The organism is Collinsella aerofaciens, assembly GCF_027679495.1.
Taxonomy (GTDB): domain Bacteria; phylum Actinomycetota; class Coriobacteriia; order Coriobacteriales; family Coriobacteriaceae; genus Collinsella; species Collinsella aerofaciens_AK.
Genome location: NZ_JAQEKC010000014.1, coordinates 1 through 57,671, shown reverse-complemented (window position 1 = coordinate 57,671; position 57,671 = coordinate 1). Strand labels below are relative to the sequence as shown.

Annotated in this window: 47 protein-coding genes, 4 tRNA genes and 2 pseudogenes; 46 read left to right on the top strand and 7 right to left on the bottom strand. The window is 62.3% G+C overall.

The annotated features are described in order from the left end of the window. Window positions 1-75 precede the first annotated feature (75 nt). Window positions 76-387 (top strand): annotated as a pseudogene (locus PGW49_RS06650) (peptide chain release factor-like protein); the annotation flags it as partial. Between the two features lie 86 nt (window positions 388-473). On the opposite strand, the gene PGW49_RS06645 reads toward PGW49_RS06650, so the two are convergent. Both PGW49_RS06645 and PGW49_RS06640 read right to left on the bottom strand, forming a co-directional pair. Beyond that, the gene (locus PGW49_RS06645; RefSeq protein ID WP_195620596.1) at window positions 474-1,436 is read right to left on the bottom strand and encodes a diacylglycerol/lipid kinase family protein; all 963 of its coding nucleotides are present in this window, start codon (window positions 1,434-1,436) and stop codon (window positions 474-476) included. 87 nt (window positions 1,437-1,523) lie between these two features. Then, the gene (locus tag PGW49_RS06640) at window positions 1,524-2,945 is read right to left on the bottom strand and encodes a chloride channel protein (protein WP_270225987.1); all 1,422 of its coding nucleotides are present in this window, start codon (window positions 2,943-2,945) and stop codon (window positions 1,524-1,526) included. Between the two features lie 210 nt (window positions 2,946-3,155). On the opposite strand from PGW49_RS06640, the gene PGW49_RS06635 reads away from it, so the two are divergent. The 16 genes from PGW49_RS06635 (at window position 3,156) to PGW49_RS06560 (ending at window position 18,756) form a co-directional block, all read left to right on the top strand. Next, window positions 3,156-4,418: a molybdopterin molybdotransferase MoeA gene (locus tag PGW49_RS06635; RefSeq protein WP_270225985.1), complete on the top strand. Its 1,263-nt coding sequence runs from the start codon at window positions 3,156-3,158 to the stop codon at window positions 4,416-4,418. 10 nt (window positions 4,419-4,428) lie between these two features. Next, window positions 4,429-4,908, top strand: coding sequence for a MogA/MoaB family molybdenum cofactor biosynthesis protein (locus PGW49_RS06630; protein ID WP_138112231.1), 480 nt, complete (start codon window positions 4,429-4,431; stop codon window positions 4,906-4,908). Window positions 4,909-5,111: 203 nt separating this feature from the next. Continuing rightward, window positions 5,112-5,987 (top strand): molybdate ABC transporter substrate-binding protein, encoded by an 876-nt coding sequence (gene modA, locus PGW49_RS06625; protein ID WP_138112233.1) that lies wholly within the window; start codon window positions 5,112-5,114, stop codon window positions 5,985-5,987. 68 nt (window positions 5,988-6,055) lie between these two features. Next, complete coding sequence (modB, locus tag PGW49_RS06620; RefSeq protein WP_254668695.1) at window positions 6,056-7,498, top strand: molybdate ABC transporter permease subunit; 1,443 nt, start codon at window positions 6,056-6,058, stop codon at window positions 7,496-7,498. A gap of 3 nt (window positions 7,499-7,501) precedes the next feature. After that, window positions 7,502-8,572 carry a sulfate/molybdate ABC transporter ATP-binding protein gene (locus tag PGW49_RS06615; protein WP_138112235.1) on the top strand — a complete coding sequence of 357 codons (1,071 nt, stop codon included), beginning with the start codon at window positions 7,502-7,504 and terminating at the stop codon, window positions 8,570-8,572. Window positions 8,573-9,001: 429 nt separating this feature from the next. Further along, window positions 9,002-10,285, top strand: coding sequence for a double-cubane-cluster-containing anaerobic reductase (locus tag PGW49_RS06610; RefSeq protein ID WP_270225984.1), 1,284 nt, complete (start codon window positions 9,002-9,004; stop codon window positions 10,283-10,285). Window positions 10,286-10,439: 154 nt separating this feature from the next. Next, complete coding sequence (locus tag PGW49_RS06605; RefSeq protein WP_270225983.1) at window positions 10,440-11,603, top strand: double-cubane-cluster-containing anaerobic reductase; 1,164 nt, start codon at window positions 10,440-10,442, stop codon at window positions 11,601-11,603. 154 nt (window positions 11,604-11,757) lie between these two features. Then, a complete protein-coding gene (locus PGW49_RS06600) occupies window positions 11,758-12,522 on the top strand; it encodes an acyl-CoA dehydratase activase (protein ID WP_270225982.1) in 765 nt (254 codons plus the stop codon). A gap of 83 nt (window positions 12,523-12,605) precedes the next feature. After that, window positions 12,606-13,655 carry a selenide, water dikinase SelD gene (gene selD / locus PGW49_RS06595; RefSeq protein WP_270225981.1) on the top strand — a complete coding sequence of 350 codons (1,050 nt, stop codon included), beginning with the start codon at window positions 12,606-12,608 and terminating at the stop codon, window positions 13,653-13,655. Window positions 13,656-13,715: 60 nt separating this feature from the next. Then, a complete protein-coding gene (gene yedF / locus PGW49_RS06590; protein ID WP_195239641.1) occupies window positions 13,716-14,342 on the top strand; it encodes a sulfurtransferase-like selenium metabolism protein YedF in 627 nt (208 codons plus the stop codon). A gap of 18 nt (window positions 14,343-14,360) precedes the next feature. Beyond that, window positions 14,361-14,612, top strand: a complete 252-nt coding sequence (locus tag PGW49_RS06585) for a putative Se/S carrier protein (RefSeq protein WP_195239643.1) — start codon at window positions 14,361-14,363, stop codon at window positions 14,610-14,612. Then, window positions 14,609-15,748 (top strand): aminotransferase class V-fold PLP-dependent enzyme, encoded by a 1,140-nt coding sequence (locus PGW49_RS06580; protein ID WP_270225980.1) that lies wholly within the window; start codon window positions 14,609-14,611, stop codon window positions 15,746-15,748. Before PGW49_RS06585 ends, PGW49_RS06580 begins: the two co-directional genes overlap by 4 nt. A 67-nt stretch (window positions 15,749-15,815) precedes the next feature. Next, entirely contained in the window at window positions 15,816-17,174 is a 1,359-nt protein-coding gene (gene brnQ, locus PGW49_RS06575) for a branched-chain amino acid transport system II carrier protein (RefSeq protein ID WP_138112248.1), read from the top strand. A 91-nt stretch (window positions 17,175-17,265) separates the two neighbouring features. After that, window positions 17,266-17,342 (top strand) — tRNA-Pro (locus PGW49_RS06570). Window positions 17,343-17,348: 6 nt separating this feature from the next. Beyond that, window positions 17,349-17,422, top strand: a tRNA-Gly gene (locus tag PGW49_RS06565). Between the two features lie 332 nt (window positions 17,423-17,754). After that, the gene (locus tag PGW49_RS06560) at window positions 17,755-18,756 is read left to right on the top strand and encodes a hypothetical protein (protein ID WP_138374447.1); all 1,002 of its coding nucleotides are present in this window, start codon (window positions 17,755-17,757) and stop codon (window positions 18,754-18,756) included. Window positions 18,757-18,866: 110 nt separating this feature from the next. Here the strand turns inward: PGW49_RS06560 and PGW49_RS06555 are convergent, their stop codons facing one another. From PGW49_RS06555 to PGW49_RS06545, 3 genes are read right to left on the bottom strand one after another with little or no spacing between them, the layout of a single operon-like run. Next, complete coding sequence (locus PGW49_RS06555) at window positions 18,867-19,016, bottom strand: hypothetical protein (protein ID WP_270225978.1); 150 nt, start codon at window positions 19,014-19,016, stop codon at window positions 18,867-18,869. Between the two features lie 12 nt (window positions 19,017-19,028). After that, entirely contained in the window at window positions 19,029-19,343 is a 315-nt protein-coding gene (locus PGW49_RS06550; RefSeq protein ID WP_270225977.1) for a PIN domain-containing protein, read from the bottom strand. Next, complete coding sequence (locus PGW49_RS06545) at window positions 19,336-19,659, bottom strand: type II toxin-antitoxin system RelB/DinJ family antitoxin (protein WP_158554596.1); 324 nt, start codon at window positions 19,657-19,659, stop codon at window positions 19,336-19,338. Before PGW49_RS06545 ends, PGW49_RS06550 begins: the two co-directional genes overlap by 8 nt. Before the next feature lie 428 nt (window positions 19,660-20,087). On the opposite strand from PGW49_RS06545, the gene PGW49_RS06540 reads away from it, so the two are divergent. The 29 genes from PGW49_RS06540 to PGW49_RS06400 all read left to right on the top strand — a co-directional run bounded on the left by PGW49_RS06540 (window position 20,088) and on the right by PGW49_RS06400 (window position 56,715). After that, window positions 20,088-20,606 carry a 4Fe-4S dicluster domain-containing protein gene (locus tag PGW49_RS06540; protein ID WP_022095206.1) on the top strand — a complete coding sequence of 173 codons (519 nt, stop codon included), beginning with the start codon at window positions 20,088-20,090 and terminating at the stop codon, window positions 20,604-20,606. Between the two features lie 76 nt (window positions 20,607-20,682). Next, the gene (gene fdhF / locus PGW49_RS06535) at window positions 20,683-22,905 is read left to right on the top strand and encodes a formate dehydrogenase subunit alpha (protein ID WP_082421866.1); all 2,223 of its coding nucleotides are present in this window, start codon (window positions 20,683-20,685) and stop codon (window positions 22,903-22,905) included. 78 nt (window positions 22,906-22,983) lie between these two features. Next, window positions 22,984-23,601, top strand: a complete 618-nt coding sequence (locus PGW49_RS06530; protein ID WP_022095203.1) for a 4Fe-4S dicluster domain-containing protein — start codon at window positions 22,984-22,986, stop codon at window positions 23,599-23,601. After that, window positions 23,594-25,612, top strand: a complete 2,019-nt coding sequence (gene hyfB / locus PGW49_RS06525; protein ID WP_195919484.1) for a hydrogenase 4 subunit B — start codon at window positions 23,594-23,596, stop codon at window positions 25,610-25,612. Before PGW49_RS06530 ends, hyfB begins: the two co-directional genes overlap by 8 nt. A gap of 12 nt (window positions 25,613-25,624) precedes the next feature. Continuing rightward, on the top strand, window positions 25,625-26,551 hold the full coding sequence (locus tag PGW49_RS06520) for a respiratory chain complex I subunit 1 family protein (RefSeq protein WP_022095201.1): 927 nt from the start codon (window positions 25,625-25,627) through the stop codon (window positions 26,549-26,551). 15 nt (window positions 26,552-26,566) lie between these two features. Further along, entirely contained in the window at window positions 26,567-28,024 is a 1,458-nt protein-coding gene (locus tag PGW49_RS06515; protein ID WP_270225975.1) for a hydrogenase 4 subunit D, read from the top strand. Between the two features lie 13 nt (window positions 28,025-28,037). Continuing rightward, window positions 28,038-28,691, top strand: coding sequence for a hydrogenase 4 membrane subunit (gene hyfE / locus PGW49_RS06510; RefSeq protein WP_270225974.1), 654 nt, complete (start codon window positions 28,038-28,040; stop codon window positions 28,689-28,691). A 3-nt stretch (window positions 28,692-28,694) separates the two neighbouring features. Beyond that, window positions 28,695-30,254 (top strand): hydrogenase 4 subunit F, encoded by a 1,560-nt coding sequence (locus tag PGW49_RS06505; RefSeq protein WP_225093466.1) that lies wholly within the window; start codon window positions 28,695-28,697, stop codon window positions 30,252-30,254. Between the two features lie 3 nt (window positions 30,255-30,257). Next, entirely contained in the window at window positions 30,258-32,030 is a 1,773-nt protein-coding gene (locus tag PGW49_RS06500; protein ID WP_022095197.1) for a hydrogenase large subunit, read from the top strand. Between the two features lies 1 nt (window position 32,031). Next, entirely contained in the window at window positions 32,032-32,748 is a 717-nt protein-coding gene (locus tag PGW49_RS06495) for a formate hydrogenlyase complex iron-sulfur subunit (protein WP_225093468.1), read from the top strand. Between the two features lie 2 nt (window positions 32,749-32,750). Then, complete coding sequence (locus tag PGW49_RS06490; protein ID WP_006234107.1) at window positions 32,751-33,533, top strand: NADH-quinone oxidoreductase subunit B family protein; 783 nt, start codon at window positions 32,751-32,753, stop codon at window positions 33,531-33,533. Next, window positions 33,534-34,115 (top strand): formate hydrogenlyase maturation HycH family protein, encoded by a 582-nt coding sequence (locus tag PGW49_RS06485; RefSeq protein WP_055286175.1) that lies wholly within the window; start codon window positions 33,534-33,536, stop codon window positions 34,113-34,115. It begins immediately after the preceding gene. Continuing rightward, window positions 34,115-34,618: a hydrogenase maturation peptidase HycI gene (gene hycI, locus PGW49_RS06480; RefSeq protein ID WP_055286177.1), complete on the top strand. Its 504-nt coding sequence runs from the start codon at window positions 34,115-34,117 to the stop codon at window positions 34,616-34,618. Before PGW49_RS06485 ends, hycI begins: the two co-directional genes overlap by 1 nt. 39 nt (window positions 34,619-34,657) lie before the next feature. Next, entirely contained in the window at window positions 34,658-35,497 is an 840-nt protein-coding gene (locus tag PGW49_RS06475) for a formate/nitrite transporter family protein (RefSeq protein WP_225093469.1), read from the top strand. 122 nt (window positions 35,498-35,619) lie between these two features. Continuing rightward, a complete protein-coding gene (locus PGW49_RS06470) occupies window positions 35,620-37,737 on the top strand; it encodes a molybdopterin-containing oxidoreductase family protein (RefSeq protein WP_270225973.1) in 2,118 nt (705 codons plus the stop codon). A 76-nt stretch (window positions 37,738-37,813) separates the two neighbouring features. Next, a complete protein-coding gene (gene selA, locus PGW49_RS06465; protein WP_270225972.1) occupies window positions 37,814-39,271 on the top strand; it encodes an L-seryl-tRNA(Sec) selenium transferase in 1,458 nt (485 codons plus the stop codon). After that, window positions 39,268-41,235, top strand: coding sequence for a selenocysteine-specific translation elongation factor (gene selB / locus PGW49_RS06460; protein WP_270225971.1), 1,968 nt, complete (start codon window positions 39,268-39,270; stop codon window positions 41,233-41,235). Before selA ends, selB begins: the two co-directional genes overlap by 4 nt. Before the next feature lie 135 nt (window positions 41,236-41,370). After that, window positions 41,371-41,467 (top strand) — tRNA-Sec (locus PGW49_RS06455). Between the two features lie 155 nt (window positions 41,468-41,622). Further along, the gene (gene mobA / locus PGW49_RS06450; protein ID WP_270225970.1) at window positions 41,623-42,255 is read left to right on the top strand and encodes a molybdenum cofactor guanylyltransferase; all 633 of its coding nucleotides are present in this window, start codon (window positions 41,623-41,625) and stop codon (window positions 42,253-42,255) included. Window positions 42,256-42,270: 15 nt separating this feature from the next. Next, complete coding sequence (locus tag PGW49_RS06445; protein WP_270225969.1) at window positions 42,271-42,666, top strand: putative Se/S carrier protein; 396 nt, start codon at window positions 42,271-42,273, stop codon at window positions 42,664-42,666. A gap of 257 nt (window positions 42,667-42,923) precedes the next feature. Then, window positions 42,924-44,279 (top strand): NADP-specific glutamate dehydrogenase, encoded by a 1,356-nt coding sequence (gene gdhA / locus PGW49_RS06440; protein WP_270225968.1) that lies wholly within the window; start codon window positions 42,924-42,926, stop codon window positions 44,277-44,279. Window positions 44,280-44,519: 240 nt separating this feature from the next. Further along, entirely contained in the window at window positions 44,520-45,422 is a 903-nt protein-coding gene (locus PGW49_RS06435) for an FAD binding domain-containing protein (protein WP_270225967.1), read from the top strand. Next, a complete protein-coding gene (locus tag PGW49_RS06430; RefSeq protein ID WP_270225966.1) occupies window positions 45,422-48,253 on the top strand; it encodes a molybdopterin-dependent oxidoreductase in 2,832 nt (943 codons plus the stop codon). Before PGW49_RS06435 ends, PGW49_RS06430 begins: the two co-directional genes overlap by 1 nt. 140 nt (window positions 48,254-48,393) lie before the next feature. Continuing rightward, window positions 48,394-48,477: transfer RNA gene (locus tag PGW49_RS06425), tRNA-Leu, on the top strand. A gap of 88 nt (window positions 48,478-48,565) precedes the next feature. Next, the gene (gene tig / locus PGW49_RS06420) at window positions 48,566-49,867 is read left to right on the top strand and encodes a trigger factor (RefSeq protein WP_270225965.1); all 1,302 of its coding nucleotides are present in this window, start codon (window positions 48,566-48,568) and stop codon (window positions 49,865-49,867) included. 163 nt (window positions 49,868-50,030) lie between these two features. Continuing rightward, window positions 50,031-50,651, top strand: a complete 621-nt coding sequence (locus tag PGW49_RS06415) for an ATP-dependent Clp protease proteolytic subunit (protein WP_022095182.1) — start codon at window positions 50,031-50,033, stop codon at window positions 50,649-50,651. A gap of 1 nt (window position 50,652) precedes the next feature. After that, entirely contained in the window at window positions 50,653-52,059 is a 1,407-nt protein-coding gene (gene clpX / locus PGW49_RS06410; protein WP_270225964.1) for an ATP-dependent Clp protease ATP-binding subunit ClpX, read from the top strand. Window positions 52,060-52,396: 337 nt separating this feature from the next. Beyond that, window positions 52,397-55,093 carry a valine--tRNA ligase gene (locus PGW49_RS06405; protein ID WP_270225962.1) on the top strand — a complete coding sequence of 899 codons (2,697 nt, stop codon included), beginning with the start codon at window positions 52,397-52,399 and terminating at the stop codon, window positions 55,091-55,093. A 278-nt stretch (window positions 55,094-55,371) separates the two neighbouring features. Next, the gene (locus PGW49_RS06400; RefSeq protein WP_270225961.1) at window positions 55,372-56,715 is read left to right on the top strand and encodes a bifunctional folylpolyglutamate synthase/dihydrofolate synthase; all 1,344 of its coding nucleotides are present in this window, start codon (window positions 55,372-55,374) and stop codon (window positions 56,713-56,715) included. A gap of 233 nt (window positions 56,716-56,948) precedes the next feature. Here PGW49_RS06400 and PGW49_RS06395 read toward each other — a convergent pair whose 3' ends face one another. Continuing rightward, window positions 56,949-57,302: a helix-turn-helix domain-containing protein gene (locus tag PGW49_RS06395; RefSeq protein WP_270225960.1), complete on the bottom strand. Its 354-nt coding sequence runs from the start codon at window positions 57,300-57,302 to the stop codon at window positions 56,949-56,951. A gap of 76 nt (window positions 57,303-57,378) precedes the next feature. After that, window positions 57,379-57,483: pseudogene (locus PGW49_RS10485) on the bottom strand (IS110 family transposase); the annotation flags it as partial. Between the last annotated feature and the right edge of the window lie 188 nt (window positions 57,484-57,671).

Genomic DNA, 57,671 nt, shown 5'->3' with positions numbered 1-57,671 from the left:
GTTGATATGGACGAGAACAAGATGGGCTGGCGCGAGTATGCGCGCTTTGCCGAGATGTCGGTTGAGGAGCTGGCGCGCGATTGCGAGGTACAGGTGTTTCGCGCGACGGGTCCGGGTGGGCAGGGCGTGAACACGACGGACTCTGCGGTGCGCATGAAACATGGGCCCACGGGGATTGTCGTGACGGCGCGTGAGAGCCGCAGCCAGTTTCAGAATCGCGCGAGCTGCCTGCGTAAGCTGCGCGCTGAGCTTGAGCGTCGCGGGCGTCCACCGCGTCGACGCGTAAAGACCAAGGTGCCTCAGCGCTCTCGCCAGCGCAGGCTTAATGACAAGCACTTCAACGCCATTAAAAAGGCCAACCGTCGCAAGCCGGGCGGGGAGGAATAGCCTCCTCGTAAGTTGCGGTGAAATAGGGACTGTTTATGCAGCTAAAGCCCTAAGACAGTCCCTATTTCACCGCAACTTAGGTGGGGTTAGCGGGTGGGGTGCCAGACCTCGAGGGCGCCGGCGAGGATGTCGACCTCGATGCGTGAGGCGACAACGGGCTCGCCGTCGGCCTGGATGGGGTAGTCGGGCTCCTCCAAGGTGAGCGCGGCATGGCGGCATCGGCGCATGCGAACCGGTGGCAACTTGGTATGGTGGCCGTCCTTAGCCGAAAGAAACATAGGCAGGGCAACCGCGCGAGGGACGGGGCCGCAGGCGTAGCAGACGTCGAGCATGCCGTCGCAGGGGTCGGCATCGGGGCAGATACGATAGCCCGAGCCATACGTGGGGCCCAGCTGAATCGCCATGATGATCGCCCTCACGCGCTCGGCGGGCGCGTCGTCAAAGCTGGCTGTCATGGGGTAATTGCGATAGCGTAGGCCAAACTGCTCAAGTCCCGAGAGAGTGTAGAGCGGAGTGCCGGCGAGACCCGTCTTTTTGCGCAGCTCGGTGGTGCCCAGGCCGATGGCGGCATCGATGCCGATCGAAAGCGTCTGGTCGTAGTACTCAACGGAAGCCTCGCCGCTACCGCTTGCGGGGTTCCATGAGCGAATGCGCCCGATGTCCTGACGCTGCAGCTCGCAGGAGAGCAGCGCGCCAAAATCCTTACCGGAGAAATCGTCGATGCCGAGTGTTTGGGCAAAATCGTTGCCGGAGCCCACGGGTAGGATGGCGAGAGCGGGGCGGACCGCCTCATCCTGCGTCATAAGCCCGTTGACGACCTCGTGAATCACGCCGTCGCCGCCAAGGGCGATAACGGTGCGATAGCCCTGAGCCTGTGCGGCAAGCTCCTTGGCGTGTCCCATGCGCTCGGTTAGCACCAGGTCAAACTGGGATGCGCGTGCAGTCATGTCCATAAAGCGTTGCAGGCGCTCGGCAACTTCGCGCGCCGCACCCAACTGGGCGGCTGGGTTGGCGATGATGAGCGTGAGGCCAAAATCAGTTGCGTGCATGGGGCGACTCCCGGCGTATGACGTGACGGTGCGGTCGCGCTCAGGTCGAATTGCCCCCGATTGTGGCTGCACGTCGAATACTTACGTCTACTCTATCAGGTCGTTGTGGCGCTCGATAGCATCCGCTACCGTACCGCCCTCATCTACAATAAGCGAACGGCGCTTGGGCGAGATAATGCGCTGGGCGGGGTACACGCCGCGGTGTCCGGCGGTTAGGTAGCTGATAAAGGCCACGATGACAAAGAACCCGGCAGCCGTGCCGTGGAACAGGTCGATGGCCATCATACAGGTGGTGATAGGCACGTTAAGGCCGGCGCAGAACACGCCGAGCATGCCCAGCGCTGCCAGAAAGCTGGGATCGATTCCGACGAGGCAACCTATCCAGCCGCCGAGCGCCGCACCGATGCCAAACAGGGGCGTGACCTCGCCGCCTTGGAAGCCCGCGCCCAGGGTAAGCGCTGTGACGACCAACTTGATGGCTGCGTCCGCCAGGGTGGTGTTGCCGGCAAATCCGGCGCCGGAAAGCCACGTGGAAAGGCCGGCGTAGTTCCAGGCGTCGAGGAGGGCATAGGCGGCCAAAACCACGAGTGCGCCGATGAGTGCGCGAACGAGGTAATTGGTGATAAAGCGACCGTAGAGGCTCTTGACGGTTCGAACCGACCAGGCAAAGAGGCGTGCCGTCAGACCGAAGATAATTGCGCTGATAACAACGATGACGACCGTTTTGGGCGTCATAGCGGGAACGCTGGCGATGACATTCGCCTCGTACTCGGTACCTAGGGCGAGTGATGTAAAGTAGCCGGTAAACGAGGCGACCAGGCAGTAGATGCCCGCGGTGTAGTCGATCTTGCCGATAAAGCACATCTCCATGCCAAAGAAAGCCCCGGCAAGGGGCGAGCCGAATACGGCGCCAAAGGCCGACGAGATGCCGGCGAGCATGAGGTCGTGGTGGTCATGCTTTTTGAGGTGGGCGAGGCTCGAGATGTTGCTGGCGATGGTGCCGCCAATCTGCACCGCAGCTCCCTCGCGACCGGCCGATCCGCCCGTTAGGTGCGTGAGCGTGGAGCAGACGAAGGTGAGGACGGCCATGCGCATATGGATGAGGCGGGTGCCCAGAGCGGAGTCGATGACCAGGTTGTTACCGCGTTTGGCGGCGAGACCGTGGTTTTTGTACACCCATGCGGTGACAACGCCCACAACGGGAAGCAGCGCGTAAATCCACGCATGCTGCTCGCGATAGTCGGTCGCGATATTCAACGAGGCCAAAAACGCCCAAGCGGCAACGCCCATGGCGAGCGAGACGATGACGACGAGTGCGAGCAACTTGGCGCTCGCGAGTAGGTTGCGGGCGTTGCGGCGCGTGTCGGCAGCCAAGAGATGCTCAGAGCGGGTGAGCTGATGCCTGCCTGCCGCGATGACGTCGTTCAGAGAGAAAAAACCGCCTTCGTCGAGCGGCTGGGAATGATCCTGCGCTTCGTTTGCGCTTTCGGGTTTGTCGTTATGAGCCATACGTTCCTCTTTTAGGTTGCAACGCAAGCATTATAAAACGCGGTAAACGCGACGAGCCGGTGGGTTGGTTTCCGTTCTGTTTCGCGGCCTGCAACTGACAGGTGTATTTGCGGGTGCAGGCCGAGTCGCGGTCGTGCGTCGGGGGATTATACTGAGACAAGCATAAAGAATCGGCGCCCCTGTTGTGCGCCGTGGCATTAAGAGGTGCATATGGCAGAGAAACTCATTCCGCTGGAGGACGCGCAGTCGATTGTCCTGTCGCACGTTGCTCCGACCGATCTCGTCGAGATTCCCGTGTGGCAGGCCGCCGGTCTTCCCTTGGCCGAGGACGCGGTGGCCGATATCGACATCTCGCCGTTTGCCAACAGCGCCATGGACGGGTATGCCGTGCGCTCGGCGGACTTGGCGCAGGCATCTGGCGAGGCGCCGGTGACGCTCGATGTTATCGGACATGAGGCCGCGGGTCATGTGTTTGGGGACGCAATCGGCGCGGGCGAGACGGTCCGCATCATGACGGGCGCGCCGGTGCCCGAGGGTGCCGATGCCGTGGTGAAGTACGAGATCGTCGATGTGCTCGACGGTGACGGCAACGAGGGCTCGCGTGTGAGGTTTTTGGCGCCGGCCAAGGTGGGGAAGAACGTTCGCTCTGCCGCCGAGGAGGCCCATGCCGGCGAAGTCGTGATGCGTGCTGGCGAGGTTGTGACTCCGGCCGGCGCCGGCCTGCTGGCAAGCGCCGGTTACGCGAGCGTGAAGGTCCATGCCGCTCCGCGCGTGGGCATTATCTCGCTGGGCACGGAGCTGGTCGCGCCGGGTGAGCTGCCGGCGCGCGGGCAGATTCGCGACTCCAACTCCTCGGCGCTGATGGCCGAGGCGCTCGATGCCGGCGCCGAGCCCGTGTTCTACGGTATTGCGCCCGACGATGAGCAGGCGATTGGCGAGCTGGTGCATCGCGCCACGCGAGAGTGCGATTTTGTCATTACGAGCGGCGGCGCCTCGGCGGGCGATTACGACTACGTGACGGCGCTCGTCCGGCGCGAGGGCGTGGTGCTGTTCGATCGCATCTCGATGCGTCCGGGCAAGGCCATCACGTTTGGCTTGCTCGGGGGCAAGCCCTACCTAGGGCTTTCAGGCAATCCGGCCGCGGCGTATGTGGGCTTTGAGATGCTCGCCCGCCCGGCGATTCGCAAGATGCGCGGCTTTGCCGAGGGTACGCGTCCCGTGCAGCAGGCGACGCTCACGCACGGCGTGAAAAAGCGACAGCATCGCCGCTTCTTCGATCGCGCCACGGTTTTGCGCGACCCCGAGACCGGTGAGTTGTTGGTGACCGAGGCTAAGACACAGAATTCGGCGTTGCTTGGAACTATGCAGCGTGCGAACTGCCTGTTGCGTATTGACGAAGGACCGTGCGAGCTCAAGGCGGGAGATGCCGTGGACGTTGTTCGCGTCGACCTGCCCGAGGGCGCCGTGTTGTAGGAGGAATGCTATGGAGCTGAAGACATCGATCGTGACGTGCTCGGATACGCGCGATCTTGCCCAGGACGAGGCTGGAGCCGCACTCGAGGAACTTATCGAGGCACAGGGCTGGACGGTCGCCTCACATGTGGTCGTGCGCGACGACGTCAGCGAGATTGGTGATGCCATTGTGGAAGCTGCCGATGAGTGCCACGCCAATGTCGTGCTCACCTGCGGCGGCACGGGGCTTTCGATGCGAGATGTGACGCCCGAGGCGACGCGTGCCGTCTGCGACCGCGATGTGCCGGGTATTGCAGAGGCAATCCGCGCGTATTCGATGACCAAGACGCGCCGCGCCATGCTCTCGCGCGCTATTTGCATGCAACGAGGTCATACACTTGTCGTAAACTTTCCCGGTTCTACGAAGGCCGCCCGCGAAAGCTGGGAGGCCATAGCAGACCAGCTGGAGCATGCGGCTCAGATGACAGCTGGCGGCGGACATACCAACTAAGCGGTTTACCTGCGGCGGGGCGACCTGAACGGCTGCTCCGCCTTTGTTTTCCGCCGAAGCGACGCCGAGATGCACGGTAATTCGGAACTATATTCTCTGACGAGAATAATTTCTCACTATCATTATTCGCGCAGAAGTATAATCTGATTGCAGATTAAAGCCCGCGGTGGGGTACCCGGGCATAGCGTTCGAAAGGGTTGAACATGTTCGATATGGTTTCTCGCCGCGGATTCGTTTCGCTTTCTGCTGTCGCCGCTGCCGGCCTTGGTCTTGCCGGCTGTTCGGGCAGCAAGACGTCCGAGCCGGCCGGATCCGATGCCGGCTCCGTCAAGTCTTCCTCTAAGAAGAAGGCTGTCGAGCTGCAGGTCTTTGCCGCTAACTCGCTCGAGAAAGCTCTGCCCGAGGTTCAGGAGCTCTACACCGAGCAGACCGGCACCACGTTTGCCGACACGCAGTTTAAGGCGTCTGGCGACCTTGTCGAGCAGATGCGCGCCGGTGCCGCCGTCGACGTGCTCATCACGGCCTCCAAGGGCACCATGGACGACGCCGAAGCCGCCGAGCTCGTCGATGCCGACACGCGTGAGGACATGTTCGTCAACGACCTCGTGATCATTCGCGCCGAGGGCTCCGATACTAAGGTCGAGGCCATCGCCGACGTCGCGAATCTGGACGGTAAGATTGCCATTGGCGACGCCAAGACCGTCCCCGCCGGCAAGTACGCCAACCAGGCGCTGGCTTCCGTGGGCCTCTATACCGGTACCGAGGGCGACGACGGCGAGTACGCGCCCGAGCTCGCCGACAAGGTAGCCCTGGCCGACAAGGTCGGCACCGCTGCGTCTTACGTCTCTACAGGCGACTGCGTGGCGGGTTTTGTCTACAGCTCCGATATCTTCCGCTACGACGGCATCGAGGAGGCCTTCGTGTGCCCCGAGGACTCGCACAAGCCCATCGTGTATCCCGGTGCCGTCGCCGAGAGCTCCGAGCACGCCGACGAGGCCAAGGCGTTCATCGACTTCTGCCTGACCAACAAGAAGGCCCAGAAGATTTGGGGCAAGTACGGCTTTGAGCTTTCCGAGTAGTGCGGCTTGGCGCGATAATTCCATCGTTTTGTGTTTCACTCCGTCCTTGTATTCGCTTGGAGCTTTTCGTGCTTAATAGATTCCGCATGCTTGTCGCCTGTGCTTTGACCTTCGCGCTTTGCTGGGTGCCGGGATTTGCGTTTGCCGGGGACGCCGAGGACGGGGCCCAGGTTGCTGCGACCGCTCATGGGCTTTCCTATGGAATCGAGGGTTTTGAGCGGTTGGCGAAGGGGACCGCTCGTGCCATGGAGGGCCAGCCTGAGGGCTACCGGTTTCCCGTTGACGAGGATGTGGACCTTGTAGTGGCGCCTGCTGCCGATCGCGTTGTGGCGTGGATATCGCCCAAGGCGGTCGAGAAGTATAGATTGGATCCGCAGGACAACGAGTGCGTATCGGGTCTCAAGGCCCTCGTCTGTGACCTCGACAGCGCAAACTGCATGGGAGGTGCGCGGCTGGGGGACGTGGATCTTCCTTGGTATGTCACGGCGGAAACAACGTTTGATGCCGGCGGGTATACCTATGGCTTTGATGAGCGCGGTGCGGATGGGGACCGCTATGTGGTGATTGCATCAGCCTCGGGTGATGCCAAGGGCGGCGCGCGTTGGCTTGATAGCGCTCAAATGGTAGAGGCGTCGTCTGTCATGTTGCGGGATGAGCAAGGGCCCTTGACCTCTCTGGTCTCCTTTTTGGGCGACATCGACTATCGCCCGTTTTGGGTGTCCATTAAAACGAGCGGCCTTGCCCTGGTGATCTCCCTTGCGCTGGGCCTGTTCGCCGCGTGGAAGACTATGGGTACCTCGAGTCGCATCAAGGGCCTGCTCGACTCGGTCTTTACCATCCCCATGGTGTTGCCGCCCACGGTCTGCGGCTTTTTGCTGCTTATGCTGTTTGGTCGCTCGACCGGGGTGGGCCAGTGGCTGATTGCGCACGGCGTCTCGATTGTCTTTACGTGGCCGGCGGCGGTGATCTCTGCCGTGGTGGTATCGTTCCCTCTGGTCTACCGTACGGCGCTCGGCGCCTTTGAGAGCCTCGACACGCAGATGCTTGACGCCGCGCGAACCCTGGGATGGTCCGAGCGTCGCATCTTTGCCAAGCTTATGATGCCGCTTGGGTGGCCTTCTATTGCTGCTGGTACGGTCCTCGCCTTTGCCCGCGCGATGGGAGAGTTTGGCTGCACGCTGTTCTTTGCGGGCAACTACGCCGGCATTACGCAGACCATCCCCATCGCCATCTATTTTGAGTGGATGGGCGGCAATACGTCGGTCGCGCTCTTCTGGGTCGTGGTCGTAATTGCGTTCAGCTTCCTGGTCATCCTGTTCATTAACATGTACACCGCCCATTCGCAAAAGTATCGCGAGCGGGGCCTTTCCCATGCGGGGCGCAAGCAGGCCAAAGACCTCGCCGGACAGGGTGATTCGCTCGACCCGGCGGGCGGCGATGCCCTGCGAATCGATCGCGAGGCGCTGGCCGAGCTTATGCGCGATGACGCGGTTGCGAAGGGAGGTCGATAGGCCATGTCGCTCGTTCTGGATATTAAAAAGCGCTATCCCGGGTTTATGCTCGACATGCAGCTTGAGGCCGGCGAGGAGCGTGTGGCGCTGCTCGGTGCCTCGGGTTGCGGCAAGAGCTGCACCTTGCGCTGCATTGCCGGTGTGGAGACGCCCGACGAGGGCAAGATCGTCGTCAACGGCGTGACCTTTTTTGACTCGGCGGCGGGCATCAACCTGTCGCCCCAGGAGCGCAAATGCGCCCTGCTGTTCCAAAACTATCAGCTGTTTCCCAACATGACGGTGGCCGATAACGTATGTGCCGGCGTAAAGGACGCGGGCGACGCCGCGGCGCGTAAAAAACTTGCCGAGCGCTACCTGGGCATCTTTGGCCTAGCCGATTTTGCCGACCGCTATCCCGCGCGCCTCTCGGGCGGTCAGCAGCAACGTGTGGCGCTTGCCCGTATGGTGGCGGCTCACCCGGGCATCTTTATGTTCGACGAGCCCATGAGCGCACTCGATTCCTATCTTAAGAGCGCCCTCGAACAGAACATGCTCGACCTGTTCGATGTATGCAACCGCACCGTGCTCTATGTGAGCCACGACATCGACGAAGCGTGCCGCCTGTGCCAGCGCATCTGCGTGATGCACGACGGGCATGTTGAGGAGATCGGCTCCGTCGAGGACGTGGTCCGCCGTCCGCAGACGCTGGCGGCGCTGCGCCTGACGGGCTGCAAGAACACAAGCCGGGCGCGCAAGATCGGCGACGAAGAAGTTGAGGCGCTCGATTGGGGCATGACCTTTAACGTGGGTCGCGAGGTTCCCGATAATGTGGCGTACCTGGGCATTCGCGCGAGCTACTTCCATGTGGACAACCGTGCCGAGCGGGGTCGCAACAGCTACGACCTGCACGTGGCGCGCGTGAGCGATTCGCGTTTTGAGCGCCTGGTGCTGTTGGATGCGCCGCGGGCCGATGCGCCAACGCGTCTGCAGTGGAAGGTCAACAAATTGAGCGTACCAGCGGATGGGTTACCGCAAGAAGGCGAGACCCTGCGTATGCATTTTGATGCCAGCAGGATCCATCTGGTTTGTCGGTAGCGCCGGGTAATGCCGTCGGGGATATAAGTCTCGGCGGCTTTGTCTTGCCGTTCGCCGAATGAAGGATGACAAACTCTTATCAACACAGATAATTATTTATTAAACGGCGGCACACGACGCTGTCGTACGAATGTCAACGGTGTTCGCATGGTCGACGACCGTTGATATAGTTGACCTTAACTTGTAAAGGAGGACGCGCACATGCCGCAGACGACATACATTCGCCGCGTTGCCGCGCGCGCCCTGTATATGGCTCGGAGTCGCATATGAGCAGGTATGTTCACGGCTCCGGGAGAGACGACGCACAACTAAATAATCGACCGCAAAGCAGGTTCCCCAAAATTCCGGGTTTAGGCACGGCTGGGTTTTCGCCGCCCACCGTGCAGCAATACCGTAGTTATCCGTATTTGGTTCGAGAGGGGAACCGTCATGGCTGAAGAATTTGATTTCCATCCGATGTGGGAGAGCCTCGGCATGAATCTTGCCGACCACGATATGCTGCTGGGCGCCGTGGGCCAGATGTACGGCGATATGTTCCTGACGCAGAACAATCGCCCCAAGTCCACGTCCTACCTGGATTTTGTCGCCACCAACATCCACAGCGGCCGTATTAAGGAGATGCTCGACAAGAAGGAGGCCGGCGAGGCCACCAAGATCGTCGGTTCGTTCTGTGTGTACGTGCCCGAGGAGATCGTGCTTGCCTGCGATGGCATCCCCGTTGGCCTGTGCTCGGGTGCCGACTGGGCGACCGACAAGGTCGAGGAGCATCTGCCGCGCAACACCTGCCCGCTCATCAAGAGCTTTGCCGGCTTTAAGCTGGGCGAGGTCTGCCCCTACATTGAGTCGAGTGATCTGGTGGTGGGCGAGAACACCTGCGATTGCAAGAAGAAGGCCTACGAGTTCTTTGCCACGCAAAAGAACATGTACGTCATGGATATCCCCAACGTGCACGACGAGTCGACGCTCGTGACCTGGAAGGCCGAGGTTAAAAAGCTTGCCGCCAAGATCGAGGAAGAGTGCGGCGTCAAGATTACGCCCGAGCGCCTGAAGGCTGCCATCCACGCCGTCAACGAGAAGCGTCGCGCCCTGCAGCGTCTGGCTGCCACGCGCGCTGCCGATCCGGCGCCCATCAGCGGTCTCGACAGCCTGCTGACCGTTCAGGCCGCCTTTATGGACGACACGCCGCGTCTGACCGGAGCCATCAACGAGATGGCCGCCGAGTGCGAGCAGCGCGTTGAGGCCGGCGAGGGCGTGGCGCCCAAGGGGACCAAGCGCATCCTGTACACCGGCACGCCCATGGCCGTGCCCAACTGGAAGCTGTTCAACCTCATCGAGAAGGCCGGCGGCGTTGTGGTAGGCGAGGAGTCCTGCACGGGCTCGCGCTACTACAAGGACCTGGTCGACGAGTCCGGTGAGACGGTCGACGAGATGCTCGACGCCATCGCCGAGCGCTACTTTAAGATTAACTGCGCCGTCTTTACGCCCAACGATCAGCGTATGAAGGACATTGTCCAGATGGCCAAGGACTTGCATGCCGACGGCATCGTCGACGTGGCCCTGCAGTTCTGCACGCTCTACGAGATGGAGTCGTTTGCCGTGGAGAAGGCTGCCGAGGAGGCCGGCATTCCGTTTATGCACATCACGACCGACTACGCCGGCGAGGATGCAGGCCAACTGCAAACCAGGATTGAGGCTTTCTTGGAAACCATTTAGGGGTATCCGTCCCGGCGGCTTCCCCAGGCACCCGATCTTGCCGTTCAAACCATCGTTTGCGTACCAAAGTACGCGGCGCTTCTCTTTCACGGCAACCTCGGGCACCTGGGAAAGCCGTTTCCTTGGTTGGTCAAAAGGTTTGTTAAGGAGTTATATGTCGGAAAATATGGAGCAGCCGTTGCCATCCACGTTTGAGGAGTTCAACGAGCAGCGCAAGGCGGCGTTTATTCGTGTCAAGGATTACAAGCAGGCGGGCAATCGTCTGGTCGGCTTTTTGTGCAGCTATACGCCGCTCGAGATTATCGATGCCGCGGGGGCTGCGAGCGTGGCGCTGTGCGGCACGTCCGACGAGGTGATTCCCGAGGCCGAGAAGGTGCTGCCGGCAAACCTGTGCCCGCTCATCAAGTCTACGTACGGCTTTGCCTACTCGCAAAAGTGCCCGTTTACGTACTTTAGCGACATGATCATCGGTGAGACCACCTGCGACGGCAAGAAGAAGATGTACAAGCTACTCAACGAGCTCAAGCGCACGCACATTCTGCATCTTCCGCAAGGTCGCGATCGCGCCTACGAGCGTGAGGGCTGGTACGAGGAGTGCCGCCTGCTCAAGGAGGAGCTCGAGGGCTTCTACGGCATCACGATTACCGACGATGACCTGCGCGCTGCCGTCCGTCGTCGCAACCGCTTGCGTGCGGCCCAGCTCGACATGTTTGCGCTGCAGGCGAACCAGCCGGCGGCCATGAGCGGCGTCGACCTGATGAGCACCATGTTTGCCGGTACGTTTAGCTTTGATATCGAGGCCTATACGCAGCAGCTTGAGCAAAAGGTTGCCAAGCTGCGTGAGGCTTACGACGCGGGCGAGCGCCCGGTCGCGGCGGATGCCAAGCGCATTCTGATCACCGGCTGCCCAGTGGGTGGCGTAATCAACAAGATCGGTCGCACCATCGAGTCCAACGGCGGTGTGGTCGTGTGCATGGACGACTGCTCGGGTGAGCGCACGGCGGCCATGATGATCGACCCGGAGGCTCCCGATATCCTGCGCGCCATCGCCGACCGTTACCTGGACATCAACTGCTCGGTCATGACGCCTAACGAAGGCCGCATGGGAAACACGCTGGCTATGCGCGAGAAGTACCATGTCGATGGCGTGGTAGAGAGCGTGCTGCAGGCCTGCCACACCTTCAACGTTGAGAGCGCGCGCATGCAGGAGGCTGTCGAGGGTGCGGGCATTCCGTACATGAAGATTGAGACCGATTACAGCAATGGCGACATGGGTCAGATCGAGACTCGCATCGCTGCCTTCATCGAAACCCTCTAGCTTCCTCAGGCACCGGATCTTGCCCCTCAAACCGTCGCTTGCGTACCAAAGTACGCTGCGCTCCTCTTTCGGGGCAACCTCCGGCACCTGAGAAACCAAGAGTTAAGGCGCCTGAACGCGCCGCTACCTTTGATGTTTAGATTGGGAGAGAGCCATGATAGGGATCGGGATCGATATCGGGTCTACGGCGGCTAAGGCTGCTGTGGTCGACGGGGAGGGTTCGGTGGCGTGGACGTGCGTGCAGCCAACCGGGTTTTCCTCGGTCGATGCTTCCGAGCGGCTGCGCGAGGCACTGGCAGCGGCTGGCTATGACGTGACGGGCGACGATGTTCGCGTGGTCGCGACTGGCTACGGTCGTGTCGCCGTGTCCTATGCGCACAAGGTCGTGACCGAGATTACCTGCCACGGCACCGGTGCCGTGCGCCTGTTCGGCGATCACGGCACGGTGATCGACGTGGGCGGTCAGGACACTAAGGTCATTCAGCTTAAAAGTGGCCGCGTGGCCAAGTTTGCCATGAACGACAAGTGCGCCGCCGGCACGGGGCGCTTTTTGGAGATCATGGCCGACCGCCTAGGCATTTCCCAGCAGCAGATGGCCGACCTTGCGCGTTCCGGTGAGCCCACCAAGATATCCAGCATGTGCACGGTCTTTGCCGAAAGCGAGGTCATCAGCCTGATCGGTCGTGGCGAGCCGCGCGAGAACATTGCGCGCGGCGTGATCGAGAGTGTCGTGTCGCGCGTGGCCACTATGGCCGGGCAGGCAGCGGGCGCCCCGTACTATCTGACCGGTGGCCTGTGCGAGAACGCCTATGTGGTGGAGCGTCTGGGCGAACTTTTGGGCGCACCCGTGACCACCTCGCCCCAGGCTCGCTTTGCCGGAGCGATCGGCGCGGCCATTCGAGTCCAGGCGCTCATGTAAGGGGCGGTGTCATTCGCCGTCCGCTCTCGGCGCCGCCATGCGTATACTGGGAGGAACTGATTGACCTATGAGAGGAGGAATCGATGGCTGACGATGTTATTAAGCTCACGCAGATGACCGCTGCCTCTGGTTGAGCTGCTAAGTTGGCTCCTGGAGCCCTCGCCCAGGTCCTGGGCGACTTGCCCAATGTGCATAACGACAACCTGCTCGTGGGGTTCGATACCTCCGACGATGCGAGCGTCTTTCGCGTAGGGGAGAACCTGGGGCTCGTGCAGTCCATCGACTTCTTTCCGCCGATGGTCGACGACCCGTTTCTGTTTGGCCAGATTGCCGCAGCCAACTCGCTGTCGGACATCTACGCCATGGGCGGGCGGCCGAGCCATGCCATGAACCTGCTCTGCATACCCAGTTGTCTGGGCGTTGAAGTTGCCGGTCAGATTCTGGCGGGCGGCGCCGACAAGTGCGTCGAGGCGGGTTGCTCCATCGCGGGCGGCCACACCATCAACGACGACGAGCCCAAGTACGGGCTGTCCGTGAGCGGTTTTGTCGCGCTCGACCGCATGCTCGCCAACAGCGGCGCACGCGCAGGCGATGTTCTGCTGCTGACCAAGGCGATCGGCTCGGGCATCATCACCACGGCCATTAAGGGCGAGCTCATCGAGCAGGACGAGGCCGCAGCCATGTTTGACTCGATGCGCACCCTCAACGAGGCGCCGATTCGTCTGGCCGAGGGGCTTGAGCTTCACGGCTGCACCGACATTACGGGCTTTGGCCTGATCGGGCACGCGTGCGAGATGGCCGAGGGCTCGGGCGTGCAGGTTGAGCTTGCGTCGGGGGCGGTGCCGCTCTTTGACCAGGTGCTCGACATGGCGCGTCTGGGCATTATCCCCGCGGGCTCCTACCGCAACCAGGACTTCTTTGGCCCGCGCGTGACGGCTGACGATGACCTGGAGCCGGGCATGCTCGACGCGCTGTACGATCCGCAGACGTCTGGCGGCCTGCTTATCGCGGCACCTGCTGCCGATGTGGATGAGCTTGCGCGCCGCCTACATGCCGAAGGACGTATCGCCGCCGTCGTCGGTCGCGTGTGCGAGCCGGTGCCAGGCGGTCCTGCCGTCCACGTTGTGCATTAAGGAAAACCGTTTATGCGACCGCCTACTGTTCTGGGCGGTCCCTTTTGAAAGGATGTAACTATGTCTACCAGAATTGAAGTCAATGCCATGGGCGATGCCTGCCCGCTGCCCGTCGTCAAGACGCTCAAAGCCCTGAAGCAGCTCGATGGCGAGGGCGCCGTCGTGACCTCGGTCGATAACGAGACCGCCGTCAAGAACATCTCCAAGATGGCGCAGGAGAAGGGCTGCACGGCCTCGGTCGAGAAGGTTTCTGACGCCGAGTGGCACGTGACCGTCGCGACCGCCGGTGCCGTGGCCGTTGCGGACCCCGAGCAGGACGGTGCCGTTTTCTGCGACGCCAGCGCCGGCAAGGGCAAGCTCGTCATTTCCGTCTACACCGACTGCATGGGCCGCGGCGACGACGAACTGGGCCACAAGCTCATGAAGGCGTTTATCTTTGCCGTGACGCAGCAGGAGGAGCTGCCCGCGACCATGTTGTTCTACAACGGCGGCGCCAAGCTCACCGTCGAGGGCTCGCCGGTGCTCGACGACCTGAAGGGACTGGCCGAGCAGGGCGTCGAGATTCTCACCTGCGGTACCTGCCTCGATCACTATGGCATTAAAGACCAGCTTGCGGTGGGCGAGGTCACCAACATGTACGTGATCGTGGAGAAGATGGAGCAGGCCGTGCGCGTCGTGCGCCCGTAGCGTTTGGGCGGGATTGCCATGAGAGAAAAGCGCCCGGCGCTTGTCATCACGTTTCCTACCACGGCGGCCGCCATGGGGTGCGAGACCCTATGCGTCGAGCGCGGCCTTCCCGGGCGCACGATTCCCGTGCCCGGGGAGGTCGCTGCCGGCTGCGGCTTGGCGTGGAAGGCGCTGCCTTCGGATGAGGACCTGCTGCGCGGCGAGCTTGCCGCGGCGGGCGTCCCCACCGAGGGCTTTACGGTAATCGACATGTGGGAGGTCGTGCGATGATCTACCTGGATAACGCGGCGACGACCATGCATAAGCCGCAGACGGTGATCGATGCCGTGACGCAGGCGATGTGTTCGCTCGGTAATGCCGGGCGCGGGGCCACGTCGGGTGCCCTCGATGCCGCTCGTACGATTCATGCTTGCCGTGCCAAGCTTGCGCGCTTGCTGGGCTGCCCGAGGGCGGACCATGTTTGTTTTACGCCCAACTCCACCGCGGCGCTCAACACCGTCATCAATGGCGTGGTGCGTCCCGGCGATCGTGTGGTCACGACGGTGCTCGAGCATAACTCCGTGCTGCGTCCGCTCAACCGCCTGACGGCAGAGCGGGGCGTGACCGTTGAGCGTGCGGGCTGCGACGCGAACGGCGTGCTCGACTACGACGAGCTCGAGCAGCTGGTCACGCCGGGCACGCGTGCCGTGGTGGTAACGCATGCCTCCAACGTGACCGGCAGCGCCGTTGATGTTGCGCGTGTGGCGGCTGTGGCTCATGCGGCCGGCGCACTTGTGATTGTCGACGCCTCGCAGTCTGCCGGCGCGATGCATATCGATATGCAGGCCATGGGGCTCGACATTGTGTGCTTTACCGGCCATAAGGGGCTCATGGGACCTCAAGGCACCGGCGGCCTGGCCGTGGCGGAGGGCATTGACGTGGCTCCGTGGGCCATGGGCGGCACGGGCGTGCACAGCTTCGATGCGCTGCAGCCGCTTGAGTGGCCCACGCGCCTTGAGGCGGGCACGCTCAACGGTCATGGCATCGCGGGACTTTCCGCTGGTCTCGACTTTATCGAGGCCCAGGGTGGGGTCGAGGCGATTGCTGCCCACGAGCGTGCGCTCGCTGATCGCTTCCTTGCCGGTGTGCGCAAGATTCCGGGGATTAAGCTCTACGGTGCCTTTGACCAGCAGGCGCGCTCTGCGATTGTGTCGCTCAACGTAGCCGATATCGACTCTGCCGAGATTTCGGACGCGCTCATGCAAGGGTGGGGGATTGCGACGCGCCCCGGTGCCCATTGCGCTCCGCTCATGCACCGCGCGCTGGGGACCGAGCGCCAGGGCGTCGTCCGCTTCTCGTTTGGGTATTTCAACACGGACGAGGAAGTCGACACCGCGATTGACGCTTTGCGCGATTTAGCCTGCTAGAGCGTATATACTTGCGGGACGGGTCTTTTGCCCGTCCCGTTTTTGTTTCGACCCGAAAGGTGTGCATATGGCCTCATCCGCTCCGCGCGGTTTGCGCTCCGACCATGTCGTTACCGTCGGCATTGCGCTGTTCTCGATGCTCTTTGGCGCCGGCAACCTCATTATTCCGCCGCTGCTGGCGCTGCAGGCTGGTTCTGCCACGCCGGTCGCCATGCTCGGCTTTCTGATTGCCGCCATCGGCCTGCCCGTCATGGGTTTTATCGCCGTGGCACTTGCCGGAACGGCGCGCGAGCTTGCCGGCCGCGTGCATCCTAAGTTTGGCGAATTCTTCGTTGCGGCGGTCTACCTGGCCATCGGCCCGTGCCTGGCTATTCCGCGCACAAGCTCCACGGCCTTCGAGATGCTGGTGCCGCTGCTGCCCGAGGGCGTTTCGCTCGGCACGGCACGTCTGGCGTTTGCCATCGGGTTCTTCATCATCGCGTTTGCGCTCACGCTGCGCCCGGGTGTCATTACACGCGTACTCGGTCGCATTACGGGCCCCGCGCTCATTGCGCTCATCGTACTGGTCGTGGGTGCTGCCGTGATCTCGCCACTGGGACCGGCTGCCGCGCCTCAGGCTCCCTACGATGCAGGCGCCGCCGTGCAGGGCTTTCTGACTGGCTATCAGACCATGGACCTGCTCGCATCGCTCGCCTTTGGCATTATCATCGCCGAGACCATTCACGAACTGGGCGTTACCGATGACAAGCGCGTGGCCTTCGAGATTTCGCGTTCCGGTGTGATCGCCGGCGTGCTCATGGCCATTATCTATTGCGGCTTGGCCCTTGCCGGTATGCAGCTCGGCACCGTGATGCCCGACGCCACCAACGGCGCTGCAATCCTTGCTCGCTCGGCCTCCATGCACTTTGGCCTTGCCGGCACGGTCGTGGTCTTCGCCATCTTCTTCCTCGCCTGCATGAACGTGTGCATTGGCCTCATTAGTTGCTGCGCGCGCTATTTCTGTGAGACGTACGTGGTTGAAGGGGGAGCGGAGGCCTCCGAGGAGGCCATGCGCCGCCCCTTCGCGATCCTCGCCTTTGTGTTCGCGGCGTTTTCGTGCCTGCTCTCCAACGTGGGCCTCGACGTGATCCTCATGTTCTCGGTGCCTATGCTCAACGCCTTGTATCCCGTTGCCATCGTACTGGTACTGATGGGCCTGGTGCACGGCTTTTGCGACGCTCATCCGCAGGTGTGGGTGTGGGTCGGCGGCGTGGTTGCTGTGCAGAGTGTGATCACCTCGGTCCGCGATGCGTTCTTTGCGGGCGCGTGGCTACCGTTTGATGTTCTTCCGCTGGCGGATATCGGTGCCGCGTGGGCGCCGGTTGCCGTGGCGGCGTTTGTGATCGGTCTGCTCCACAGCAAGTTTGTCGCACATTCGAGGAGCTAGGGTTTCTGCGCTTGCACAGGCGGGGAGTCTCCCCTATAATTTCCTTCGCTTTGGGACACGCAAGGTTTAGACCTTAGCTGCTCAACACCTTCGGGACGTGGCGCAGTTTGGTAGCGCGCCTGCTTTGGGAGCAGGATGTCGCAGGTTCAAATCCTGTCGTCCCGACCATATCTTGCGGGCGTAGTTCAATGGTAGAACCCCAGCCTTCCAAGCTGATGACGCGGGTTCGATTCCCGTCGCCCGCTCCATAAGATAGACGAATGGCTCTGGTCCCTTTGGGAATCAGAGCCATTTTCATATACATGCCGGGACCCCACATCCCCTTCTAAGTTGCGGTGAAATACGGACTATTTTCCGGCTTTTATGGCCCATGTAGTCCGTATTTCACCGCAACTATTTGTAAGGTTGGATTTTGATGCCGTTGGGAGGATCGTAGCGACCGTCTACCGAGAGTGGAAATATTTTTTGAAGCTCTGACCTGCGACGTCAAGCTTTTGGTCAGCTTTTGGCAAGGCCTGCGGACGGAAGCATGCGATAGCGTAATGGTATTCTCTCCGCCGTGATGGTTATGGGGTTGGCCATGCTCGATAAAGGCAAACATTTTCCGCAGTCCTATGCAAGGATGCTATTCTCGGCCGTTGGAATTCATCAAGATGGACAGCTGCTTATAACAATTGATCCTTGGGATGAACGCCGTGCGCGCGAGCTTATGCAGGAAGAGCTCATGCTTCGTCTTTACAACCATGTGTATGCGGATCCGGTCTATTGGAATAATCTTGGGGTTGAAGATCGTATCTTTCAGCTGGCATCCGCTATTGCGGTCGTTGAACCGGATGCTGTGTTTTGCGGAGCGACAGCAGCGTTGCTCTACGGCATCGGCTCGGCGTATACGCTTCTGGATAAAGTGCAAGTGCTGCTGCCACGGTCTACAAGGCGTGATACGTATGAGTTCGTTGAATACAAGCGCTGGCGCCCGGGCGAAGTGTGGCGGCTTGGTCTGTTTACACTGACGGATCCGTGTCGAACGGTTGTTGATATCGCGCGATCGAGCGCCTTTCGCTATGCGCTGGGTTATGTCGATGGCTTGGCCCGTGAGTACGATGTCGAACGCGAAGAGCTGCGAGCATATGCGCAGGCAAATTGTCGAGGGCTGCATGGCATCGCGCGTGCTTTTGACGTTTTTGAGTATATGGACGGCAGGTCAGACAATGGCGGCGAGTCTGAGGCGAGAGCAGCGATGATTCTCGCTGGGGTTGCCGCGCCCGAGCTTCAAGTTGAGATAACGCGACCGGGAAACGCTGGCTATTATCTAGCAGATTATGGCTGGCAGATGCCAGACGGCTCATGGACGCTGGCAGAGCTGCATGGGCTAGGCAAGTTTGAAGACGAGGCTCAAAATGATCCAGAGCGGGCGGCGGCAAAAACGTATCGAGCGGCCCTCATGCGCGACGCGAACCTTCGCGCCATGGGCCACAACGTCATTCATTTCAAACTCTCGGACACCTACGACGTAGAATCGTTCGGTGCCATGATGCGCGGTTACGGCATTCCGACAATAAAACCCTACGCAGACTCCCGATAGCGAAATCGTTCGCGGTCCACCTTCAATAAGTTGCGGTGAAATACGGACTGTTGTGGCCTTTAAAGGCATAAATCAGTCCGTATTTCACCGCAACTCAGGTGGGGATGGGGTTAGTGGCGGGATTGGTGGCGGAGCTTGTCGATGGTGGAGTCGGTGCTGCGGCTGTGGGCTTCGGCGGCGCGGTCGCGAGCACCGGCGGCGGTTTGGCGCTTGTGGCGGTAATCGATCATGCCTTGGATGATGGGCTTGCCAAAGCTCACGACATCATCGTTTTAGATGGCGGTTCGGGCTGCGAGGAGGCAGTCGGTAAAGTCCATATGGGTCTTGCCAAAGAGTTTGACGGCAAGGGCGACAACGGTGGGCTCGTCGACCATGACGTCATCGAGCAGCCTTTTCACGGCCGCGGCAATCTCAACGCGGGGAACCTTATAGACGTCGCGCAGCGTGACCACGACGCGCGTGATGATTTCGGGGTAGACACGAGCGGTACGCGTGGCGACGACCTTGGCGGCGCGCGGTGACAGAACTTCGTCGTCGTCAAGCAGGTAACGTAGTATGACGGTCTCGTCGATGATGGTGCTACTCATGGATATCTACTTCCTCGGGACCCAAAATCGAATCGTCGCTTTCTGTGGCAAGGTACTCAATCCAGGCATTGCGCTCCTCGGAGCGGCGATTGGGGTCCCCATATGCTTTGAGCGATCCATAGGCGGCGGTGCCGTCCTTTGAGCGTACGGCGACCGGCTGAAAGGGAAGCTTGCGCATCAAAATGCTCTGCGCGACAAAAAGACGGACGGCCTCGGCGAGCGATGTGCCCATGGCGTCGTAGAGATGCTCGGCATGCTGCTTGTCTTCCTCGCGTATGCGCACCTGCAGGATGGCTCGTTTTTGAGTTGATGACATCACTGGCCTCCCTTAATGAGCGTGCAATATGAATAGTCAAATACAGCATCAGCTAATAATAGCCAATCTTATAAGCACTACTTTATTGCACTAGAGTAATTGAGTGTGAGCAATATTACAAACGTACTACATCCATCAGAAACGAGCGTGAAATCTCCCTTGGGTGTACGCATGTAATACACTCACCTTTATAGCTTCTAGAGAATAATTCCAACCTGCCAAAACTCCTGCAATACACCCGTATTGCAGGGCCTATGCTCAAGTTTGCCCCCTGCAACTGCGTATATTCAACCTGTATACCGTTGGAGAAATTCTACCGAGTGCCTGTTTCGCCGCATGCATTCGATACGCCGACGCCAGGCCACGGGCGGCTTGGGGCAACGTCGACAGGGTCTCTCCGGCATGGGATTCAGGAGGGAGTGAACAACATGGGCAATAAACGAGTCGTAGCCGATTCCTCGCGCTGCATTGGGTGCCAAACCTGTATGGCGGCGTGCATCGAGGCACACGATATCCCCGGCAACATCGCCGCGCCGCGCCTGCGCGTGACGCGCACCTACGAGATTTCCGCGCCGGTGGCATGTCACCACTGCGAGGACGCTCCGTGCGCGAAGGCTTGTCCTACGGGCGCCTTGTTCTTTGATCCAAAGAACCATCGCATCGGCGTTAACGAGGACAACTGCATCGGCTGCAAGAGCTGCGTCATGGCATGCCCCTTTGGCGCCGTGAGCGTGGCGACCACGCAGGTCCCCGTCTTGATGGGCGACGTGCGCGTGGGTTCGCAGACTAAGAGCTTCGTGCTCAAGTGCGACCTGTGCGTGGACCGTCCCGGCGGTCCGGCGTGTGCCGAGGCGTGCCCGACCAAGGGCCTCACCTTGGTAGACGAGGAACGCTTGGCAGAACTGACCGCCGAGCGTGCCCGCGCCACCATCGAAAACGAGGCGTAAGCGGACGGCCAAACAGGCCCAACGATTGTCAAATACGTACCGAGTATTCGGTAGCAGAGAAAGGAAGGAGGGTGTCATGGAGAAGCATAAAGTGATTTGCCCGTACTGCGGCGCCGGTTGCCAGTTTAACCTCCTGGTCCAAAACGGCCAGGTCGTGGGTACCGAACCGCTCAACGGCATCACCAACCAGAGCGAGCTGTGCCTTAAGGGCATGAGCGGCTACGACTTCATCAACGACACCAAGATCTTGACTCCTCGCGTACTGCACCCGATGATCCGTCGCACTAAGGGTGCGGATCTTGAGCGCGTAAGCTGGGACGAGGCACTGGATTTCACCGCATCTAAGATGCAGGCCATAATTGACGAATATGGTCCTAACGCTGTCATGACCACCGGCTCTTCGCGAGGCGGCGGCAATGAGGCGAACTACGTCATGCAGAAGTTTACGCGTGCGTGCATCGGCACCCACAGCGTGGACAACTGCGCCCGTACTTGACACGGCCCTACTGTCCTCGGTCTGATGGACACGGTTGGTTCAGGTTGCATGTCATGCTCCATCCCCGGTATGGAGGATGCGGGCTGCATTTTCCTCTTCGGCTATAACCCTGCCGATTCGCACCCCATCGTCGCAAGGCGTATCGTGCGAGCCAAAGAAAAGGGTTGCAAGATCATCGTCGCCGACCCGCGCCATATCGAAACCGCGCGTATCGCCGATCTCTACCTTCCGATCAAGAACGGTTGCAACGTCGCGTTCCTCAACGCCTTTGCCAACTGTCTGGTCAACGATGGCCTCTACGACAAGGAATTCGTCGCCGAGCATACGAACGGCTTTGACGAGTGGTGGGAGACCATCAAGAACTACACTCCCGAATCCGTACAGGACATCACGGGTGTCGAGCCCGCGTTGATCCACCAAGCTGCCGAGATGTACGCCACGGCGAAGCCCTCTGCCATCATTGGCTGGGGTATGGGCGTATGCCAGCAGAAGCAGAACCTGAAGACGGTGCACACCATCGCCTCCATCGCCTGCGTTGCCGGCCAGATCGGCAAACCCAATTCCGGTCTCGCGCCCGTGCGTGGCCAGAATAACGTCCAGGGCTCCTGTGATATGGGCATGCTGCCCAACCTGTACCCTGGCTACCAGAAGGTCACCGACCCGGCAGTGCGTGCCAAGTTTGCCAAGGCTTGGGGCGTGCCCGAGGAAAAGCTCCCGCTCGAGGAGGGCTACAAGCTCACCGACCTGGGCCACCTGGTCGACGAGGGCAAGGTGCACTGCTTCTACAACTACGGCGAGGACCCGGTGCAGACCGAGCCCGATTCGGCCGGTATGCGCAAGACGCTCTCCGAGCTGGATCTGTTCATTTGCCAGGACATCTTTATGACGCAGACGACCATGCTCGCCGACGTCATCCTGCCCGCTACCTCTTGGGGCGAGCACGAGGGTGTCTTTACCGCATCCGACCGTAGCTTCCAGCACTTTGACGCGGCCGTTCCGCCCAAGGGCGAGTGCCGTCACGACTGGGAGATCTTCGCGGACCTGTCTACGCGTATGGGTTACCCCATGCACTACGACAACACCGAGCAGATCTGGAACGAGTGCATTAGCCTGTGCCCCAACTTTGTGGGCGCGACTTACGAGAAGATGGCTCCCGAGGGCGGCTACGCCCAGTGGCCGGTCAAGAGCACCGATGTGAACGACCACGGTACGCCTGACATGTTCGCTGGTGGCAAGTTCACCACCAAGGACGGCCGCGCCAACCTGATGGCGCACGACTGGGAGGCGCCCTCCGAGCTTCCCGACGATGAGTACCCGCTCATCCTGTGCACCGTCCGCGAGGTCGGCCACTACAGCTGCCGCTCGATGACCGGCAACTGCAAGACGCTGGCGCTGCTCGCCGACGAGCCCGGCTTTGTCCGCATGAATCCCGCGGACGCCCAGGCGCGCGGCATCAAGAACGGCGACATCGTCTCGATTCACAGCCGCCGCGGCCAGGTATACAGCCGCGCCGACGTGAGCGATCGCATCAACAAGGGCACGGTCTACATGACCTACCAGTGGTGGATCGGCAAGTGCAACGAGCTGACCATTCACAAGGTCGACCCGGTCTCGCACACGCCCGAGGACAAGTTCTCCGCTTGCCAGGTCGACGCTATCGCCGACCAGGTCTGGGCCGAGGGCGAGGTGGAGCGTCAGTACACCGAGCTCAAGCAGGCTCTGGTGGACGCCGCCGCTCCCCAGGACGTTGAGCCCGGCGCCGCCAAGTTCGACGATGAGACGCACGTGAACCAAATCGTGTAGTCCCGTTCTCGTTGGCTTTTTGGGCCGGGCGTCCCGTACGTTCGGGAGCCCGGCCCGTTATTTTGAAAGGAAGTGGGGATGAACCGCTTCATCGACATCAACCCGGAGAGGTGCATCGGTTGCGGAACATGCCAGTCCGCCTGTGCCGACGCCCACCGGATGCAGGGTCTTCAGGATACGCCGCGCCTGGCGCTCGTGAAGACCGGCGGTATTTCGGCCGCCCTTGCCTGCCACCATTGCGAGGGTGCCCCCTGCGCCGAGGTCTGCCCGGTGAATGCCATCGAGCACGATGGCGACCGCATCCACGTCAAGGAGCAGGAGTGCATCGGGTGCAGGCTGTGTGCCATCGCGTGCCCCTTCGGAGCCATCCATCCCGATGGCACGTCTATCGCCGGTGTCGCAGGCATGTGCGACCCGACGCCTTCGTATCCTAAGTCCCTGAGCAGCCTGCTTACGTGGGCTCCCGGCCAGTACACCTGCGCTGTCAAGTGCGACCTGTGCGCCTTCGATCCGGACGGCCCGCATTGTGTGGCGGCGTGCCCCACCAAGGCGCTGACCGTCATGGGCGGCGCGGCCGATCGCGAGCTCGACGAGGCCAAGCGCTTGCGCTCGATCGAAAACGGTCCGGTCGTCGACGTTACCGCTGTGGCCCAGGGCCTGTCCGAGAAAGCAGAAGGGAGCGTAAACAATGGATAGCATGACGCTGTTTATCGCATCGCTTGCCGTCTCGTGCATCGGTGCGCTCGCCTCGGTTCTGCTGATCAAGGCCGATAACGCCGCCAAGACCGCCGGCTGCCTTATCGGCGCCGTCGCCGCGGTGCTTTCGTTTGTGGCCGGTATCCAGGCCGTGCTGGGCGATGTCACGTCGGTCGACACCATCGTGTTCTTCCCGTTTGCTCATTTCCAGCTGCTGCTCAATCAGCTGTCCGGCCTGTTCGTGGCGCTCATCTCGGTGCTCGCGTTTGCCGGTTCGATCTACGGTCTCAACTACTTTGATGAGTACCCGGGCAAAAAGGGCCGCGCCGGCTTCTTCTTTAACACCTTCGTGGCGTCCATGATGCTCGTCATCACCGCCGACAACGTGTTTTGGTTCCTGGTCGCCTTTGAGCTCATGTCGCTGACCTCGTACTTCCTGGTCGTGATCGAGGAGAACGAGAACTCCATCCATGGCGGTTGGCTCTACTTTGTGATCGCGCACGTGGGCTTTGTGCTCATCATGGCGAGCTTCCTCACCATGACCAACTTCGCCGGTGGCTCGTTTGCCTTTGCGGATTTCCGCGCTACGCAGTTTAGCCCCGCGGTCGCATCCGTGTGCTTCGTGCTCGCCTTCTTTGGCTTTGGCGCCAAGGCCGGTATCATCCCGCTGCACGGCTGGCTGCCCAAGGCACATCCCGAGGCGCCGTCCAACGTGTCGGCCCTCATGTCCGGCGGCATGATCAAGATCGGTATCTTCGGCATCCTCAAGGTTGGTCTCGACCTGCTCTCCGCCTCGGGCGTTCAGGTCTGGTGGGGCCTTATGGTCATGGTCTTCGGTGCGATCTCGTCGGTCCTCGGCGTGGCCTTCGCCCTGCAGGAGCATGACATCAAGCGCCTGCTGGCCTATCACTCCGTCGAGAACATCGGCATCATTCTGCTCGGCGTCGGCGCCTCCATGGCCGCCATGGCGCTCAACTCGGTCGGCATCGCCGTCCTGGCTCTGATGGCCGCCCTCTACCACACGTTTAACCACGCGATGTTTAAGGGCGAGCTGTTCTTGGGCGCCGGTGCGCTGCTGTACTCCACGGGTACGCGCAATATGGAGAAGATGGGCGGTCTGTTCCGTCGTATGCCGGCAACGGCCATCTGCTTCCTCGTCGGCGCGCTTGCCATCTCGGCCATCCCGCCCTTCAACGGCTTTGTGTCCGAGTGGTTTACCTATCAGTCGCTGTTTAACGCCGCCATGCAGGGCGACAAGGCCGTCATGATCGTGGCCGTGTTCGCTGCCGTCGCGCTTGCCATTACCGGCGCGCTGGCCGTCACGTGCTTCGTCAAGGCCTATGGCGTCTCCTTTGCCTCCGCGCCCCGCTCCGAGGCCGCGGCCAATGCCAAGGAGGTTCCCGCCCCCATGGTGTTTGCGCAGGGCCTGCTCGCGGCCATCTGCGTCGTGCTGGGCATTGGCGCTCCCGTGATCGCGCCCGTGCTGGTCGATGTCGCCGCGTCCGTGCTGCATCCGTACGGTGGCGTGTTTGCTACCGAGGGCATGCAGCTCATGAACCAGTACTCCGGCGCTGCCACCTCCACGCCCGCGATCGCTATTGCGCTCGTGGTGCTCGTCGGCCTTGCCTGCGGTTATCGCAAGCTCAAGACCGTCGGCAAGGTGCAGAAGTCCCAGCCGTGGGCATGCGGCTATGCTCCCAACGAGCATATGCCCGTCGTGGCCACGACCTTTGCCTCCGAGGTGTCCTGGTTTATGCAGCCGCTCTACACGTTGCGTGACCGCTGCACGGCCGTCTGTTGGTCCATCGCGCACTTCTTCCAGAAGCTCACCGGTGTGGCCGAGGCTGTGGAGCCCGTACCCGACAAGGTTCTCGTCGATGCCCCGCATAAGGGTGTCGAGAAGCTCGCCGACCTCGCGACTAAGCTCGAGGGCGGCAACTACAGCATCTATATCTGCTACATCGTCGCGGCACTCGTGGTGTTCCTCGTGCTCGCCGTGCAAATGGGTTAAGGAGGGGAGAGCATGAACAACATCGTACTTGCCGTTCTGCAGGGCGTGGTCGTCATGGCCGTCGCGCCTTTCTTCTCCGGTCTCGGCCGCGTGATCCGCGCCAAGATGCACAACCGTCGCGGACCCAGCATCATGCAGGACTATCGCGACCTGGCCAAGCTCTTTGCGCGCCCCGAGTCCCAGAGCGAGGACGCGAGCTTTGCGCTGCGCATTATGCCGCCGCTGTTCTTCGCCGTCGCCTTTATGCTCGCGATGGGCCTGCCGCTCTTTACGGCACAAAGCCCCATCCCGGTCTTTGGTGACGCCATCACCATCATGTACAGCTTGGCGCTCGCCCGCTTCTTCTTCGCCCTCTGCGGCGTGGATTCGTCCAACGCCTACGCCGGCATCGGCGGCGTTCGCGAGCTGCTCATGAGCGTGCTCATCGAGCCGTCCATGCTGCTGGCGCTGTTTGCCGCCGCCCTGGTGTGCGGCTCCACCGACATCGCTACCATGGGTCAGCACATCATGACGGGCGCCATCGATGCGCCGGTCGCCGTGATCCTCGCCGGCATCGCCTTTGCGATCGCCTGCTACATGGAACTCGGCAAGCTGCCGTTTGATCAGGCCGAGGCCGAGCAGGAGCTTCAGGAGGGTCCGCTCGCCGAGCTTTCCGGCCCGTCGCTTGCGATGGCCAAGCTCGCCATGTCCATGAAGCAGGTCCTGGTCGTCGCCTGGTTCTGCGCGATCTTCGTCCCCTGGGGCGAGCCCGCAACCGTAGGCGCAGCCGCCGTTCTGGGCGCAGTCATCTTCCTGGTGAAGTGCCTTATCGACTTTGTCGTATGCGGCGTGATCGAGAACTCCTGCTCGCGCTCGCGTTTTAAGGTTCTTGGCAATCAGACCTGGGCCGTCGTGGGCATCGCCGTTCTGGCGTTTGTCTTCGTGGTCGTCGGCGTGTAGGAGAAGGGAGAAACAATGTCATTTGCAGTCAGTCTGTCCCTTCTCGGCTTGGTCGCTATCGCGGCCCCGATGGTGGCCTCGGTGCTTGTCGCCCTGTTCCCCCGTCCGTACGCCAAGTGGTTCAGCGTTTTGGGTGCCGCCGTCTCGACGGTCTGCACCATCGCCCTCGCCGCGAATTTCGCTGGCGCCGGCATGCCCGACACGCGGGTCCCCCTGATCTCGTTTGGGCAGACCCTCGTCATGGGATTCACCTTCGATCGCATGAGCACGCTGCTCGCGCCCGCCTTTGTGGGTATCGGCCTGCTTGTCGTGATCTATTCGATCCCCTATATGAGCGAGAATAACCGTGAGCATCCCGACGCGCCGCGTCGTCGCTTCTACGCGTACCTCGCGACCTTCATCGGCGCCATGGCCGGCCTTGTGTACAGCTCGACCCTCCTGGGCCAGCTCGTGTTCTTTGAGATCACGGGTGCGTGCTCTTGGGGCCTCATTAGCTACTACATGTCGCCTACGGCCAAGAAGGCCGGCATGAAGGCCCTCATCATCACGCACATTGGCGCACTTGGCCTGTATCTGGGCGCCGCCATCGTGTTTGCCCATACCGGCACCTTCGCCATTACCGCGATTGCCGGCCTCGACGCCAAGCTCAAGGCTATCGTCCTTTTGCTCGTGCTGTTTGCGGCCTGGGCCAAATCCGCACAGGTTCCCATGTACATGTGGCTGCCTTCGGCCATGGAGGCGCCGACGCCTGTTTCGGCCTACCTGCATGGCGCCTCGATGGTTAAGGTCGGCGTGTGCGTGTTCGCGCGTGCACTCGTCTCTGCCGGCGAGATCCCCGAGATCGTGGGCTGGGTCGCCATTATCGACGCCATGGTCACCATGCTCTTTGGTTTCCTTATGTACCTGCCGCAAAAGGACATGAAGCGCCTGCTGGCCTTTTCCACGATCGCCCAGCTCTCCTACGTGTTCTTTGGTCTGGGCCTTTCGGTCTTTGGCAGCCAGCTCGCCTTCGATGGCGCCGTGTGCCACATCTTTAACCACGCTTTTGCCAAGACCCTGTTCTTCCTGATCGCCGGTTCGTTCTCCTTTACGCTCGGCACGCGTATGCTGCCCAAGCTTCGCGGCATCGTAAAGAAGTACCCGATCTCGGGCGTGGGCTTTGGTGTCGCGGCTCTTGCCATTGCCGGCGTGCCGCCCATGAACACGTTCTTCTCGAAGTTCCAGATCATCGCCGGCGGCTTTTCTGTGGGTGCCGGCAACGTCGCGATCCTGGTGCTCGTGTGCATCATGGTCGCCGAGACCGTCGCCACCTTTGCCTGGTTCCTCAAGTGGATGGGCTATTGCCTGCCCGGCGAGCCGAGCGACGAGGTCGCTGCGGGAGCCCCGCTTCCCCGCGCGATGGCGTTCGTGTTCATCGTGCTCATCATCATGGTTATCGTCAGCGGCCCGCTTTCGGCCAGCTGGATCGGTTAGGAGGTAGAACGACATGGGTTATTCGATCGTCAACATCCTTGGCGGCCTTCTGATCGTCACGTCCACCATGGTGGTCGTCTCCAAGAACATCAAACATGCCATCAACTGGTATGCGGTGCAGTCGCTGGTGCTCGTGGGGCTGCTCGCTACGCTCGGTGCCACCACCGGTGCGCAGGAGCTGCTTATGTGGGCCGGATCTACCTTTATCACTAAGGTCGTCCTGGTCCCTTACATCCTCAACCGCGCATACAAGAAGATGGGCGAGCCGAGCGACGCATCGCTCAAGGCCGGCCTTAAGCCCGCGTGGGCCATCTGCATCATCGCCGTCGAGGTCGCGATCTGCTTTGCCGTTGTGACGCAGATCAGCCTGCCCACGGCCGAGGTCGCAACGCCTGCGCTCGCTATTAGCTTCGCTCACTTCTTTGTGGGCCTCACCTGCATCATCTCGCAGCGCAACATCATGAAGCAGATCTTCGGATACTGCCTTATGGAAAACGGCAGCCACGTGACGCTCGCGCTTTTGGCTCCCACCGCTCCCGAGATCATCGAGATCGGTATCGCCACCGACGCCATCTTTGCCGTCATCATCATGTCCATCGTCGTGCGTCGCATTTGGGACGACTCCCACTCGCTCGATGCGCGCGACCTGTCCGAGCTGAGGGGGTAGTCCATGGAAACGTTGATTCTCGCCCTGCTCGCGACTCCTTTGGTGTTCTCGCTGGTCATGGCGTTTTTGCCCAAGAATACGTCCTATAACGTATTTGCCGGTCTCAACCTGGTCTCCGTCGCAGCTGTACTGGTGCTGTCGATTATGACGGCCGGTGACGTCCTTATGAGCGGCGAAACCGCGAGCGCTCTTGGCCTGTGGTTCCACCTCGATTCGCTGGGCGCCATCTTTGTGCTGCTCATCGGCTTTATCGGTTTTCTTACGGGGCTGTTCTCGCTTCCCTATGTAAAGGCCGATATCGAGGAGGGCTCCATGCCCGCCGAGCGCGCCAAGCAGTACTTTGCGCTGTTTAGCCTGTTTGTGTTCACCATGCTGCTCGCGTGCCTGTCCAACAACATGATCCTCACGTGGGCCGCCGTGGAGGCAACCACGCTTTCCACCGTGTTCCTCGTGGGTATCTACAAGAACAAGACGGCCCTCGAGGCTTCTTGGAAGTATGCGATGGTCTGCACCGCCGGCGTGGCCTTTGGCCTGTTCGGTACGCTGCTGATCTACGCCAACGCCGCCGACGTGATTCCCAACGCCCACGAGGCCGCGTTCCTGTCGTGCGTGCTGCCGTATGCCGACCAGTTCGACCCGACGCTCATGCGCCTCGCCTTTGCGTTTATCGTGATCGGCTTTGGCACCAAAGCCGGCCTGTTCCCCATGCACACTTGGCTGCCCGATGCCCACTCCCAGGCTCCGAGCCCTGTCTCGGCCCTGCTCTCGGGCGTGCTGCTTAAGTGCGCCATGCTTGTGATCATGCGCTTCTACGGCTTTACCATCCAGGCCGTGGGTGCCGAGTATCCGCAACTTCTGCTGCTGATCGTCGGCACGCTGTCCATTTTGGTGGCGGCACTCTCGATGTTTCGCCAGGACGACCTCAAGCGCCGCTTTGCGTACTCGTCTGTGGAGAACGTGGGCGTTATCGCCCTGTGCCTGGGTATCGGTGGCCCGCTGGGTATCGCCGCGGCCCTGCTGCACTGCGTGTTCCACGGCTTTACCAAGACGCTTGCCTTCTGCGTGTCCGGCAACATCCAGCACGCTTTTGGCACGCGTAGCCTGGCCAAGATCCAGGGCGTCGTCGAGGTTGCCCCCGCAACCGCCGCGCTCGCCGTCCTGGCGCTGCTCGGTCTTGGTGCCTTCCCGCCCTTTGGCATGTTTATCTCCGAGTTCCTGACTTTTGTCGCCGGTGTTACCGCCGGTCCCATGTGGCTGGTCGTCGTGGTCGCCCTCGGTCTTACCGTGGCCATCTCCGCGCTCACCCGTATCGCACTCAAGTCGGTATTCGGCCATGCGCCCCAGGGCATGGACAAGCATGAGGCCCCGGCGCTCATGCTTATCCCCGAAATCATCCTGGCTGTCATGATCTTGTGGTTTGGCATCGCCACCCCGCTGCCCCTCGTGCACGGTGTGGAGACCGCGACCGGCATCGTGCTCGAGCAGAGCACCGAGGAACTTCACGCGACGCCGATGTACCGCGCTGTGTTCGGTACCGAGACCGCTCAGAGCGAGGTGGAGTAACGAATGATTGAAACTGAGAACAAGGTGTATGCCCGTCGCTGCGAGAGCCATGTCGAGGCCCTGCGCCGCGCCGTTCCGGGCTGCATCGAAAAGGTCGAGTGGCAGTGTGAGGACCAGCTGACGATTACCGTCAAGCAGGACAAGCTGCCCGAGGCCGTCCACTACCTGTACTACGAGCGCTACGGCTGGATTCCCGTGATCATCGGCAACGATGAGCGCAGCCTGTGCGGCCGTTACGCCGTGTATTACGTCATCTCCATGGAGGGGGAGGACCCCGGCTGGGTGACCGTGCGCACCGAGGTCGATCCCGCCAAGATGACGTTCCCGTCCGTGACGCCGTTCGTCCCCGCCTGCGTGTGGGGCGAGCGCGAGCTGCGCGACATGTTCGGCCTGATCCCCGAGGGTCTGCCCGACCGTCGCCGCCTGGTACTGCCCGATGACTGGCCCAGCGGCCTGTACCCGCTGCGCAAGGACTCCATGGACTACCGCTTCCGTCCCGCTCCCGCGAGCGACATGGAAAACTACGAGTTCTTGGCCGACACCAAGGGCAAGGAGACCACGCTCGTCCCCATGGGCCCGCTGCACATTACCTCCGACGAGCCTGGCCACTTCCGCCTGTTCGTCGAGGGCGAGACGATCGTCGACGCCGACTACCGTCTGTTCTACGTGCACCGCGGCATGGAGAAAGTTGCCGAGACGCGCTTGAACTATGACGCCGTGACGTTCCTCGCCGACCGTATCTGCGGCATCTGCGGCTGCGCTCACTCTGTGGCCTATGCCGAGGCCGTCGAGCGCGCCCAGGGTATTCATGTCCCGCCGCGCGCCCAGTACATCCGCGCCATCATGCTCGAGGTCGAGCGTCTGCACTCGCACCTGCTCAATATTGGCCTCGCATCGCACTACACGGGCTTCGACTCCGGCTTCCAGCAGTTCTTCCGCGTCCGCGAGAAGTCCATGGACCTGGCCGAGAAACTCTCCGGTCATCGCAAGACCTACGGCCTCAACGTGATCGGCGGCGTGCGTCGCGACATTTTGGCCGAGCAGAAGCTTTCCACGCTCACGACCATCCACCAGCTGCGCTCCGAGGTTCAGGAGCTCGTCGACGTCTTGCTCTCCACGCCCAACTTTATTGAGCGTACGAGTGGCATCGGCATTCTGGACCGCAAGATCGCACGCGACTTCTCTCCGGTCGGCCCGCTCATGCGTGGCTCGGGCTATGCCCGCGACGTGCGCTTTGACCATCCCTTCGACGGCTACGCCGATCCGGATGTTCAGAAGATGCATGCTGCTACGGCAGACACCTGCGATGCCTTCGGCCGCACCGCCGTCCGCATCCAGGAGGTCTACGATTCGATCGACATGATCGAGACCATGCTCGAGAACTGCCCGTCGGGTCCCATCCTCACCACGGATTGGGAGTACACCCCGCACAAGTACGCCATCGGCGCCACCGAGGCGCCGCGCGGCGAGGACGTGCACTGGGCCATGCTCGGCAATAACCAGAAGTGCTACCGCTGGCGCGCCAAGGCCGCCACGTACAGCAACTGGCCGGTCCTGCGCTACATGTTCCGCGGCAACACCGTGGGCGACGCGGCGCTGATCGTCGGCTCGCTCGACCCGTGCTACTCCTGCACCGACCGCGTGACGGTGACCGATGTCGCCGCCAAGCGCGACCACGTGCTCGACAAGGAGCAGTTCGAGAACGTCTGGCGCGACAAGTCGCCGCTTGCGGGCGAGGGCACCATGGCCGCCCCGCTCGATGAGGAGGCGCTCTAATATGCTGAAGCTTTGGAAGGTTAACGCCAAGGCCGGCGACGCGACGGTCAAGTACCCGTTTGCGCCGTTTCCCACCAACAAGGACATGCGCGGCAAGCCCGAGCACAATGCCGAGCTCTGCATCGCCTGCGGAGCCTGCGGCGTGGCGTGCCCGGCCGATGCCATTCGCATGGACACCGACCTTGCGGCCGATACCATCACCTGGTCGATCGACTACGGTCGCTGCATCTTTTGCGGCCGTTGCGAGGAAGCCTGCCCCATGGAGGCCATCAAGCTCACCGAGGAGTTTGAACTGGCCGTCATGAGCAAGGACGACCTCACCAGCAAGAGCGTCTACACGCTCGAGCACTGCTCGCGTTGCGGCAAGCCGTTTGCCCCGCACAAGGAGATCGACTACGCCAAGCGCCTGCTGCAAAAGGCCGGCGGCATGGAGGCCATCCAGGCTGCCCGTACTGTCGGTATGTGCCAGGAGTGCAAGCGCGAGCTCGACGCCCTGCGCGCCGCCTCGGCCGTAAAGACCGGCAACGCTGCCGGCATGGCAGCCAACGAGACGCTTGCGTCCGGCGAGCCCCAGGGCCCCGGCATGGAGTATCTGGGCGGCCACGGCGTGAACCCGGAGTATATCGACCGCGAGCTCAACCCCGATGCGCCCGAGATTCCCGCCGGTCCGGCGCCGGTCGAGGGCATCATCATGGATTATGAAATGAAGGAGGAGTAACCATGGCCGAACCCACGCTTTTGCCCGAGCGGCTTCAGTACCGCCCGACCAAGATCGAGCTCGACGAGAGCATCGAGAAGGCCAAGGCGACCCTTCTTAAGAAGATCAAGCGCTCGGTGTACGTCTACCGTGTTGACTGCGGCGGCTGCAACGGCTGCGAGATCGAGATCTTCGGTTCCATCACGCCCGTCTTTGACGTCGAGCGCTTTGGCATCAAGGTCGTGCCTTCGCCCCGTCACGCCGATGTGCTGCTGTACACCGGCGCCGTGACGCGTGCCATGCGTATGCCGGCCCTGCGCGCCTTTGAGGCCGCACCCGATCCCAAGATCGTGGTGTCCTATGGCGCGTGCGGCTGCACCGGTGGCATCTTCTACGACAACTACTGCGTCTGGGGCGGCACGGATAAGATCCTGCCGGTCGACGTCTACATTCCCGGCTGCCCGCCCAGCCCCGCGCAGACCGTCTACGGCTTTGCCATGGCGCTCGGTCTGCTGGACCAAAAGCTCCATGCCGAGACCACGGTGGAGGCCGCTGGCGAGCAGGCCGATATTCTGCACCCCGGCGTGCCGTACAAGCTGCGCGTTGCCATCGAGCGCGAGGCTCGCGCCATGAGCGGCTACCGTTACGGCCGCGACCTGGCCAACGAGTTTATGGATACGCTCGAGGGCGCGCCCAAGGGCGATATCCGCGGTGCCATGGCGCTGCTCATCGACAAGCAGGACGATCCGCGCCGCGTCGAGGTCTACTCGGCGCTGCAGGATCTGGTGCTGGCCGGAGGTCGCTAGATGGAGCTCACGGACCGCTCTGGTTACTTTGCGGGTCCCGGCATGCTCGGCGGCTCCTTTGGCGATGCCTCGCGCGCAAGCGACGAGGCCGCCGAGGGCGTCGCCGACCCCTGCCTGGGTCATGCGCCCGACCAGGTGGTCTTTTACGAGCTCACGCGTAAGTTTGTGGAGACCGAGGAAGACGTTCCCCAGGAGGCCTGCGACGTACTGTACTACACGCTCGCCGTGGGCCACCACACCGGCGTGCTCGACTGCTTTGAGCCGCGCCTGTCGGTGCCGGTGGATGTGTTCTATTCGCTCGTCGACGCGCTGCCGGAGGGGGAGGCCAAGACCAAATTCGAGGCCATCCGTTCCTTTGGCGAGTGCCAGCTCGACAAGGCGGCGGTGCCGTCGCTGCTCGAGGCCTGCGACACGCTGCTCGACGAGCGCGGTTTTCGCGGGTCGGCCAAGGCCGGAATCTCGGTGTTCGATGACGACTTTGGCCTGCATGCCCAGCAGGTCGCGTTCTTAATGAAGTTTCGCGATCTGGTTGAGCGCGTGCGCGATGTGTCGGGCGTGTATCTGACGGGAAGGTTGCAATAATGGGTCGCGTTGTGGATGGTCGTGTGAACGGCGCCCCGTTTGCGGGTATCGTGCTCACGGCGGGAAGCGTGCTGCGTGCCGACGATGCCGCCGGCCCCGTGCTCTCCAAAAAGATGGAGGACGCACCCATCGCCGGTTGGTACACCATCGACGGCGGCCAAACGCCCGAGGACGACATTATCGAGGTCAAGCGCGAGCGTCCGCCGCGTTTGGTTTTGGTCGATGCCGCCGACATGGCGCTGCCCGTCGGGTCCATCCGCTTGCTCGACAAGCGCGATGTGGCCCGCAAGTCGATGTTCACCACGCATTCGCTTCCTTTGTCGATTCTGATCGAGGAAATCGAACAATCGTGTGATGATATCGTCTTCGTTGGGATTCAGCCGGGCGACACGGAGTTCTACAACCCCATGTCCCCGGAAGTCTTTGACGCCGTCGACGCCGTGTACGACGCCGTGGCTGCCAACGACTTTTCCCACTTTGTCCGCTTGGGACAGGAGCAATAGCAGCGCTTGTCTCTGCTGAATAGGAAAGAAGTGATTGACATGGCAGATTCCAAGGTGGAGTATCCCGCTCCCGATTGCCTGGCGCCCGCCGCGATCGAGGCCAAGACCGAGACCGCCGGCGTGACCAAGGCTAACCTGCCGGTCGCTAAGGCCTTTCTGTTGGCAATGTTCGCCGGCGCGTTTATCGCCTTCGGCGGCCTGTTCTTTACGGTGTTTTTGAGCGACAGCACGCTGGGCTGGGGTGCCCAGCGCGTCGTGGGCGGCCTGTGCTTTTGCCTGGGCCTGGTGCTGGTGCTGGTGTGCGGCGCCGAGCTGTTTACCGGCAATTCGCTTATGGTCTGCGCGCTCAAGAGCAAAAAGATCACGCTGGTTCAGATGCTTAAGGCCTGGGTCGTTGTGTGGGTCGGCAATTTTGTCGGTGCTCTGTTCATCGTCTTTTTGGTGTACATGGCCGGCATCTATAAGCTCAACGGCGAGGCGGTCGCCAACTCCATGGTGAGCGTCGCCGCCGGCAAGGTGACGGTCGACTGGGTGACGATCTTCTTCCGCGGTATCCTGTGCAACATCTTTGTGTGCCTGGCCGTGTGGATTGGCACTGCGGGCAAGACCGTAGTCGATAAGGTTATGGGCATTCTGCTGCCCATCGCCGCCTTTGTGGCCTGCGGTTTTGAGCACTGCGTCGCCAACATGTACTTTTTGCCCATGGGCGCCGTGATGCATGCGTGCGGCTACGGTGCCGACGTCGCCGGCGCCGATGCACTCAACGCCGCGGGCATTGCGTTTAACCTGTCCGCCGCCACGCTGGGCAACATCGTGGGCGGCGCGGTTCTGGTCGCGCTCGGCTACTGGTTTATCTACGCCAGGAAGTCCGAGGCGTAAGGTACCGCCTGTTTGACGTTGGGCCTCCCGCGGGGCGTTGCCGTGCGGGAGGCTTTTTTGGCCTGGGGCTCGTTGCCGGGCTTTTGGCCTGCTGTGTTTGGCTTGTGAAAGGGGTAATCGAGATGGCATCTGCTGTGAAGCGTGACGGTCGCACCGTGGTGACCACATGCGGGGGATGCTATGCCGATTGCGCCTTTGCGGCACGCGTTGAGGACGGTCGCGTGGTGGCCGAGTTGCCGGTGCCGGGGCATCCGTGCGCGGCGCGTGCCCTGTGCGCCCGCGGACGGCATCGCCTGGCAATGCCGTTTGACGAGCGCGACCGCATTGTGCACCCCATGCGACGCCGCCGGGATGGCTCGGGGTTTGATGCGATTACCTGGGACGAGGTGTTTGCTCAGATTGCCGAGCGTCTTTTGGGGATTGTTGACGAGTGCGGGCCTCGTGCACTGGGTATGACGCTCGGCGTTCCCTCGTTCGACCGCTACTGGGCCTATCGTTTTATGCATGCGCTGGGTTCGCCCAACGTATACGGTGCCGACGGTGCCTGCGAGGTAAGCCGACTTACCGGTTGGGAGCACAGCCTGGGCTATAGCCCCGCCTCCGACCTTGCGCATACCGACTGCATCATGTACCTGGGGCGTTCCATTGTCGATTCGTCGACGATGGGGGCCGTTGACGCGCTCAACGATGCGCGCCGGCGCGGGGCGAAGATCGTCGTGGTTGATCCCCGGCGCAGCGGCTCGGCCGCGCTTGCCGACCGCTGGCTGCGCGTACGTCCTGGATGCGATCTGGCGTTGCTGCTGGGTATCGCACATGTGCTGGTAGCCGAGGACCTGTACGATCACGAGTTCGTGGACCGCTACGCCACAGGCTTTGACGAGCTGGCGCAGGCGGCCAGTGCTTGGACGCCCGAGTGGGCCGAGTCGATGTGCGACGTGCCGGCCGCAGAGATTGTCGCCACGGCGCGCGAGCTAGCTGCCGCCGCGCCTGCCGCTGTGGTGGATGCAGGCTTTCATGGTGGCATCGGCATCGCGTATGCCAATAGCACCCAGACCGCGCGCGCTATCTGCTTGGTCGATGTGCTACTGGGCTGCATCGGACACGCGGGCGGTGCGCTCAACCCGCCCACACCGCTTGTATTGGGCGACCTTGATCCCATGCGCTTTGCGATGCCGCCGGTGCCGCGCGAGCCCAAGCTGGGGTCCAAGCGCTATCCACTGGTCGATCCGGTGCGCGGCCTGTGCACGACAATCGGTCAGTCGATTCTTGCCGGCGATTTGCGTGGGCTCATCGTCTATGCCAGTAACCCCGGTGCGGGCTATGGCAATGCACAGGCTTGGTTGAGTATTTTGCAGCAGCTCGACTTGCTCGTGACGATTGATATTCGTTGGTCCGAGACGGCGCGTGCTTCTGATTTCGTGCTGCCCGACGTGACGTATCTGGAGGCTGACCGCGGCGTGGGAACGGTCGTTGGCGCCAACGATTCGCGCGTGTTCTACCGCAACGCCGTGCTGCCTGTGCAGCATGACGACACACGTCCCGGTCGGGAGATTTTTGCCGGTCTGGCGCAGGCGTGTGGCGTGGGCGAGTACTTCCAGTTTACGTCTGACGATCTGGCGGCTGCCCAGGTGGCGCCGTTTGGGATTGATCTGGACGAGCTCAGGGAGCGCGGCTGGGCCGACACGGGTGTTGCGTTGCCGTCGCGTACGGGCGAGCCGGCGATTCCCTTGGATGGCGGCATAATTGCGCTGGCAAGTGACGTATGGGAGCGTGCCGGCCTGGGTCGTGTACCCGACTGGATCGCTCCCATGGTGGAGCCTGGCCCGGGGATGTTTCGCCTCATTAGCGGCAACCGTCCCTTTGAGTCGCACACCTCGCGAAGGCTTGCAGCCCAAGGTGCCGCCGAGGCTGGGTCGGACCTGGATGCCGTGCAGATGAATGCCGATGCTGCTGCGCATATGGGCATCGCCGACGGCGAGATCGTCGAACTCGTGAGCGATATGGGCCGCGACCGCGTGCGCGTGGAGACGACGCCGTATCTGCATCCGGCGTGCATCTTCACCTCGGCCGCCCCCGGTGGGCGTTCGTTTGGCGCCGATGCTCGTGGCGCTCAGGCCCTGGGCGTCGGGCCGCTCGACCACACACCGCTGCGCTGGGACCCGTTGACGGGCGCCGCGCTTACTCAGGAAAACGCCGTTCGCGTGGAAAAGATCGCGGCGCGCGAGGATAATAACGACTGATTGATTCAGCCGATCAAGTTGGCTGATGGTTTGACGTTCGAACGATTGATTCACCTTTGGTTTTGAAAGGCCGCACATGAGCGATAGCCAGAACATGTCCGATGAGGTGCGCGCCCGCCTGCGCGCCATTCCTTCCGTCAATGAGCTGCTTGCCGAGTGGCCGGTGGTGAAGGCGGCGGGGGAGACCTGCGACGCGGTGGTCCATGCTGCCGTGACGGCCGAGCTCGACGAGGAGCGCGCCGCCATTCGCGCCGGTGCCGCCCCGCGCTCTAAGCGCGACCTGGCTTCGGCTATTGAGTGGCGTGCGCACCGCTCCGCGCTGCCGAGCCTGCGCCCCGCCGTCAACGCGACGGGCGTGGTTATCCATACCAACCTGGGTCGAGCCCCGCTCGCGGAGTCGGCCGCCAAGGCCGTGGCCGAGGTCGCACGCGGCTACAGCACGCTCGAGTACAGCGTGGACACCTGCTCGCGCGGGTCGCGCAAAGAGCATGCCGCGCAACTCATCCGCTCGCTTACCGGTGCCGAGGATGCGCTGGTCGTCAACAATAACGCGGCCGCCGTGCTGTTGGTGTTGGCAACCCATGCCGCGGGCAAGGAGGTCATCGTCAGCCGCGGCGAGCTTGTCGAGATTGGCGGCAGCTTCCGTATCCCCGATGTTATGGAGGCCTCGGGTGCTAAGCTCGTTGAGGTCGGGGCCACCAACCGCACGCATTTGAGCGACTACGAGCGCGCCATCACGCCCGATACGGCGATGATCCTCAAGGTCCATCCTTCCAACTATCGTATCGAGGGTTTCCACGAGGAGGTGGGTTCTCGGGAGCTTGCGGCGCTTGCTCACAAGCATGGCCTGCTGTTCTACGAGGACCAGGGGTCGGGCGCGCTTTTGCCCGATGACATCCTGGTGCGCGGCGGCGAGGAAACCACGCCGGCTTCGGTTTCGGCAGGGCTCGATCTGGTGTCGTGCTCGGGCGATAAGCTGCTCGGTGCCGCGCAGGCGGGCATTATCATGGGTCGCCGCGATCTGGTGCAGGCCTGTGGGTCGCATCCGCTTATGCGCGCCCTGCGTCCGGGAAAGCTCGCACTGGCGGCTCTCGAGGCTACGCTGCGCATTTACATGGATGGGGCGGATGTGGCCCATCGCGAGGTGCCGGTGCTCAACATGCTCACGCTTCCGCAGGCTCATCTGAAGCGCCGCGCACGCAAGCTGCGCGAGCTGATGGTGGCGGGCCTCGATAAGGCTGGCTGCCCGTGTGCCGTGCAGGTGGAAATCGTCGAGGAGTCGTCGACTCCCGGTGGCGGCTCGCTGCCTACCGTGGAGCTGCCCACGATGTGCGTTGCCGTGCGTCTTGTTGACGCGCGCCTGACGGTCGATGCGCTCAAGCGCTCGCTCATCCAGGACTTCGATACGCCGGTCGTCACGCGCGCCTCGCACGACCGCATTCTGTTTGATGTGCGTACGCTTGTGGGCGACCGCGATATCGAGACGGCGGCATCGACGCTCGTCGCGTGCGTTGAGAAGGCGATTGCTCGATGAGTGAGGTTCAAACGCTGGTGGAGTGCCCCGTTATCGTTGGCACGGCGGGCCACGTTGACCACGGTAAGTCCGCACTGATCGAGGCGCTGACCGGCAAGAATCCCGACCGTCTGGAGGTCGAGCGCCGTCGCGGTATGACCGTGGAGCTTGGCTTTGGCGAGCTGGCGCTGCCGAGCGGCAAGATCGTCGGCCTGGTCGACGTGCCGGGCCACGCGCATTACCTGCGCGCCATGGTGCAGGGTGCCACGGGCATTGATGTTGCCGTGTTGGTGGTCTCTGCCGTCGAGGGCGTGATGCCGCAGACCCGCGAGCACGTGCATGTGCTGGAGCTTTTGGGCGTCACGCATATGGTGGTCGCGCTGACGATGTGTGATCTGGCCGACGCCGAGATGACCGAGCTTGCCGAGCTCGATGTCGATGACTTTTTGTCGGGTACTGTGTTTGCGGGCGCGCCAATTGTGCCCGTGTCGTCTAAGACGGGCGAGGGGATTGACGGGCTGCTTGCGGTGCTCGACGAGCAGGTGGGTGTCTGCTGGGATACCTGTCGCGAGCGTGCCGAGCGGAGCGATGCCGCGCCGCGCCTGCCGATTGACCGCTGCTTTACGATCAAGGGCGCCGGCACCGTCGTGACGGGAACGCTGCACGATGCGCCGGTTGCGGTGGGCGACGAGCTGATGGCTTTGCCGTCGCGTACGGTCTGCCGTGTCCGCGGGATTCAGGTGCATGGCGATACGCCGCGCGCGCTGCCTGGGCAACGCGTGGCGCTCAACCTGGTTGGTGACGGTGTCGCGGCGCTTGACCGTGGCGAGATGCTGGGCGTGGCGGACCGCTTTGGCCAGACGCTGCGTTTTATGATGACGTTCACCTACCTGGGCCGCGAGGGCGCCAAGCCGCGCGTGCTTGAGTCGGGCGCGCGCGTGCATGTGATGGCGGGTACAGCCGAGGTTGTCGGCCGCATCATGCTTTTGGAGGGCGAGGCCCCCATGGCGGTGGGCGAGACCCGTACCGTACAGGTGCGCCTGGAGGAGCCGCTGCCGCTGCGCGCCGGAGACCATGCCGTGGTGCTGTCGTATTCGCCCGTTATGCTCATTGGCGGCGGGCGTGTGCTGCTTTCGCGTTGCCGTCGTTCGCGCGAGCTTGCCGAAGGAGAGCGTGCGCTGTATGTGGCGCTTGAGGCCGGCGATATCGCGGGCGGTGTGGGCGCTTGGCTGGCGCTGCAGACGCTGCCGGTTACGACGGTTGATGTTGCCGAGGCTTTGGATCTTCGTGTTGGCGAGGCCGATGCCGCACTGCGCGGATTGGTGGCGCAGGGCTCCGTTCGCAAGCTTGCCGCGGGCGATGCGGGCCTCTTGGCGGACGCCGTGGTGCTCGACGCCGCGATGGATGCACTGGCGGCGACCCTGTCAGCCATGCACGCGGCGGCTCCCAAGGAGACGGGCTTTACGCCCGGCGCCGTTGCCCATGCTGCGTGGCCTGCCGCTGATGAAGGCGTTGCCGCGGCCCTGATTGCCGAGGGCTGCTCGCGTGGCGTGTGCGCCGCCGAGGGCGCCGAGGTATTCGATCCGCATTCGGCCGCCGCGGCGGCACGCGTGGTGCGAGAGGCTTGCGAGCGCATCGTCGCGCTGCTTGACGAGGCTGGCCTGGATGCACCGGCGCTTCCCGTGGTGGGCGAACAGCTGCAGCTCGGTCGCGACACCATGACGCGTGCCCTGCGCGAGCTTTCGCTCAACCGCTCGATCGTTAAGGTCGAGCGCGACGTTGCCCTGTCCGCTGCCGCCGAGGCCCATGCACGCGAGCTTGTTGCCGCTGCCATTGAGGCAGCCGGCGGCGCAGCCACCACGAGCGTGCTGCGCGAGGCCCTTGGCGTGTCGCGCAAACGCGCCATCAGCATCTTGGAGCACCTGGATGCCGTGCGCTTTACGGTGCTCGACAAGGATGCCGGCGGCCTGCGCTCCCTGCGCTAGCCTACCCTTATCAGTTGCGGTGAAATAGTTCCTGTTTTCCGGTTTAGATGCCTCTTCCCGGAACTATTCCACCGCAACTTCTTGCTTGTCTTTTGGGATGGGGCCTGCTCGGTTTGGTAAAATACCACCGCACTTGGGAACGGATGGGCTCCGGTGGGCTCCGCGGTCCTCAAAACCGTTGCGAGGCGTGCAAAACGTCTTGGATGTGTTCGATTCACATACGTTCCCGCCATACGCTACCAGCGCTTTTGTGCTCGCGGTCTTGCTGCGTGCCGCAAAGGCGCTGTTTTGTTTTTGCATGGGTTTGCCGTGCCGCCCGCTTTATCGGCGACGGTATCTGGCTTCGTGTGTCGGGTTTCGAGCATGCCGATGGAGGTGTTTTGCCGTATGACTACCGTAAGACGGGTCGATCTTTCTTGCGTCGTCCAAGCGGGCGGGCTGTCCTCACGCATGGGCCGCGATAAGGCGCGCATGACGTTTTGCGGCGAACCGCTCATCGAGCGCGTGCTGGGTCGGCTGGCGACAGTTGCCGGCGAGTTGGTCGTGACGACTTCGCGCCCCAGCGAGCTTGCCTATCTTGAGGAGCGCACGTTTGGCGGTCTGGTGCCGCGAATAGTGTCGGACCTTGAGGGGCCGGCGGGTGCCATGCGCGGCATCGCGAGCTCGTTGGCCGCGGCGCGATTGCCGTTCGTGGCGATCGTCGCCTGCGATATGCCGTTTGTCTCGCCGGAACTCATCGGCGCGCTCGCCGATCGTGTTGAGGCCGAGGCGCTCGACGTGTGCGTGCCATGCGAGGAGCGGGGGATTGAGCCGCTTTGCGCCGTCTGGCGCCGTGACGCGTGTGCGCCGGCCGCCCATGAGCTGCTCGCCTGCGACCGCCAGCGCATTCGCTGCCTGATCAATCGCGTTCAGGCTGGTTATATGGATGAACCGCAGATCGTTAAGGCCGCGGGCTCGACGCTCTGCTTCGAAAACGTCAATACGCCCGAGGAGTTTGCGGCGGCCGAGTTACTCGCCTAGACGATTGGAGTTGCCATGTCTCACGATATTTGTCCCGACACGGGAGAGCCTTGCACTTGCGACGGATCCGAACCCTGTACCTGCGGTTGTGGTAGCTGTGGACATACTGCGGAAGAGGAAGCGGCCGCCGCGGCGTATCGTGATGCACACCGCGAAGGCCCGTCCGGTGATGCTCTCGACCACGAACGCAAAATTATCGTGTCGTTTGACAGCACCTTCGATGTGATGGAATGCGAGCAGCTGTGCCTGGATGCCGGCGTGCCCGGGCGCATTATGCCTTTGCCCGGCTCCATTACCGCAGGTTGCGGCCTGTGTTGGGCCATGCCGTTCTCGGGCGATGCACTCTCCGCCTTCCGCACTGCCACCGAAGGCCGCATAACCCCCGCCGACTACCATCAGCTCGTTCTCTAACCACCAACACCAACACAAGGGTGCCTGTCCCCAATGTGGTGGTTGGGAACATGTGGACGAAACAGCTTCGAAACACGCGATTTGTACGTCGAGTGCTCAAAAACGCATCTACCTGCATCGTAATCAAAACGAAACATCTGCTCGTCGGCTTATGCGTAACTTTGCTGCAACAGTGCGATATTATCCATACTCGATAAAGCTCGCGGCGCATGGGGCGCCTCGAACGACACCTTTCTTTTCCATCAATTGGAGGAAGCATGAGCTACACGCAGAAAGTTCTCGACGAGCTCAAGGCCCGCTATCCCGAGCAGCCTGAGTTCATCCAGGCCGCGACCGAGATCCTCGGCACCATCCAGCCGGCGCTCGACGCCCACCCCGAGTACGAGGAGGCTGCCCTGTTGGAGCGCCTCGTCGAGCCCGAGCGCATCGTTATGTTCCGTGTCCCCTGGGTCGACGACCAGGGCAAGGTCCAGGTCAACCGCGGCTACCGCGTCGAGTTCAACTCTGCCATTGGACCCTACAAGGGCGGCCTGCGCTTTAACCCGACGGTCACCCTGGGCATGCTCAAGTTCCTGGGCCTGGAGCAGATTCTCAAGAACAGCCTGACCACCCTTCCCATGGGCGGCGGCAAGGGCGGCTCCGACTTTGACCCCAAGGGCAAGTCCAACAACGAGATCATGCACTTCTGCCAGTCCTTCATGACCGAGCTCTATCGCCACATTGGCCCCAACACCGACGTTCCCGCCGGCGACCTGGGCGTTGGCGGCCGCGAGGTTGCCTACCTGTTCGGTCAGTACAAGCGCCTGACCAACGAGTGGACCGGCGTTCTTACCGGCAAGGGCCTCTCCTTTGGCGGCTCGCTCGCCCGTACAGAGGCCACCGGTTACGGTCTGGCCTACTTTGTGGACGAGTACCTTAAGAGCCGCGGCGACTCCTTCGAGGGCAAGAACATCGTCGTTCACGGCTCCGGCAACGTCGCTATCTACGCGGTCCAGAAGGTCACTCAGCTCGGCGGCAAGGTGCTCGCCTGCTCCGATACCCACGGCTGGGTCGAGGATCCCGACGGCATCGACTACACCGTGCTCGAGCACATCTACAATAAGAAGCGCTCTGGCCACGACAAGGGCGTTACGCTCGCTATGTACGTTGACGAGAAGCCCAACGCCGTGTGGCACGAGGGCGACGGCCGCGGCGTGTGGCAGCTGCCCTGCGACATCGCGCTGCCCTGCGCTCGCGAGAACACGCTGCTGCTCGAGGACGCCCAGGCGCTCGTCGCCAACGGCTGCAAGGTGGTCGGCGAGGGCGCGAACATGCCCACGACCATCGAGGCCACGACCTACTTCCAGGAGAACGGCGTCGCCTTTATGCCTGGTAAGGCTGCCAACGCCGGTGGCGTGCTCGTGTCCGGCTTGGAGATGAGCCAGAACGCCGAGCACCTGTCCTGGACCTTCGAGGAGGTCGACGGCAAGCTCGAGCAGCTCATGCGCGGCATGTTCCACAACGTGGACGACACCGCCAAGGAGTACGGCCAGGAGGGCAACTTCGTCATGGGCGCCAACATCGCCGGCTTCCTGAAGGTCGCCGACGCCATGCTCGCCCAGGGCGTCTGCTAAATCTTCGCTCGATATAGCATGTAATGAGGCTCTCGGCTCAACGCCGGGAGCCTTTTCTATCCCGGAGGACTCCTCATAACTTGCGGTGATATACGGACTGTTTTGCGTTCCAGAACGGCTAATCAGTCCGTATATCACCGCAAGTTATGGATGGGTGGGTGGATTTTGTCCTAAAACGGTGTGCGGCCCCTCGTTTGGTACACTTAAAAGTACTGGACAAGTGAAGAGATGGGGGAGAACGTGCTCAAGTTCGGTACCTACGTCCGTGTTGGAAACGCGGCCGAAGCCTATGAGCTCTTACAGAAGAACCGCAACAACAAGATTGTGGGCGGCGGCATCTGGATGCGCCTGGGTTCGCGTCGCGTGGCGACGGCGATTGACCTTTCGGCCTGCGGACTCGATCAGATCGAGGAGACCGAGACCGAGTTTCGCATCGGCGCCATGTGCACCCTGCGCCAGCTCGAGCGCCATGCCGAGCTCAACGCGCTTGTCAACAATGTCTTTGAGTTCGCCGTCCACGACATCGTGGGCGTGCAGCTGCGCAATACCGCCACGGTGGGCGGCAGCATCTACGGCCGCTTTGGTTTCTCGGACGTTCTCTCCGCCTTCCTCGCGCTCGATTCCTATGTTGAGCTGACGGGCGCCGGCCGCGTGCCGCTCGCCGAGTTCGTCGACATGGGTTACGTGCGCGACGTGATCGAGCACATCGTGGTCGTTAAACACGACTACCGCGCGAGCTATGAGGCCGTGCGCAAGGCTGCGACCGACTTCCCCTCGCTCAACGTCACCGCCGCCTGGTGGGACAACACCTGGCACGTCACCGTGGGCGCCCGCCCGCTGCGCGCGACCCTGCTGCAGGGCGAGGCATGCGGCCTTACCAGCGAGCAGCCTTCCGAGGACGAGCTGCGCGCCTTGGCCGCATCCGTGCGCTCGCTGAGCTACGGCACCAACCTGTGGGGCTCGGCAGACTACCGCCGCCGTATCTCGGCCCCGTTGGCGATTCAGGCCGTGCGCCGCGCCGCCGGCATCGAGCTTTCGGCCGCGCTTGCTCGCGAGCTCGAGGGCGTGCAGATTCCTAAGTTTGCCACGGACGAGTATTCCTGCCGCCGCGTGCCCGGCGTCGATTCTAGCGAGGTGCGCTAATGGCTGCCAAACTCATCGATCTTTCCTTTACGCTCAACGGCCGCAAGGTCAAGGTTCAGATTGCCCCCGACACCATGCTCTTTTCGCTTCTGCGCGAGCAGGGTTGTGCGTCGGTGCGCTGTGCCTGCGAGACCACCAACTGCGGTCTGTGCACGGTGTGGCTCGACGGTGACCCGGTGCTGAGCTGCTCGGTTCCCGCCGCCCGTGTTGAGGGACACACCATCACCACGCTTGAGGGTCTTAAGGCCGAGTCCGAGGCACTGGCCCGCGCGATGGCTGCCGAAGGTGCCGAGCAGTGCGGTTTTTGCGCCCCCGGCCTTATCATGAACGTGCTGGCGCTTGCCCGCGCCGCCAAGGAGGACCCGAGCCTCGTCGCCACGCGCGAGGAGCTCTCTCGCCAGCTCTCCGGCAACCTCTGCCGTTGCAGCGGCTACGAGAGTCAGCTGCGCGCCATCGTCCACTTTCTCAATGAGTCCGGCGTGCAGGTGGGCTTTGAGATGCCCGAACTGCCGGTCAATAACACCAGCTCCGATGGTGTCGCATACAAGCAGATTACCCACAAGCAGCCCAAGAAGGACTCGAAGGCACTGCTCGAGGGTCGTCCCGTCTACACGGGCGACTTGGTACCTGCCGGTGCGCTCATCGTCAAACTCAAGCGCAGCCCCTATGCCCGCGCCAAGATTCGCTCCATCGATACGTCGCGCGCCCTGAAGGTGCCCGGCGTGGTGGGCGTCTACACCTACGAGGACGTGCCCCAGCGCCGCTTTACCATCGCCGGTCAGAGCTATCCGCAGCCGAGTCCCTACGACCGCCTGATTCTCGAGAACCTCGTGCGCTACCAAAACGAGGAGGTGGCGATTGTCGCCGCCGAGACCGAGGAGGCCGCCGACAAGGCACTCAAGCTCATCAAGGTCGACTACGAGGTGCTCGAGCCGCTGCTCGACTTTACCCAGGCGCTCGATAACGACATCGTGGTCCACCCCGAGGGCGACGTGACCTTTATGTTCCCGCAGGGCGGCGACGTGTCCCGCAACCTGGTGTGCAGCGGTACCAGCGATTTTGGCAACCTTGACGAGGCGTTCGCCCAGAGCGACATCGTGTTCACCCGCACCTACACCAGCCAGGCCACGCAGACCGCGCCCATGGAGACCTTCCGCGCCTTCGCGACGACCGACGCGTTTGGGCGTATCTCGGTGACCACCTCCACGCAGGTGCCCTTCCACGTGCGCCGCATGGTCGCGCAGTCGCTCGATATCCCGCAGTCGCAGGTGCAGGTCATTAAGCCGCGCATCGGCGGCGGCTTTGGCTCCAAGCAGACGGGCTGCTGCGAGATCTTCGTGGCGTTCGTGACCCAGCAGACCGGTCGTCCGAGCTACTGCTGCTACACCCGCGAGGAGACCATCACCGCGGGCAACTCGCGACATCAGATGCAGATGACCGTCAAGCTGGGCGCCATGAACGACGGCACCATCACGGCCATCGACCTACATACGCTGTCCAACGCCGGCGCCTATGGCGAGCATGCCACCACGACGATCGGCCTTTCGGGCCACAAGAGCCTGCCCATCTACAACCACGTGAAGGCGAGCCGCTTTAGCTGGGACGCCGTCTACACCAATACCAACCGCGGCGGCGCGTATCGCGGTTACGGTGCCACCCAGGGCCAGTTTGCCGTGGAGAGCGCCGTCAACGAGCTCGCCGACATGCTGCACGTGGACCCTGCCGACCTGCGCCTTAAGAACATCGTGCGCGAGGGCGAGGTCATGCCGCAGTACTACAACGAGAAGCTCAACGCCTGTGCGCTCGACCGCTGCCTGCTGCGCGCGATGGACATGATCGGTTGGCGCGACAAGCCGCTGGCTGTGGACCTGGGCGACCGCGTGCGTGCCCTGGGCTGCGCGCTCACCATGCAGGGCTCGGGCATTTCCAACGTGGACATCGCCGGCATCGACATGCGCCTGGAAGAGGACGGCTTCATTACCATCGGCACCGGCGCCACCGACAACGGCATGGGCGTTGACACGATCCTGGCGCAGATTGCCGCCGAGGAGCTGGGTGTGGAGAGCTCGCTCATTGTGGTACGCGGCGTGGACACCGATGTGTCGCCGTTTGATGCCGGCTCGTACGCGAGCTCGGGTACGTACGTGACGGGACTTGCCGCCAAGAACGCCGCGACCGAGCTGCGTGAGAAGATCTGCGCCAAGGCAGCCCAGATGTGGGGTGTGGACGCCGCCGACGTGGTTTTCGATGGCCAGTACGTGCGCCTGTCCGACGAGCGCGCCGCGCGTGAGCAGAACCGCTACCTCACGCTGCGCGACTTTGCCAACCTGTGCGTCAAGAACATCGCGGGCGGCGACGCGCTCACCTCGCATGCCTCCGCCTGCCTGCCCGTTTCGCCTCCGCCGTTTATGGCCGGTATTGCCGAGGTCGAGGTCGACAAGGCCACCGGCAAGGTGACTGTGGTGGACTATGCGGCAGCTGTGGACTGCGGCACCGTGATCAACGAGGCGCTCGCGCGCGTCCAGGCCGAGGGCGGCATTGCCCAGGGCATCGGTCACGCACTCTACGAGATCGTCGAGCACGATGACCGCGGCCGCCTGCGTACCGGCAACTTTATGAGCTACAAGCTGCCCACGCGCCTGGATATCGGCAGCATCCGCGTGGCCTTTGAGCCGAGTTACGAGCCGACGGGCCCGTTTGGTGCCAAGTCGATTGGCGAGGTCGTCATCAACACGCCGCTCGCCGCCGTGGCCTCGGCCGTGGCGCACGCCACCGGCCATCAGGTTCGCTCACTGCCCATCACGCCCGAGAAGGCCCTGCTGGGGGAGTAGCGGGTCAGTGAACAAGTCGTAATTGGCGGGGCGGGGCAACTCGTCCCGCCTTTTGCGCTCGTGGTGAGGTCGTGAGCCTGTAAAAGGTGTGCGTGCGCTTGCCGTTCGTATCTGCTATCATTCCTAGTCTGTGCGCTCATGCGGGCGTGGCGGAATTGGTAGACGCGCCAGATTTAGGTTCTGGTGGGATTCCCGTGAAGGTTCGAGTCCTTTCGCCCGCACCAACGCATCTGCGTCGGCTTCGGCCGTCGCGACTCTTTGTTGCATAAAGGTACCAGCACCTCAGATAAGCTGGGCAGTATGAGGAGGAACGTGTTGAACATCACCGCTTCTGACGTCAAGGACGCCAAGCTCACCGCTACGGTCACCATCCCGGCCGCCGACGTCGACGCCGCGATCAAGAAGGCCTACAAGGACACCGCCAAGAAGTACCGCTTCCCGGGCTTCCGTGCCGGTAAGGCTCCCCGTCCGGTCATCGACTCCGCACTTGGCGCCGAGGCTACCCTCGCTCAGGCCACCAACGACCTGATCGCCGCCAACGAGCCCGCCGTCCTCAACGAGCTGGACATCGTCCCCACCAAGAACGGTGACTACAAGGAGCTCGACCTCGCCAAGGATCACGAGGACTACACCTACACCGTCGAGTTCTCCCTGCGTCCCGCTGCCGAGCTCTCCTCCTTCGACGCTGTCGAGATCGAGATGCCCCCTGCGGAGGTCACCGAGTCCGAGATCAACAACCAGGTTGAGATGCTCCTCAACTACCGTGCCACCTTTGAGGACGTCGAGGGTCGCGCCGTCGAGGCCGAGGACTACGTCACCGTCGATCTCAAGGCCGTTGAGAACGCTGACAACTTCGCCGCCGAGGGCCGCATGCTCATCGCCGGTAGCGACAGCAACCCCAAGGAGTTCAACGAGGCCCTGATCGGCGCTAACGTTGACGACGTCAAGACCGTCACCTGGACCGACGAGGTCGAGGAGGGCGAGGAGGCCGAGACCCACACCGTCGAGGTCACCGTCAAGGGCATCAAGGTCCGCAACACCCCCGAGCTCACCGATGAGCTCGTCAAGTCCGACTTTGGCTTTGACAGCATCGACGCCATGCGCGACGCCATCAAGATCGAGATCGAGCAGGACAAGGCTTCCCGCCTGCCGGCCGAGAAGGAGAACCGTTGCGTCTCCGCTCTCGCCGAGCGCCTGCAGCTCGACGAGATGGATGCTGACTACGAGCAGTCCGTCTTTGAGGAGCTTGGCCAGAACTTCCTGTCCAACCTCGCTGCCCGCGGCATGACGCTGGATACCTGGCTGCCCGCTTCCGGCCTGACCATGGAGCAGTTCATCGGCGACCTGCACAAGCAGGCCAACGACGTTGCCCGTGAGTCCCTGGCTCTCGACGCCCTCGCCCGTGAGCTCAAGATTGAGGTCACCGAGGACGACGTCAACGCCGAGTTCGAGAAGGCCGGCGTCAAGGACGTCGAGGCTTCCAAGGCCGAGTTCATCGCCGATGGCCGCATGCCTGCCGTCCGCGAGTCCATCCGTCGCTCCAAGGCCGTCGACCACCTGGTCGAGAACGCCAAGGTGACCGAGGTCGACGAGACCGCCAAGGACGCCGAGTAATTCTCGCCACCTTGCCCGCGAGCGCATGCGTGCGTCCGTGATGGGGTAAAGTTATACACCGGTTATCCGGTTGCTTCGTACGGTGCCAGCCAATGCATAGCATGCGGGCACCGTACGTTTATTTAGAACCAATTTGGTCCGCAAGAGAGAAATGGAGATGCGTATGATCGCTAAGTTCGATTCCGCCCTCGTGCCATACGTTATCGAGCAGACGCCGCGCGGCGAGCGCAGCTACGATATCTATTCGCGCCTGCTCAACGATCGCATCATCTTTTTGGGCGAGGAGATCAACTCCGTCAGCGCCAACCTGGTCGTTGCCCAGCTGCTGCATCTTGAGAGCCAGGATGCCGAGAAGGATATCTCGCTCTACATCAATTCGCCCGGCGGCGAGGTCTACTCCGGCCTGGCGATTCTGGACACCATGAACTTTATCAAGCCGCAGGTCTCCACCATCTGCGTCGGTATGGCCGCGTCCATGGCCGCCGTGCTGCTTTCGGCCGGCGCTAAGGGCAAGCGCTTCTGCCTGCCGCACTCCAAGGTCATGATTCACCAGCCCAGCGGCGGTGCCCAGGGTCAGCAGACCGAGATCGAGATCGTTGCCGAGGAGATCAAGAAGACTCGCCGCGAGCTCAACCAGATCCTGTCCGATGCCTCGGGCCAGCCGATCGAGAAGGTCCAGGCCGACACCGAGCGCGACAACTACCTGACCGCTGCCGAGGCCCTCGACTACGGCCTGATTGACCGTATCGTCACCTCGCGCGATCTCGCCGCGAAGGACGCCTAGGATGGCAGGAAACATGCAGGACAACTTTGACGAGAACGGCAACCCCATCCGCTGCTCCTTCTGCGGAAAAGAGCAGGGCCAGGTCCGTCGCCTCGTAAAGGGCCCGACCAACATCTTTATCTGTGACGAGTGCGTCGCCGCCTGTTCCGAGATTCTGGAGGAGTCGCTGGCTTCGGACTTTATGGACGCTGCCCGCAACGGCAAGCTGCCGGGCTTCCTCAACGATCACGGCCAGGCTGCATCCCAGCCCGCCGTTAACCCCGAGGCCGAGGGCTTTGAGCTCGAGGATGACCGCCAGGTCATCACACACGTGCCGACGCCGCACGAGATCTATGACGAGCTTTCGGCCTATGTTATGGGTCAGGAGGACGCCAAGCGCGCCATGTCGGTGGCCGTGTACAACCACTATCGTCGCGTGATCGAGGGCGGCGCCGCGGTGTCTGCCTTTGACGACGGTATGGGCTCGCAGTTCGACGACGATATGGACGAGGTAGAGCTCGCCAAGTCTAACATCCTGCTGCTCGGTCCCACCGGTACCGGTAAGACCCTGCTCGCCCAGACGCTCGCGCGCATCCTCGAGGTGCCGTTTGCCATCGCCGACGCTACCGCGCTTACCGAGGCCGGCTACGTGGGCGAGGACGTGGAGAACATCCTGCTCAAGCTCATCAACGCCGCCGATGGCGACATTGAGCGCGCGCAGGTGGGCATTATCTACGTGGACGAGATCGATAAGATCGCCCGCAAGGCCGAGAACCTCTCCATTACCCGCGATGTTTCGGGCGAGGGCGTTCAGCAGGCGCTGCTTAAGATTCTTGAGGGCACGGTGGCAAGCGTTCCGCCCACCGGCGGCCGCAAGCATCCCCAGCAGGAGCTGCTGCAGATCGATACGACCAACATCCTGTTCATCTGCGGCGGTGCCTTTGTGGGCCTGGACAAGATCATTGCCGATCGCGTGGGCAACAAGGGCGTGGGCTTCAACTCCGAGATCGCCGGCCCCACCTCGGTCGACGAGAACGACCTGCTGCGTCAGGTGCTCCCGCAGGACCTCAACGCCTTTGGCATGATCCCCGAGTTCGTGGGCCGTACGCCCGTCGTCACCCAGACGCAGGCGCTCGACGAGGATGACCTGGTGTCGATCCTGACCGAGCCCAAGAACGCCGTGGTGCGTCAATACCGTAAGATGTTCCAGCTCGAGGACGTTGAGCTTGAGTTTGAGGACGCCGCCCTGCACGAGATCGCCCGCATGGCGCTCGCCCGCAAGACCGGCGCCCGCGGCCTGCGCTCCATCTGCGAGGACGTGCTGCAGCAGACAATGTTCGATCTGCCCAGTGAGGAGGGCGTTTCCAAGGTCATCGTGACCGAAGCCTCCGTAAAGGGCGAAGAGCAGCCCCAACGCATCTACGGTTAAATAGCTTGAATCCATGCCCCGCGGCAACCACCGCGGGGCCTGCCATTTAGGGACAGGTTTATTTTGGTCGGTTTTATATGGGCAAATGTCGTTTCCCCTGATAAAACCTACCAAAATAAACCTGTCCCTTTTCGGCAGGTATGCCTGTGCTATTCTGTGAGATTGTCAAGTTAGTACCTTCAGACTGAAGTAATCGATACCTAAGGCGTGTCCGCCTGCTTGGTTTTCGTAGATTCCGCACGAGCCGAAGAGCACTTAATGTGCTCTTCGCGCGAGTCAGGACCTGACCGAGCGAAAACCAAGCAGGCGGACACGCCGACGGGCAAGGGAGAAATATATGGAAGAAATGCCCAAGAACTACGATCCGTCGACCAACGAGCCGGCGATCCTGCAGAAGTGGCTCGACGGTGGCTACTACAAACGCCGTGAGGGCGTGGGCGACTGTACCGTCACCATTCCGCCTCCCAACGTGACCGGCAAGCTCCACATGGGTCACGCCACCGACGACTCCATCCAGGACGCCATCATCCGTATGGCTCGCATGCGCGGCAAGTCCACGCGCTGGGTGCTCGGCACCGACCACGCCGGTATCGCCACGCAGACTAAGGTCGACAAGAAGCTCAAGAGCGAGGGCATCAGCCGCCTGGAGATCGGTCGCGACAAATTTGTCGACGCTTGCTGGGATTGGACCCACGAGTACGGCGGCATCATCGTCGAGCAGATCAAGCGCATGGGCTGCTCCGTCGACTTCGATAACGAGCGCTTCACCATGGACGAGGACTATGCGCAGGCTGTACGCAAGGTCTTTTGCGACTGGTACCACGACGGCCTGATCTACCGTGGCAAGCGCATCGTCAACTGGTGCCCCAACTGCACCACCGCTATCTCGGATGACGAGGCCGAGTACAAGGACGAGAAGGGCCACCTGTGGCACCTGCGCTACCCGCTGACCGAGCCGGTCAACGGCCAGGACTATATCGTCGTCGCCACTACGCGCCCCGAGACCATGCTCGGCGACACGGGCGTCGCCGTCTCCCCGAAGGATCCCGAGAAGGCCGCCTTTGTGGGTAAGACCGTCAAGCTCCCCATCGTCGACCGTGAGATCCCCATCTTTGAGGATTGGCACGTCGACGCCAACTTCGGCTCCGGCTTCGTCAAGGTCACCCCTGCTCACGACCCCAACGACTACGCTATGGGTCAGGCCCACGACCTGCCGCAGATCAACATCTTCGACGAGCACGCGGTGGTCGTCGAGGGCTATGGCGAGTTCACCGGCATGAATCGCGACGAGTGCCGCGAGGCCGTTGTCAAGTGGTTCGACGAGCACGGCCTGCTCGACCATGTCGAAGAGCTCGACCACTCCGTCATGCACTGCTACCGTTGCGACTCCGCCCTGGAGCCGTGGCTATCCGAGCAGTGGTTTGTGGCCGTCGACAAGCTCAAGGGGCCGGCGCTCGACGCCGTCAACTCTGGCAAGGTTACCTTCCACCCCGCGCGCTGGACGCAGACCTACACCACCTGGATGGAGAACCTCAAGGACTGGTGCATCAGCCGCCAGCTGTGGTGGGGCCACCGCATCCCCGTGTTCTACTGCGAGGACTGCGGCTGGGAGGACGCCCTGACCGAGGACACCGACGTGTGCCCCAAGTGCGGCGGCCATCACGTGCATCAGGACGAGAACGTGCTGGACACCTGGTTCAGCTCGCAGCTGTGGACCTTCGCCACGCAGGGCTGGCCGCAAAAGCCGGAGCTGCTCGAGGGCCATCACCCCACGACGGCGCTCGTCACCGCGCGCGACATCATCGCGCTGTGGGTCGCCCGCATGGTCATGAGCTCGCTGTACTTCCTGGACGAGGTGCCGTTTAAGGACGTCGTCATCTACCCGACGATCCTTGCCAAGGACGGCAGCCGCATGTCCAAGTCCAAGGGCAACGGCGTTGACCCCATGGACCTCATTGGCATGTACGGTGCCGATGCCATGCGTTACAACCTGCTCACACTGTGCACCAACAACCAGGACGTCAAGTTCGACGCGAACATCGATAAGAAGACCAAGAAGCTCATCGACAGCCCGCGCACCGACCAGGCCAAGTCGTTTGTGACCAAGATCTGGAACGCCAGCCGCTTCCTGCTTATGAACATGGAGGGCTACACGCCCGGCGAGCCCGTCGTGGAGACGCCGGCCGACGCCTGGATGTTCAGCCGCTTGGCCAAGGCCGTGAAGATGGTCACCGAGGGCATCGAGAACTACACCTTTGGCGACATGGCCCGCGGCGTGCAGCAGTTCTTCTGGAACGAGGTCTGCGACTGGTACGTCGAGGTCACCAAGGCCCGCCTGAAGGGCGAGGGTCGTCTGCAGGCGCAGCGTAACCTGATCTTTGTGCTCGACACCTCCATTCGCCTGATGCACCCGCTCATGCCGTTTGTCACCGAGGAGATCTGGGACAACATGCCGGCGAGCGTGCTCGATCTGGACGCCGAGGGTAACGTGAACCGCGCCGAGGCGCTCATGATTGCCAAGTGGCCCGAGCCCGCCGACTACGCCAAGTACGTTGACGAGCCCGCCGAGCGCGCGTTTGAGCTGTGCCGTACCGTCGTGTCTGCCGCCCGCGCCACGCGTTCGCGTTATCGTTTGAGCCCCAAGGCCGAGCTCGACGTGGTCGTGCGCGCCGGTGCCGAGGACATCGAGAAGCTCGAGAGCCTGCGTTCGACCATCGAGCCGCTGGCAAACACTGCCTCGCTGGTCATGGGCACCGATGTTGAGAAGCCGGCGGCGAGCATCGCCGTGGTCGATAGCGGCGTCGAGGTCTTTGTGGTGCTCGAGGGCAAGGTCGATCTTTCGGCCGAGAAGGCACGCCTGGAGAAGGAGATCGCCGCGGCGCAGAAGGAGCTCGCCGGCTGCGAGAAGACGCTTGCCAACGAGGGCTTTGTGGCCAAGGCCGCGCCCGCGGTAGTGCAGAAGAAGAGGGACCGTGCAGCTGAGCTCAAGGAGATCCTGGCGGCGCTGACTGCTCAGGTTGCTGACTTCTCGTAAGGTTTACTCGGGGGCGCGTCCCGACGCTTTGCTCGCTACTGCGGACAGTCCTGCGCAAGACGGACAGCACATTAAGTGCTGTCCTTTGCGTGCGGAACTTGTATCGAGCAAAGCGTCGGGCCGCTCCTTGTGCGGTTACGTGGTTGTTTGCATCTGGCGCGTTTGGGCCACTGGGTTGTGGCCTTGATCTCGCTGCAAGCGGGGTTTGGCTGATATTTTGAATGGGAGGGGCTCGTTGTTGCTTACGGGCCTCTTTTTATGTTGAGGGGACTTTGGTTATGGCGAAGCGTTCTGGGTTGTATTCGGTGCCGTTTGGGGTTCCGGAACTTTCTTTTGATGAGGCTGTTGCGCTTGCGGCCGATACGGGCAAAATCGCACGTTATTCCACGCCGTTGCTCGAGACTGTTGTCGAGATGCTCGATGAGCTTGGTCGTCCTGATGAGTTCTATGATTGCGTCCAGATAGCCGGTACCAATGGAAAGACCTCGACGACGCGATTCTCGGCTGCCATTCTTCGTGGTGAGGGCCTTAAGACGGCGCTCTTTACGTCTCCTCATCTGGTGCGTTATCCCGAGCGTATGGAGATTGATGGAAAGGTCGTCTCAGACGAGGTCTTTGCCCATGGTGTCTCTGCGGCGTATGAGGCAGGTCGTCGTCTCAACGCACGTCGTGAGGCGGCGGGCGAGGAGCTTCGTTCTATTACGCCCTTCGATCTTTTGTCCGTGGCCGGTTTGACTATGTTTGCCGAGGCTTGCGTGGACGTGGCCGTGCTTGAAGTCGGCATGGGCGGACGCTGGGATGCTACGAGTGCGACCGATCCCGTGGCCGTCGCCATTACGGGCATTGGACTCGATCATACACGTATTTTGGGCAACACGCTCGAGGCCATTGCGGGGGAGAAGGCTGCGGTTATTAAGCCTGGGCGCTTGGTTGTTTTGGGCGAGGGTACGCATGAGGCGAGCGTTCAGCGCGTGATGGATGCCCGTTGCCGTGAGTGCGGTGTGGTGCCGCTCGTGGTGAACCATGCCACAACCAAGGTTCCGGCACACGTGGGCGACACGGTTGAGTTTAGCTGCACCACGCCGCGTGCGATCTATACGTCAAGCATGGTTAAGCCGGCCTACCAGCCGCAGAATGCTGCGTGCGCGATTATGCTGTGCGAGGGGTATTTGGGCCGCGAGCTCGACCACGATGCGCTGGATGCATCGCTTATGGGCTGCCCCACGCCGGGTCGTTTTGATGTGCTGGGGACCGATCCGCTCAAGCTGATCGATGCCTGCCATAACCCTCAGAGCTGCGAGAACTTTGTGAGCGCGCTGGACGAGATAGATCCGTGCGTCGAGAATCGCCCCACGCTGCTGTGCGCCGCACTGGCCGACAAGGATGTGGCCGGTATTGTCGATGTTCTGATTCCGGCCTTCCCGCGTGTGGTCGTAACCCAGACCGATTCCGATCGCGCCCTGCCGGCAGAGGAACTTGCTGCCCTGGTGGACGCCAACAAGCTTGCCGGTGTGTACCCTAGCGTGCCCGAGGCTCTCGCGGCTTTTGACGCCGTGGGCGAGTCCTTCGTTGCCGCCGGCACCATCACCCTAGCCGGCGAAGTAGCCGGCCTGCTCCGCTAACCCATCCCCTCATCAGTTGCGGTGAAATACGGACTGTTTTACAAGCCAGAAGCCTCAAACAGGCCGTATATCACCGCAACTCAAAAGCAGCCAATTTGGGACGGGGCTTTTTTAGCTGCCCTGTGCCCCGAGTTGACTCGCTTGCCACGAAATTGGCCTATCTACTACGTTTGACCGGTTACCCTCGACCACACGGAACATTGCGAAATTAAAACCGACGCTCCTATAAGTTGTCAAGAGGCAGTTTGCGGGAGCGTTCTCTCCAATTTTCTCTCCAATTCGCACAGGAGCTCGTAATACCTCCTCTCCAGTTTCGTCGACCGCCGTCTCCCATGTTCCAGGTGACCGAGTGAGGCCGCGGACATGCCGAGCCCCGCGGCGGCCTGCTTCTGGGTCACCCGCATCGCCTTGCGCATCTTCGCGAGCTCGGGGCCTTCCGGCGCGGCGCCGTCGGGATTCGGGTCCATGAGCACGCGGTACACCTCCCGCGCTATGTAGCGCTTCAGGCAGCGGACCGCCTCCCTCCGGGACTTCCCCTCGGAGGTTCGCTTCGCCACGTACCTCCTCGTCCTCTCGTCGTACGCCATGCGCTTGATCGCGATCTCGTAGTGCGATCTCGTAGAGCGCCCAGTTCGCCTGCCGGTTGCCGCCGCGGTTGAGCCTGTGCCGCTCCGTCTTCCCGCTCGACGCGGGGATCGGGGAGACGCCGCACAGCATCGAGAACGCCGCCTCGCCCTTCAGCCTGCCGGGGTTGTCGCCGGCGGCCACGACCAGGGCGGCGGCGGTCGTCGTGCCGCAGCCCTCGATGCCGAGCAGCGCGGGCGCGTTCGCCTCCAGCAGCGCGCGGATGCGCGCGTCGAGGGATTCGACCTGGCTGCGGGCCTCCTTCCAGACCGTCGCGACGGACCGCAGCGAGGCCAGCACGCTCTCCTCGAGCGCGTCGCCCGCCTTCCTCC

Bases quoted from the DNA above. Each gene is read 5' to 3' on its own strand.
- PGW49_RS06645 (WP_195620596.1), bottom strand. From the start codon at position 1,436: ATGCACGCAACTGATTTTGGCCTCACGCTCATCATCGCCAACCCAGCC.
- PGW49_RS06640 (WP_270225987.1), bottom strand. From the start codon at position 2,945: ATGGCTCATAACGACAAACCCGAAAGCGCAAACGAAGCGCAGGATCAT.
- PGW49_RS06635 (WP_270225985.1), top strand. From the start codon at position 3,156: ATGGCAGAGAAACTCATTCCGCTGGAGGACGCGCAGTCGATTGTCCTG.
- PGW49_RS06630 (WP_138112231.1), top strand. From the start codon at position 4,429: ATGGAGCTGAAGACATCGATCGTGACGTGCTCGGATACGCGCGATCTT.
- modA (WP_138112233.1), top strand. From the start codon at position 5,112: ATGTTCGATATGGTTTCTCGCCGCGGATTCGTTTCGCTTTCTGCTGTC.
- PGW49_RS06615 (WP_138112235.1), top strand. From the start codon at position 7,502: ATGTCGCTCGTTCTGGATATTAAAAAGCGCTATCCCGGGTTTATGCTC.
- PGW49_RS06610 (WP_270225984.1), top strand. From the start codon at position 9,002: ATGGCTGAAGAATTTGATTTCCATCCGATGTGGGAGAGCCTCGGCATG.
- PGW49_RS06605 (WP_270225983.1), top strand. From the start codon at position 10,440: ATGTCGGAAAATATGGAGCAGCCGTTGCCATCCACGTTTGAGGAGTTC.
- PGW49_RS06600 (WP_270225982.1), top strand. From the start codon at position 11,758: ATGATAGGGATCGGGATCGATATCGGGTCTACGGCGGCTAAGGCTGCT.
- yedF (WP_195239641.1), top strand. From the start codon at position 13,716: ATGTCTACCAGAATTGAAGTCAATGCCATGGGCGATGCCTGCCCGCTG.
- PGW49_RS06585 (WP_195239643.1), top strand. From the start codon at position 14,361: ATGAGAGAAAAGCGCCCGGCGCTTGTCATCACGTTTCCTACCACGGCG.
- PGW49_RS06580 (WP_270225980.1), top strand. From the start codon at position 14,609: ATGATCTACCTGGATAACGCGGCGACGACCATGCATAAGCCGCAGACG.
- brnQ (WP_138112248.1), top strand. From the start codon at position 15,816: ATGGCCTCATCCGCTCCGCGCGGTTTGCGCTCCGACCATGTCGTTACC.
- PGW49_RS06560 (WP_138374447.1), top strand. From the start codon at position 17,755: ATGCTCGATAAAGGCAAACATTTTCCGCAGTCCTATGCAAGGATGCTA.
- PGW49_RS06550 (WP_270225977.1), bottom strand. From the start codon at position 19,343: ATGAGTAGCACCATCATCGACGAGACCGTCATACTACGTTACCTGCTT.
- PGW49_RS06545 (WP_158554596.1), bottom strand. From the start codon at position 19,659: ATGTCATCAACTCAAAAACGAGCCATCCTGCAGGTGCGCATACGCGAG.
- PGW49_RS06540 (WP_022095206.1), top strand. From the start codon at position 20,088: ATGGGCAATAAACGAGTCGTAGCCGATTCCTCGCGCTGCATTGGGTGC.
- PGW49_RS06530 (WP_022095203.1), top strand. From the start codon at position 22,984: ATGAACCGCTTCATCGACATCAACCCGGAGAGGTGCATCGGTTGCGGA.
- hyfB (WP_195919484.1), top strand. From the start codon at position 23,594: ATGGATAGCATGACGCTGTTTATCGCATCGCTTGCCGTCTCGTGCATC.
- PGW49_RS06520 (WP_022095201.1), top strand. From the start codon at position 25,625: ATGAACAACATCGTACTTGCCGTTCTGCAGGGCGTGGTCGTCATGGCC.
- PGW49_RS06515 (WP_270225975.1), top strand. From the start codon at position 26,567: ATGTCATTTGCAGTCAGTCTGTCCCTTCTCGGCTTGGTCGCTATCGCG.
- hyfE (WP_270225974.1), top strand. From the start codon at position 28,038: ATGGGTTATTCGATCGTCAACATCCTTGGCGGCCTTCTGATCGTCACG.
- PGW49_RS06505 (WP_225093466.1), top strand. From the start codon at position 28,695: ATGGAAACGTTGATTCTCGCCCTGCTCGCGACTCCTTTGGTGTTCTCG.
- PGW49_RS06500 (WP_022095197.1), top strand. From the start codon at position 30,258: ATGATTGAAACTGAGAACAAGGTGTATGCCCGTCGCTGCGAGAGCCAT.
- PGW49_RS06495 (WP_225093468.1), top strand. From the start codon at position 32,032: ATGCTGAAGCTTTGGAAGGTTAACGCCAAGGCCGGCGACGCGACGGTC.
- PGW49_RS06490 (WP_006234107.1), top strand. From the start codon at position 32,751: ATGGCCGAACCCACGCTTTTGCCCGAGCGGCTTCAGTACCGCCCGACC.
- PGW49_RS06485 (WP_055286175.1), top strand. From the start codon at position 33,534: ATGGAGCTCACGGACCGCTCTGGTTACTTTGCGGGTCCCGGCATGCTC.
- hycI (WP_055286177.1), top strand. From the start codon at position 34,115: ATGGGTCGCGTTGTGGATGGTCGTGTGAACGGCGCCCCGTTTGCGGGT.
- PGW49_RS06475 (WP_225093469.1), top strand. From the start codon at position 34,658: ATGGCAGATTCCAAGGTGGAGTATCCCGCTCCCGATTGCCTGGCGCCC.
- PGW49_RS06470 (WP_270225973.1), top strand. From the start codon at position 35,620: ATGGCATCTGCTGTGAAGCGTGACGGTCGCACCGTGGTGACCACATGC.
- selA (WP_270225972.1), top strand. From the start codon at position 37,814: ATGAGCGATAGCCAGAACATGTCCGATGAGGTGCGCGCCCGCCTGCGC.
- selB (WP_270225971.1), top strand. From the start codon at position 39,268: ATGAGTGAGGTTCAAACGCTGGTGGAGTGCCCCGTTATCGTTGGCACG.
- mobA (WP_270225970.1), top strand. From the start codon at position 41,623: ATGACTACCGTAAGACGGGTCGATCTTTCTTGCGTCGTCCAAGCGGGC.
- PGW49_RS06445 (WP_270225969.1), top strand. From the start codon at position 42,271: ATGTCTCACGATATTTGTCCCGACACGGGAGAGCCTTGCACTTGCGAC.
- gdhA (WP_270225968.1), top strand. From the start codon at position 42,924: ATGAGCTACACGCAGAAAGTTCTCGACGAGCTCAAGGCCCGCTATCCC.
- PGW49_RS06430 (WP_270225966.1), top strand. From the start codon at position 45,422: ATGGCTGCCAAACTCATCGATCTTTCCTTTACGCTCAACGGCCGCAAG.
- PGW49_RS06415 (WP_022095182.1), top strand. From the start codon at position 50,031: ATGATCGCTAAGTTCGATTCCGCCCTCGTGCCATACGTTATCGAGCAG.
- clpX (WP_270225964.1), top strand. From the start codon at position 50,653: ATGGCAGGAAACATGCAGGACAACTTTGACGAGAACGGCAACCCCATC.
- PGW49_RS06405 (WP_270225962.1), top strand. From the start codon at position 52,397: ATGGAAGAAATGCCCAAGAACTACGATCCGTCGACCAACGAGCCGGCG.
- PGW49_RS06400 (WP_270225961.1), top strand. From the start codon at position 55,372: ATGGCGAAGCGTTCTGGGTTGTATTCGGTGCCGTTTGGGGTTCCGGAA.
- PGW49_RS06395 (WP_270225960.1), bottom strand. From the start codon at position 57,302: ATGGCGTACGACGAGAGGACGAGGAGGTACGTGGCGAAGCGAACCTCC.